The organism is Lacticaseibacillus jixiensis, from assembly GCF_042847315.1.
In the GTDB taxonomy this organism is placed as follows: domain Bacteria; phylum Bacillota; class Bacilli; order Lactobacillales; family Lactobacillaceae; genus Lacticaseibacillus; species Lacticaseibacillus jixiensis.
Genome location: NZ_BAAFPR010000011.1, coordinates 1 through 57,671, shown reverse-complemented (window position 1 = coordinate 57,671; position 57,671 = coordinate 1). Strand labels below are relative to the sequence as shown.

Annotated in this window: 56 protein-coding genes and 1 riboswitch (1 of these 57 running past the window's edge); of the genes, 7 read left to right on the top strand and 49 right to left on the bottom strand. The window is 52.5% G+C overall.

Annotated features, from left to right (window positions below):
* The 6 genes from ACGG90_RS08710 to ACGG90_RS08685 form a co-directional block, all read right to left on the bottom strand.
* Nucleotides 1-55: the 5' portion of a 2-keto-4-pentenoate hydratase gene (locus ACGG90_RS08710; protein ID WP_390408473.1), read on the bottom strand. It extends 734 nt beyond the left edge of the window; 55 of the gene's 789 nt are visible here — the first part of the coding sequence; it begins with the start codon at nt 53-55; its stop codon lies beyond the left edge, outside the window.
* A 435-nt stretch (nt 56-490) separates the two neighbouring features.
* Nucleotides 491-1,015 carry a hypothetical protein gene (locus tag ACGG90_RS08705; protein ID WP_390408386.1) on the bottom strand — a complete coding sequence of 175 codons (525 nt, stop codon included), beginning with the start codon at nt 1,013-1,015 and terminating at the stop codon, nt 491-493.
* A 111-nt stretch (nt 1,016-1,126) separates the two neighbouring features.
* Nucleotides 1,127-2,341, bottom strand: a complete 1,215-nt coding sequence (locus ACGG90_RS08700) for a GNAT family N-acetyltransferase (RefSeq protein WP_390408383.1) — start codon at nt 2,339-2,341, stop codon at nt 1,127-1,129.
* A 31-nt stretch (nt 2,342-2,372) separates the two neighbouring features.
* Nucleotides 2,373-4,754, bottom strand: coding sequence for an SF1B family DNA helicase RecD2 (gene recD2, locus ACGG90_RS08695; protein WP_390408380.1), 2,382 nt, complete (start codon nt 4,752-4,754; stop codon nt 2,373-2,375).
* Entirely contained in the window at nt 4,744-5,415 is a 672-nt protein-coding gene (locus ACGG90_RS08690; protein ID WP_390408377.1) for a tetratricopeptide repeat protein, read from the bottom strand. The genes recD2 and ACGG90_RS08690 overlap by 11 nt, the downstream gene beginning before the upstream one ends.
* A 14-nt stretch (nt 5,416-5,429) precedes the next feature.
* Nucleotides 5,430-6,092, bottom strand: coding sequence for a histidine phosphatase family protein (locus ACGG90_RS08685; protein WP_390408375.1), 663 nt, complete (start codon nt 6,090-6,092; stop codon nt 5,430-5,432).
* Nucleotides 6,093-6,412: 320 nt separating this feature from the next.
* Here ACGG90_RS08685 and ACGG90_RS08680 point away from each other — a divergent pair, with 320 nt between their 5' ends.
* Together ACGG90_RS08680 and ACGG90_RS08675 are read left to right on the top strand one after the other, a co-directional pair.
* Nucleotides 6,413-7,597: an RNA-guided endonuclease InsQ/TnpB family protein gene (locus tag ACGG90_RS08680; RefSeq protein WP_390408372.1), complete on the top strand. Its 1,185-nt coding sequence runs from the start codon at nt 6,413-6,415 to the stop codon at nt 7,595-7,597.
* A 162-nt stretch (nt 7,598-7,759) separates the two neighbouring features.
* Nucleotides 7,760-8,938 (top strand): iron-containing alcohol dehydrogenase, encoded by a 1,179-nt coding sequence (locus ACGG90_RS08675; protein WP_390408370.1) that lies wholly within the window; start codon nt 7,760-7,762, stop codon nt 8,936-8,938.
* Nucleotides 8,939-8,995: 57 nt separating this feature from the next.
* Here ACGG90_RS08675 and ACGG90_RS08670 read toward each other — a convergent pair whose 3' ends face one another.
* From ACGG90_RS08670 to mnmA, 6 genes are all read right to left on the bottom strand, one after another.
* On the bottom strand, nt 8,996-9,733 hold the full coding sequence (locus tag ACGG90_RS08670) for a CPBP family intramembrane glutamic endopeptidase (protein ID WP_390408367.1): 738 nt from the start codon (nt 9,731-9,733) through the stop codon (nt 8,996-8,998).
* Nucleotides 9,734-9,774: 41 nt separating this feature from the next.
* The gene (locus ACGG90_RS08665; RefSeq protein WP_390408364.1) at nt 9,775-10,530 is read right to left on the bottom strand and encodes a hypothetical protein; all 756 of its coding nucleotides are present in this window, start codon (nt 10,528-10,530) and stop codon (nt 9,775-9,777) included.
* A complete protein-coding gene (locus ACGG90_RS08660; protein WP_390408361.1) occupies nt 10,527-11,306 on the bottom strand; it encodes a hypothetical protein in 780 nt (259 codons plus the stop codon). Before ACGG90_RS08660 ends, ACGG90_RS08665 begins: the two co-directional genes overlap by 4 nt.
* 116 nt (nt 11,307-11,422) lie before the next feature.
* Nucleotides 11,423-12,154, bottom strand: coding sequence for a hypothetical protein (locus ACGG90_RS08655; RefSeq protein ID WP_390408358.1), 732 nt, complete (start codon nt 12,152-12,154; stop codon nt 11,423-11,425).
* Nucleotides 12,138-12,482 (bottom strand): PadR family transcriptional regulator, encoded by a 345-nt coding sequence (locus ACGG90_RS08650; protein WP_390408355.1) that lies wholly within the window; start codon nt 12,480-12,482, stop codon nt 12,138-12,140. Before ACGG90_RS08650 ends, ACGG90_RS08655 begins: the two co-directional genes overlap by 17 nt.
* 743 nt (nt 12,483-13,225) lie before the next feature.
* The gene (gene mnmA, locus ACGG90_RS08645) at nt 13,226-14,356 is read right to left on the bottom strand and encodes a tRNA 2-thiouridine(34) synthase MnmA (protein WP_390408352.1); all 1,131 of its coding nucleotides are present in this window, start codon (nt 14,354-14,356) and stop codon (nt 13,226-13,228) included.
* Nucleotides 14,357-14,545: 189 nt separating this feature from the next.
* Here mnmA and ACGG90_RS08640 point away from each other — a divergent pair, with 189 nt between their 5' ends.
* Complete coding sequence (locus ACGG90_RS08640; protein WP_390408349.1) at nt 14,546-16,354, top strand: sensor domain-containing diguanylate cyclase; 1,809 nt, start codon at nt 14,546-14,548, stop codon at nt 16,352-16,354.
* 44 nt (nt 16,355-16,398) lie between these two features.
* Here the strand turns inward: ACGG90_RS08640 and ACGG90_RS08635 are convergent, their stop codons facing one another.
* The 5 genes from ACGG90_RS08635 to ACGG90_RS08615 form a co-directional block, all read right to left on the bottom strand.
* Nucleotides 16,399-16,740 (bottom strand): DUF1831 domain-containing protein, encoded by a 342-nt coding sequence (locus ACGG90_RS08635; RefSeq protein WP_390408347.1) that lies wholly within the window; start codon nt 16,738-16,740, stop codon nt 16,399-16,401.
* A 52-nt stretch (nt 16,741-16,792) separates the two neighbouring features.
* Entirely contained in the window at nt 16,793-17,947 is a 1,155-nt protein-coding gene (locus ACGG90_RS08630; protein ID WP_390408344.1) for a cysteine desulfurase family protein, read from the bottom strand.
* Between the two features lie 14 nt (nt 17,948-17,961).
* Nucleotides 17,962-18,654: a 5'-methylthioadenosine/adenosylhomocysteine nucleosidase gene (locus ACGG90_RS08625; RefSeq protein ID WP_390408341.1), complete on the bottom strand. Its 693-nt coding sequence runs from the start codon at nt 18,652-18,654 to the stop codon at nt 17,962-17,964.
* Nucleotides 18,655-18,752: 98 nt separating this feature from the next.
* Nucleotides 18,753-19,025 carry a hypothetical protein gene (locus ACGG90_RS08620; protein ID WP_390408339.1) on the bottom strand — a complete coding sequence of 91 codons (273 nt, stop codon included), beginning with the start codon at nt 19,023-19,025 and terminating at the stop codon, nt 18,753-18,755.
* Nucleotides 19,012-19,563 (bottom strand): NUDIX hydrolase, encoded by a 552-nt coding sequence (locus ACGG90_RS08615; RefSeq protein ID WP_390408336.1) that lies wholly within the window; start codon nt 19,561-19,563, stop codon nt 19,012-19,014. The genes ACGG90_RS08620 and ACGG90_RS08615 overlap by 14 nt, the downstream gene beginning before the upstream one ends.
* Before the next feature lie 148 nt (nt 19,564-19,711).
* On the opposite strand from ACGG90_RS08615, the gene ACGG90_RS08610 reads away from it, so the two are divergent.
* Nucleotides 19,712-20,434: a 5-bromo-4-chloroindolyl phosphate hydrolysis family protein gene (locus ACGG90_RS08610; protein ID WP_390408334.1), complete on the top strand. Its 723-nt coding sequence runs from the start codon at nt 19,712-19,714 to the stop codon at nt 20,432-20,434.
* Complete coding sequence (locus tag ACGG90_RS08605) at nt 20,431-21,588, top strand: toxic anion resistance protein (RefSeq protein ID WP_390408331.1); 1,158 nt, start codon at nt 20,431-20,433, stop codon at nt 21,586-21,588. The genes ACGG90_RS08610 and ACGG90_RS08605 overlap by 4 nt, the downstream gene beginning before the upstream one ends.
* Nucleotides 21,589-22,085: 497 nt before the next feature.
* Here the strand turns inward: ACGG90_RS08605 and ACGG90_RS08600 are convergent, their stop codons facing one another.
* The gene (locus ACGG90_RS08600; protein ID WP_390408328.1) at nt 22,086-23,516 is read right to left on the bottom strand and encodes an MFS transporter; all 1,431 of its coding nucleotides are present in this window, start codon (nt 23,514-23,516) and stop codon (nt 22,086-22,088) included.
* A 150-nt stretch (nt 23,517-23,666) separates the two neighbouring features.
* Here ACGG90_RS08600 and ACGG90_RS08595 point away from each other — a divergent pair, with 150 nt between their 5' ends.
* On the top strand, nt 23,667-24,473 hold the full coding sequence (locus tag ACGG90_RS08595; protein WP_390408326.1) for a substrate-binding domain-containing protein: 807 nt from the start codon (nt 23,667-23,669) through the stop codon (nt 24,471-24,473).
* Nucleotides 24,474-24,542: 69 nt separating this feature from the next.
* Here ACGG90_RS08595 and ACGG90_RS08590 read toward each other — a convergent pair whose 3' ends face one another.
* From ACGG90_RS08590 to ACGG90_RS08505, 18 genes are all read right to left on the bottom strand, one after another.
* On the bottom strand, nt 24,543-26,165 hold the full coding sequence (locus ACGG90_RS08590; RefSeq protein ID WP_449273601.1) for a putative polysaccharide biosynthesis protein: 1,623 nt from the start codon (nt 26,163-26,165) through the stop codon (nt 24,543-24,545).
* A 514-nt stretch (nt 26,166-26,679) separates the two neighbouring features.
* A complete protein-coding gene (locus tag ACGG90_RS08585; RefSeq protein ID WP_390408321.1) occupies nt 26,680-26,889 on the bottom strand; it encodes a cold-shock protein in 210 nt (69 codons plus the stop codon).
* A 1-nt stretch (nt 26,890) separates the two neighbouring features.
* On the bottom strand, nt 26,891-29,680 hold the full coding sequence (gene ileS, locus ACGG90_RS08580; RefSeq protein ID WP_390408319.1) for an isoleucine--tRNA ligase: 2,790 nt from the start codon (nt 29,678-29,680) through the stop codon (nt 26,891-26,893).
* A gap of 245 nt (nt 29,681-29,925) precedes the next feature.
* Nucleotides 29,926-30,594: a DivIVA domain-containing protein gene (locus ACGG90_RS08575; protein ID WP_390408318.1), complete on the bottom strand. Its 669-nt coding sequence runs from the start codon at nt 30,592-30,594 to the stop codon at nt 29,926-29,928.
* Nucleotides 30,595-30,609: 15 nt separating this feature from the next.
* A complete protein-coding gene (locus ACGG90_RS08570) occupies nt 30,610-31,389 on the bottom strand; it encodes a YlmH family RNA-binding protein (protein WP_390408316.1) in 780 nt (259 codons plus the stop codon).
* 4 nt (nt 31,390-31,393) lie between these two features.
* Nucleotides 31,394-31,684, bottom strand: a complete 291-nt coding sequence (locus tag ACGG90_RS08565) for a YggT family protein (RefSeq protein WP_390408314.1) — start codon at nt 31,682-31,684, stop codon at nt 31,394-31,396.
* A 10-nt stretch (nt 31,685-31,694) separates the two neighbouring features.
* Nucleotides 31,695-32,159 (bottom strand): cell division protein SepF, encoded by a 465-nt coding sequence (locus tag ACGG90_RS08560; RefSeq protein ID WP_390408311.1) that lies wholly within the window; start codon nt 32,157-32,159, stop codon nt 31,695-31,697.
* Between the two features lie 663 nt (nt 32,160-32,822).
* Nucleotides 32,823-34,052 carry a cell division protein FtsZ gene (ftsZ, locus tag ACGG90_RS08555; RefSeq protein WP_390408309.1) on the bottom strand — a complete coding sequence of 410 codons (1,230 nt, stop codon included), beginning with the start codon at nt 34,050-34,052 and terminating at the stop codon, nt 32,823-32,825.
* Nucleotides 34,053-34,076: 24 nt separating this feature from the next.
* Nucleotides 34,077-35,366, bottom strand: a complete 1,290-nt coding sequence (gene ftsA / locus ACGG90_RS08550; protein ID WP_390408306.1) for a cell division protein FtsA — start codon at nt 35,364-35,366, stop codon at nt 34,077-34,079.
* A gap of 117 nt (nt 35,367-35,483) precedes the next feature.
* A complete protein-coding gene (locus tag ACGG90_RS08545; protein WP_390408303.1) occupies nt 35,484-36,299 on the bottom strand; it encodes a cell division protein FtsQ/DivIB in 816 nt (271 codons plus the stop codon).
* 9 nt (nt 36,300-36,308) lie between these two features.
* Nucleotides 36,309-37,403, bottom strand: coding sequence for an undecaprenyldiphospho-muramoylpentapeptide beta-N-acetylglucosaminyltransferase (gene murG / locus ACGG90_RS08540; protein WP_390408470.1), 1,095 nt, complete (start codon nt 37,401-37,403; stop codon nt 36,309-36,311).
* A 1-nt stretch (nt 37,404) separates the two neighbouring features.
* Nucleotides 37,405-38,769, bottom strand: a complete 1,365-nt coding sequence (gene murD / locus ACGG90_RS08535) for a UDP-N-acetylmuramoyl-L-alanine--D-glutamate ligase (RefSeq protein ID WP_390408300.1) — start codon at nt 38,767-38,769, stop codon at nt 37,405-37,407.
* A 15-nt stretch (nt 38,770-38,784) separates the two neighbouring features.
* Nucleotides 38,785-39,750: a phospho-N-acetylmuramoyl-pentapeptide-transferase gene (gene mraY, locus ACGG90_RS08530; protein WP_390408297.1), complete on the bottom strand. Its 966-nt coding sequence runs from the start codon at nt 39,748-39,750 to the stop codon at nt 38,785-38,787.
* A gap of 17 nt (nt 39,751-39,767) precedes the next feature.
* A complete protein-coding gene (locus tag ACGG90_RS08525) occupies nt 39,768-41,933 on the bottom strand; it encodes a penicillin-binding protein (protein ID WP_390408295.1) in 2,166 nt (721 codons plus the stop codon).
* The gene (gene ftsL / locus ACGG90_RS08520; RefSeq protein ID WP_390408292.1) at nt 41,934-42,317 is read right to left on the bottom strand and encodes a cell division protein FtsL; all 384 of its coding nucleotides are present in this window, start codon (nt 42,315-42,317) and stop codon (nt 41,934-41,936) included. It lies immediately after the preceding gene.
* On the bottom strand, nt 42,307-43,269 hold the full coding sequence (gene rsmH, locus ACGG90_RS08515) for a 16S rRNA (cytosine(1402)-N(4))-methyltransferase RsmH (protein WP_390408291.1): 963 nt from the start codon (nt 43,267-43,269) through the stop codon (nt 42,307-42,309). Before rsmH ends, ftsL begins: the two co-directional genes overlap by 11 nt.
* 3 nt (nt 43,270-43,272) lie before the next feature.
* On the bottom strand, nt 43,273-43,704 hold the full coding sequence (mraZ, locus tag ACGG90_RS08510) for a division/cell wall cluster transcriptional repressor MraZ (RefSeq protein ID WP_390408290.1): 432 nt from the start codon (nt 43,702-43,704) through the stop codon (nt 43,273-43,275).
* Between the two features lie 172 nt (nt 43,705-43,876).
* Nucleotides 43,877-44,203 (bottom strand): hypothetical protein, encoded by a 327-nt coding sequence (locus ACGG90_RS08505; protein ID WP_390408288.1) that lies wholly within the window; start codon nt 44,201-44,203, stop codon nt 43,877-43,879.
* A gap of 125 nt (nt 44,204-44,328) precedes the next feature.
* On the opposite strand from ACGG90_RS08505, the gene ACGG90_RS08500 reads away from it, so the two are divergent.
* Entirely contained in the window at nt 44,329-44,445 is a 117-nt protein-coding gene (locus tag ACGG90_RS08500) for a DUF4044 domain-containing protein (protein WP_390408286.1), read from the top strand.
* Between the two features lie 646 nt (nt 44,446-45,091).
* On the opposite strand, the gene thiT is transcribed toward ACGG90_RS08500, so the two are convergent.
* The 13 genes from thiT to ACGG90_RS08435 form a co-directional block, all read right to left on the bottom strand.
* Entirely contained in the window at nt 45,092-45,691 is a 600-nt protein-coding gene (thiT, locus tag ACGG90_RS08495) for an energy-coupled thiamine transporter ThiT (protein WP_390408283.1), read from the bottom strand.
* 43 nt (nt 45,692-45,734) lie between these two features.
* A riboswitch (TPP riboswitch) is annotated at nt 45,735-45,831 on the bottom strand.
* Between the two features lie 52 nt (nt 45,832-45,883).
* Nucleotides 45,884-47,317 carry a cardiolipin synthase gene (cls, locus tag ACGG90_RS08490; protein ID WP_390408280.1) on the bottom strand — a complete coding sequence of 478 codons (1,434 nt, stop codon included), beginning with the start codon at nt 47,315-47,317 and terminating at the stop codon, nt 45,884-45,886.
* A gap of 89 nt (nt 47,318-47,406) precedes the next feature.
* Nucleotides 47,407-48,222, bottom strand: a complete 816-nt coding sequence (locus ACGG90_RS08485; protein WP_390408278.1) for an amino acid ABC transporter substrate-binding protein — start codon at nt 48,220-48,222, stop codon at nt 47,407-47,409.
* Nucleotides 48,219-48,860, bottom strand: coding sequence for an amino acid ABC transporter ATP-binding protein (locus tag ACGG90_RS08480; RefSeq protein WP_390408275.1), 642 nt, complete (start codon nt 48,858-48,860; stop codon nt 48,219-48,221). Before ACGG90_RS08480 ends, ACGG90_RS08485 begins: the two co-directional genes overlap by 4 nt.
* A 12-nt stretch (nt 48,861-48,872) precedes the next feature.
* A complete protein-coding gene (locus ACGG90_RS08475; protein ID WP_390408273.1) occupies nt 48,873-49,529 on the bottom strand; it encodes an amino acid ABC transporter permease in 657 nt (218 codons plus the stop codon).
* Nucleotides 49,530-50,514: 985 nt separating this feature from the next.
* Nucleotides 50,515-51,309 carry a septum site-determining protein MinD gene (minD, locus tag ACGG90_RS08470; protein WP_390408270.1) on the bottom strand — a complete coding sequence of 265 codons (795 nt, stop codon included), beginning with the start codon at nt 51,307-51,309 and terminating at the stop codon, nt 50,515-50,517.
* 1 nt (nt 51,310) lies between these two features.
* Nucleotides 51,311-51,967 carry a septum site-determining protein MinC gene (locus tag ACGG90_RS08465; RefSeq protein ID WP_390408267.1) on the bottom strand — a complete coding sequence of 219 codons (657 nt, stop codon included), beginning with the start codon at nt 51,965-51,967 and terminating at the stop codon, nt 51,311-51,313.
* Between the two features lie 71 nt (nt 51,968-52,038).
* Complete coding sequence (gene mreD, locus ACGG90_RS08460) at nt 52,039-52,569, bottom strand: rod shape-determining protein MreD (RefSeq protein ID WP_390408264.1); 531 nt, start codon at nt 52,567-52,569, stop codon at nt 52,039-52,041.
* Between the two features lie 31 nt (nt 52,570-52,600).
* Nucleotides 52,601-53,464, bottom strand: a complete 864-nt coding sequence (mreC, locus tag ACGG90_RS08455) for a rod shape-determining protein MreC (protein ID WP_390408261.1) — start codon at nt 53,462-53,464, stop codon at nt 52,601-52,603.
* Between the two features lie 51 nt (nt 53,465-53,515).
* Entirely contained in the window at nt 53,516-54,517 is a 1,002-nt protein-coding gene (locus tag ACGG90_RS08450; protein ID WP_390408258.1) for a rod shape-determining protein, read from the bottom strand.
* Nucleotides 54,518-54,622: 105 nt separating this feature from the next.
* Nucleotides 54,623-55,288 (bottom strand): RadC family protein, encoded by a 666-nt coding sequence (gene radC, locus ACGG90_RS08445; RefSeq protein ID WP_390408255.1) that lies wholly within the window; start codon nt 55,286-55,288, stop codon nt 54,623-54,625.
* A gap of 30 nt (nt 55,289-55,318) precedes the next feature.
* Nucleotides 55,319-55,951 (bottom strand): HAD family hydrolase, encoded by a 633-nt coding sequence (locus ACGG90_RS08440; RefSeq protein ID WP_390408252.1) that lies wholly within the window; start codon nt 55,949-55,951, stop codon nt 55,319-55,321.
* Nucleotides 55,929-57,233, bottom strand: a complete 1,305-nt coding sequence (locus tag ACGG90_RS08435; protein ID WP_390408249.1) for a bifunctional folylpolyglutamate synthase/dihydrofolate synthase — start codon at nt 57,231-57,233, stop codon at nt 55,929-55,931. The genes ACGG90_RS08440 and ACGG90_RS08435 overlap by 23 nt, the downstream gene beginning before the upstream one ends.
* Between the last annotated feature and the right edge of the window lie 438 nt (nt 57,234-57,671).

Genomic DNA, 57,671 nt, shown 5'->3' with positions numbered 1-57,671 from the left:
CGTATAATTCTTTAGCAACTTGTGCTTCTTTATCAGTGGTCTTAGTCATTGTCATCATAATAATAGCCTCCATTGGCATTGCCAAAAGTATTTTTCACACAAAGTATTCAATAAGGTGAGTGGTCGCGGTCGCTGCAGTCGACATAAAAATGCGCCTCATCGAATCAATTGATTCGACGGGGCGCATTCTGCGCGGTACCACCCGTATTTCTGACGCATTAAGCGCCACTTAGCACGTACAGCAGAACGTCACACCGGCCAAGCGGACTCCTGCGATACGCCGGCGCGTTAGTGGGCGCCAACCAGTACCGCTACATATCACGATACAACTCAGAGGTGATCGGTCAAATGCGTGGGCAGGTCCCCTTCCATCATGCGGGACTCGCTGACTGTCGGTGCATCGACACATCCTCTTCAACGTTTGGTTCTTTGTGTTGTGATTAATATAGTCTCATTTAATGAGAACGTCAAGGGATAATGCCATTATTTTCTAATTTATTCCACAGACGAGATATAGGCACCACACCATGTCCGGTTCAAACACCTTGCGAATCATGGTTTGATCTTCAACCATATCTGCCGAAGCAATGGTATATCGGTACCCAACCGCTTTAAAATCGGCATATGCCGCGGCTTTGCTGCCGGCATAAAACACCTCATAGTCGCCGACTTGGCTGTGCCGCAACAAATTGGCTGTGGCTGGATGGATGATCGCCGCATCTTCAGTGTACAGCGGATTCTCCAGCAGACACATCGGCTTTAACGGTCGATGAAACAAGTTCACCAACTGTAAGCGGTCGCTATATTCATAACACAACTCCCGCCAGCCGAAATCCGCACGCTGGCTTTGATACGCCGCCGGCACCAAGAAGTGGTCCCCCACCAGATCCGGCAGTTGGGCGATGATCTCATCAAAATTATCATGCAACACGATTGTTGGCGCCACAACACCTGGAATATGCGTCGCCGCAGCGTAACTATCTGTGCTGGTCGGACCAAGGGTATGGATCTTCATTGACTCGTGCCTCCTAAGGCATCATGCCGAAAATCCCGCATGCGCCATTGAGCCAAGCACATGCGGGAAAATCAAATATCGTTTGTGCCCGAGCCGCCAAACACCGATCGATCAGAAATAATCACTGAAGTAAGGCTCTTCCATCGGGATGATGCTTTCAAGCGTCTTCAAGGCCGCTTTAGACGCATGCAGGCGCTCGATGCGGGCCAGATACGACGGCCGGCGGTAACTCATCAACATCGTCGTCAGGGTTTGAATATCTAACGTGACTTCCTCACCCACTGGCCGATCGGTGATTTCAGCTTCACCATGCTCATCAAACCACACGCCAAAAGTCTGATTATTCCATTCAGCCAACGGGTCGCTGACGACAAAATGCAGCGGTGCACCGGCTTCGGCAAACGGATACTCCTTCAAGAACTCCGCCACATCAACGATGCGCGCCATGTAATACGGGTGGATGGTTTGTTTGATATCCCCATCAGACAACAGAAAATGCAGCGGCTCATTCTTGTAAATGTTGCCGCGCACGTGCTCCACCATCGAGAAATGCGCCGACACGAAATTCCACAACCCCACCCGTGCTTCTTGGGTGTTGTACACCATTTCTTTGATGTGGAACACTTCATCAGCGATCCAATACAGCACATACCCTTGCGGCTGGTCTTGGGCATCATAATAAACCCCGGCGATGCGCTCTTCTTCATTCTCCCAGCGCCAATATTCATCCCAGTTCAATTGATCGCGCACCATAGCGCCATGGTTATGCAGCGCGTAAGTTTGATAAGTCGCGATCACATCAGGATCATCGATTTCCAAGCGTTCCACATGACCAGGCACTGGCACCGGCTTAGGCAATTGGGTATCTTTAACATCAAAGGTCAAGTGATCGGACATGATCTCCCAGCCTTTTTTGCGATAAAACGGAATCGAATATGGGTATAAATATGATAGCCACTGCTTATGTGCGCGCATGTGCTGCAAGGCGATGCGAACCAGATCATGCATCAAACCGTGGCCGGAATATTCCGGATACGTCCCGACGCCGGTTAACCCGCCCATTTGCACGAGTTTGCCATGCAAATTCACGGTACACGGGTAAATCGCCAGTTGCGAAATCAGTTGATCGTCATGAAACCACCCGATCACATCGGATTCTTCCAGTACCGGCCGCTTCGCGCGTTCCAGCTCGCCTTCTTCATAACCGGACTCTTCCACTTCTTTGGCGGTGACTTGAAAGACATATGCCAGCAGGTCATTGAACTGCTCCAAATAGTCTAGCGTCACCGGCTTGATGGTCAAGTCCTTGCGTATATTGTCGTCCATCGCCGACTTTCAACTCCTTATGTCGTTAACATTAATGCGCCGCACAATCTTCAGGCTTCACGCCGGCCATGCCGATCATCGGATCGATTTGTTGATGCAAGATCAGCTCAGCGGTCAGAATATGATCATGCGGTGCTTCATCAGTTTCTTTATTATCTAAGACCGCTGCACTGCTGTCAACTGGCATCGCCGCTTGCAAGCGCGCCACCAAAGTCGTCTTGCGGTTGTCCGCAACGGCTTGCACTGCGGTTTCAAACGCGCGCGGGTCCCCCATTAATACTAGGGATTGGCTGGCACGGGTGACGGCAGTATACAACAAGTTGCGCCGCAGCATGCGCCGGCTGGCCAAAGTCAGCGGCAAGATCACCAAATCAAATTCGCTGCCTTGGGCCTTGTGGATCGATGTGGCATAAGCCAAGGTGATCTTGGCAAAATCGCTGCGGGCATACTGCAACTCATTGCCGTCAAAATCGATCGTTAACTCATCGGTTTTCGAATCCGCTTCTTTAGCCGGGGTGATCCCGGTGACCATCCCAATTTCACCGTTAAACACATTGGCTTCGGGATTATTGACCAATTGCAAGACCTTGTCGCCGATGCGGTAGCGCTTGTCGCCAAATTGCACTTCTTTGGTACGCTCAGAGTGCTTGGGATTGACGATATCTTGCAACAAGGCATTTAGCTGATCGATGCCGGCTGCCCCGCGATACATTGGCGCCAAGACTTGCATATTACTTAACGCAAACTTAGCTTTGGCCTTGGCCACCACTTGCCCCACCACTTGCGCCAGTTGATTAGGCGGACACAAGATGAAACTGCGATCTGGTTTAGGCGCTTGCCAATCTGCCGGCAGCTGACCGGCATTGATGGCATGCGCCAAGGTGATGATCGAGCTGCCATCATCTTGGCGGTGAATGTGGGTCAATTCTTGCGCCGATAAGGTTTTAGACCGCAACAAATCGGCGAAGACTTGCCCAGGCCCGACACTTGGCAGTTGGTCTTTATCCCCGACTAAGATCAAGCGGATCCCGGGATGCAGCGCCATTAACAAGGTCTTGAACAAATAGGTATCAACCATCGACATTTCATCAACGATCAACAAGCCATCAGGCAATTCTTTTGGCTCATATTCTTCTGAATCAATGTTCAAGCCTAACAAGCGGTGGATCGTGCTGGCAGGCAAGCCGGTGGTTTCAGTCATGCGCTTGGCCGCACGTCCAGTTGGCGCCGCCAGCATAATGGGAAAAGGCTTGTCTTTATCATTGTATTTGTTGATATCCAACGACAAGTCGTTGAGCTCGGCATAAGTGCGCACAATGCCGTTGACCACCGTCGTTTTGCCAGTCCCTGGCCCGCCAGTTAAGGCAAAGATGCCGTTTTGCATGGCAGCGGCGATGGCGGCTTTTTGCGTGTCATCATAAGTGATGGCTTCGGCCTTTTGCACCGCCTTGATGGCTTTGTTCAAAGTCTTCGCTTCTGGGGCGTCGACAGCTTGTTGCAGCTGTTTGAGGCGATTGGCAATGGCGACTTCCGCGTCAAATAAGCGCTTGGGATACACGCGTTGTTCTTCGGCGATCAGCTTGTTGGCATGCGTCAGCGCCACGACGGCATCGGCGACTTTGTCAGGGGCGATTTCGGTGTTGCGCGCATCTTCGAGCATGCCGATGGTGGCATTCAATAAGTCAGGCAGTGCCACATAGGTGTCGCCTTCGCCTTCCGTCAAGGTATTGACAGTTTCCATCACCGCCCCTTGCAAGCGGATCGGCGCGTCGAAAGCCACATGCATCCGCGACGCGATCGCATCGGCGCGCTTGAAGCCGATGCCGTCAACATCGGCGATCAGCCGATAAGGGTTCTCTTCGATCACTTGCAGCGCATCGGTTTCGTATAATTGAAAGATCTTGGCGGCCATGTTGGCGGTGAAACCATAATCGTTCAAGCCGATAATCACCTGCTCCATGCCCATGTTGGCTTTGAGGTTATCGACCAAGACTTTCTGGCGCTCGGCTTTAAGATGCAGCGGCGTCAAGACGCTGGGGTCTTTTAAGATCTTCTCAATGGCAGTCAAACCTAGCTCGTCAACGATCCGCGTGGCGGTTTTCTCGCCAACGCCAGGAAACTTGTCCGAACTCAAATAGCCGATCAGCCCAGATTTGCTGCTGGGCTTTTCGACTTGATAATTATCGGCAGCAAACTGCTGCCCATATTTAGGATGGTTCACCACATGACCGACGAAGCGGTACACTTCATCTTCTTTGACGTCGCCAAAACTGCCGGTCACCACGATTTCCGCCTCAGGCCAAGTGATGTTGGTGGCAGTAATGGTGATCAGCAAGATCTTGAAGAAGTTATTCGGGTTCTGAAAGAAAATGCTTTTGACCCGACCAGTGACGGTTTGTGGCTCATTTGCCATCAGTCTGCTCCTGATGCAGCAAGTACCCGGCGATGTCGCGCACCTGGTTGGCTTTGTGATCGTAGCCGTCTGGGTCTAAGCGCTTGGCTTCATCCAGATACTTGCTGCCGTCAACACCTTGGCCTGCCAGTGCCATGCCGTAAGTGAAATAAACCTGGGCATTCTTGGTGCGCAACTGGTTTTCAAGGGCCGCTGCAGCATCTTTGAAGGCGCCGATGCCAAGCAGCAGCTCCGCACACAACAGCGCGGCGTCTAAGCGATGCGGGGCTTGTTCATGGGCCGTCAAGGCATAAGCCAACGCGCGGTTGGGATCTTCTGCTTGCTGATAGCTCAAAGCAATCATATAAGTGGCGTCTTGAGCGATGGCCCCGTCTTTATCCAGCAGCTGTTTAAAGTATTGCACCGCCAGTTTGAAATTGCCTTGGCGATATTGCAACAAGCCGAAGTTGTACACCAACTCGCCGTCGTCTGGAAACAGCCCAATGGCTTGCATCAACAACTGCGTGGCTTCGTCATAAGCTTGAATGGCGATCAACATTGTCGCTAACGTCGCATAGCGCTTCGGGTCTTTGGGATCGTCATCAATGGCTTGCACCGCTTCATGAATGGCACCGTCATGGTCACCATGGTTGAAGCGTGAGATCATATTTTGTTTAGGCATGTGCGGGACTCCTTTCAGATGGTGTCGGTTGGGTCAAGTTTCTTGGTCAAATATTCAGTGTCATTCCACTTCACGAGTTTGAATGGCAAATGCGGCCCATGGGCTTCTAAAATCGTCACTGAACTGTTGGTCAAACCGCCCATTTTGCGCATGTCTTTGATTGGCGTGCCCAGCAGGCTTTGGATCAGCGCCACTAACGCTGCACCATGACTGACAAATAACAGATTAGCTTGGCCAGTGTGGTCTTTGGCCACTGCGTCTAACACCACCGGCTGCATGCGCGCGATCAACTCTGGGAAAGATTCGCCGGCGATTGCCGTGGGATCGTAATCTGCTGGCGCGACGCGAAATGCATGCAGTTCTTTGGGATAGCGCTTGGCCACGTCTGCGAATTTCATCCCTTCCATCTTGCCGAGATTGAATTCGCGCATCCCCACGGTTGTCGTTGTTGGGATCTGCTGATCAAGGTCGGCCAACAAGGTCTTGGCCGTGGTTTGCGCACGCGGCAGCGGGCTGACATAACAATGGGCGAAGTGCGTCTTGGCCAGAAACCCTGCCAGCTGATGGATCTGGGTATAGCTTTCTGCAAGCAGCGGCGAATCGCCGTTAGCGCCTTGATAGCGCCCTTCCAAATTCCATTGCGTCTTGCCATGTCGAACAAAATATAATCGCGTCACAAGTAGTCCCCCTTGAATGTTACTTCTTATTATCGCGATTTCTTGCCGCAAATTCAACCTGGTGCGACGTATAATATAGGCAAAAGACAGGGGGGACACTAACAGTAATCGAAAATGTAGCATAATGTGTTAATTTGTAGCACTTAGTCGTTCCGCAGTAATCAAGTGGAAGGCAGAATGACCAAGTGCTGCGAAATGATAAACTCGTGAAAAATCACTGACTGGTGGATGGACAGATGATGATGGTTTTCATCATGTCTTGACAGAATGGTTTCATCTTCATTTGCTATGATATCCATAAGTAGTTTGGAGGTGAAAATATGTTAAGAACGCACAAGATCCGGTGCTACCCGAACGCGACGATGCTTCGCGTATTGGAGCAAGCATGTGCTTATCGCCGCTATTGCTACAACCAAGCGCTTGCCACATGGAACGAGATGTATGACGCGTCACTCGTGCTGGCAGATAAGACTGCGCAGCCTAACGAACGTAAAGTCCGCAATGAATTAGTTAACAACAAAGCAGACTGGCAATACAATCGTTCCGCGCGGATCTTGCAATTGGCGGTGCATGATTTAGCACAGGCTTGGGCAAATTTCTTTAACCCGGAAATGCCAGACCATCGTAAGCCACGGTTTAAGTCAAAGAAGCGCAGCCGATGCGGTTTTAAGACCGATCGGGCCACCATCGTAAATGGTAAGTTGCGGTTGGATAAGCCGCAGGGCTACCTTGACCGTTGGTATGATATCCGATTGGCTGAAACACCGCGATGGCAGGGGACTGTTAAACTCACTGCCATTGTCAAAGAAGCAGATGGCTATTACGCTTGCTTAAGCATCGACGTAAACCAGCCTGATCCGTTGCCGGAAAGCCAACATGTGTGTGGCGTTGATGCCAATATTGGCAAATTCATTTATAACGACGGTGAGGCAATGTCTGCCATCCACGTGTTGACCGAGCAACTGGTCAGTTTATATAACCGAGTGTCCTTGTACCAGCGGCGGCTCGCCCGCAAACGTCAGGCGAATCCCAAGCACTTTCGCTCTAACAACTACCGCACAACGAAAACCAAGTTGCAGCGGACCTATCAGAAAGTGACACGGATTCAAAATGATCTCTTGCAGAAGTTCACGACGATGTTGGTGAAGACTAACGGCACGCTTGCCATTGAAGACTTAGACGTCAAGCATATGAAGATGAACAGGCGACTGGCGAAGAACTTACACCGCTCGTTGTTTGGACGCTTCAAACTGCTGATGAAGGACAAGGTGCAATGGTATGGTCGTCAGCTGGTTATAGTCGATCATTTCTATCCAAGCACACAACGGTGCAGTCGTTGCGGTTTGGTGAAAACCGGCGATGATAAGCTGACCTTGGCAGGCAACGCCTTTCACGGCACGAAACATCACGAGTTTCATTGTTACGGCTGCGGCGCTCAACTCGAGCGCGACGAGAATGCCGCACAGAATTTGATTCAATACGCTCAGGGGCAGGCTATGTCCTAAAGGTTCAAGAGCCAGTCAATGTTGCTAGGTAGATACCGACGTAAGAATACTGGTGTTAACGGGACCGAATAAAATACTGAATGTACAACTAAGAAAGGAAAAATATAATCCTTTACTAGTGCCATTAGACATTCTTCCACATTTTATATAGCAGGTATTCGCATGGAAGACTTTACATTCTATAACCCCACCGATATTCGCTTCGGTGATTACATCGACGACCAGCTTGCCGACACCTTGGCCCAATTCGGTTCCAAGGTATTATTGGTCACTGGCGGCCAATCGATCCACCGCTCAGGTTTATACGAGCGCGTGATGAAGTTGCTGGCCGACTTTGACGTGACGGAATTGGCTGGCGTTGAACCCAACCCCAAAATCGCCTCAGTGCGCCAAGGTGTCAAGCTTGCGCAAGATCGCGATGTGATCTTGGCAGTAGGCGGCGGATCGGTGATCGATTGTGCCAAGGTGATCGCCACTGCCGCACACTATGCTGGAGACGCTTGGGACATTGTTGCCGATCGCGACTTGGCGCAACGTCAAACCATGCTGCCGCTGGTGGATATCGTGACTTTGGCGGCCACTGGTACTGAAATGAACATCAATGCCGTGATCTCTGATCCTGAGCGCAACTTGAAAGTCGGTGCACGCTGCCCGCATGGCCCCAATGTCTCCTTCTTGGATCCAAGCTTGACCACCACGGTGCCGGCTTACCAAACCGCTGCCGGATCAATGGACATTTTCTCCCACTTGTGTGAACAATACTTCGATCGCGGATTGCCTAATGATGTCAGCCAAGGCATGATCGAAGGCGTGATGCGCGCCGTCGTCAAATACACGCCAATCGCGATTTCGCAGCCGGATGATCTGGCAGCGCGGCGCAACTTGATGTGGGCAGCCACTACCGCCTTAAATGGGATGCTTGGGGCCGGCACCAAGAACCATTGGTCAAATCATCCGATGGAACATCAGCTTTCTGCGTTCTATGATGTCACCCACGGCGTCGGCTTAGGTATTCTTACCCCGCGCTGGATGCAATATTGCCTCGACCATGATGCCACCACAGCTGAGTGGTTTGCCCGCTTTGGTCAGCGCGTGTTTGACCTGCCAGCCATTGGCACGCTCACGCAGCAAGCCCAAGCGGCAATCGATCGCACCTATGCCTGGATCACCAGCCTCGGCTTTGGCATGACTTTGCCAGCCATTGGCATCAAAGACACCACGCATTATGCCGAAATGGCCAAAGGCGCCGCAGCCGGCGGGACCTTGAACGGCTTTGTGCCATTAGACGCGGCGGCGGTTGAAGAAATTTATCAAGCCAGCACCACCGACGGCTTGCACTAAAAAAATCAGGCCTGCCAGTTCCTTCAGTACGAAGGAGCTGGCAGGCCTTTTTGCTGGTCAATTCGTGATTTTATGCAACAAACGCAACGGGCGCTTGCTGCCGTAGATGATGATCACCGCGCAAGCCACATAGACCATCACCCAAAACATTGTGCCGGATAATAACAGCTGATTATCCCCAGTCGGCAGCCCCTTGGTACCATGGATCGCCACGGCGATAAAATCCAAGCTGAAGTGAAAACTCATCGGCGCCAACAACGTGCCGCTGCGCGCATACATCGCCGCCAACATCATCCCCATGGCGGCGGCTTGCATGATTTGAATCGCGGTCATGAAGGCGGATTGATGGGTCAGATTGATCAAATGCAAGCTGCCAAACAACACCGCTGACACCAGCATTGCCGCGCCTAAATTATGCCAACGCTTCAGCAACTGACCAAACACGACTCCGCGAAACAATAATTCTTCTGTGGCAGCGGCCACGATCCCTGTCGCCACCCCGGCAATGACCCGCTGGCTGCCTGCAACATGCCAAGTGGTCGCTGCAATCACCAGCCAAAATATCAACAAAGCCGCCATGGTACCCCAGCGCATCCGCGTGTAAAACACCTGCTGATGCACCAGCCACCAGCTTAACGCGATGATCACCAGCAACTCGATGACCTTATAAAGCACCAAGTGTGGCAAATATGCCAAATGCAAGCGCCCGACCAGCAAGCTGACGCCAAACTCACCAATGACCAGCTCCAACACTAAGAACAATGCGAGGCGCAAGCCCCAAGGCAGTTTATGCATGATCTCTCCAATCACAAGCTTTTTTTTCTTAGTGTAGCACACTAGGCTGAATATCGCCGCCAAAGCGGGGCAAGATACACCACCAGCACAAACGCCGCCAGCACCAATAAAAACAAACTCAGCATGGACCGGCTGGCCATGATCAAGGTACAGACCCCAGTTAACATCCAGAAGCTGACCCACCAAAGACTGTTCCAATAGTGAAATAAGCGAATCGCATTCAATGTGATCATGCCGCTGATCACCAGCATCGGCACTGAAATCGGCAGCGAAATTGGATCACCTGCAACTGCCCATGCATATCCGATCGTCGCAAACACCACATCAGCGATGATGAAGGTCACGACGATCCGCTTGGTTCTTTGCTTGGGGTGGTCAAAGTCATGATCGCGCAACAGCCAGTTGGTGACCAACACCACCAGCGGCGCTCCTAACGACAATAAATCACTGAGCACCCACGCCGCCGGCAAATGGCCAAGCAAGCCGTTGGCAACAAACATCGCGGCAAAAACTGTCACCCATGGCCACCACAAATCAAAATACTGCCACCCGCTGCGCTTCGGCAATTCTTGCAAGATCTGTTGAGCAGCCAGTTTTGGCGTATCACCAAAGTATTCAACAGCCGTTTTGCTCGAAGCTTTGGCTGCTTGGAAACCTTCCAACAAGTCATGGATCACATCTTCAATGGCACCCGGATCAACGCTTAATTTCGAGCGCAGATACTTCACCAAAGCGCGCATGTACGCGGCATCTTCGCCTTTCAGGCTGCGCAGCTGCTGATCATTGTCTGCTTTCATGAACGTCCCCCTTGACGAGCGTGCAAGTGTTTCACGTCTCGGCCATATGCCAAAACCGCACTCAGCAGCACCACCCCTGTCAGCGGCCAATGCACCCATGCCGGTGCCGCAATGGTACTGACCAGTACACATGCGGCGCACAGCCCCCAAGTCACCAGCCAATACCAGCCGCTGCCATTGCAGCCGGCAGCAATCGCCCATGCAGCTAACAAGATCACCGCTACCGCCAGCGCCCACTTCGGGATTTGCTGGTTCTCACCGAGTTTGGCACTGAGCCAAAACAATCCAACGTAACCGGCCACGATGCCCAAACAGCCTAAACCCATGTTGCGCTGGGTGCGGCGGCTTAAGCGGTTGAAGGCCATCCCCCGAAAACCCCAGATGGCCAATAAGACTACCGTTGGAATCACCAAGAATGATAAATCGTCAACCGTCCAACGAAACGGCCAGCGCAGCAAGCCGCTGATGAAGAAGAATGCCCCTAACAGCGCAACCCAAGGCTGCAACGCGGTGGCGTACTGCCGCAAATGCCGGTTAGGTAATTCATGCAGAATCGCATCGGCGGCTTGTTGCGGATCAGCGCTGAAATGCTGCTTTGCGCTTTGGCCGACGGTGATGGCGGTGATCACGTCATCCAACAAATCGGCAATCACATCTTCTACAGCATCAGGGTCTTTAGTTAAGGCAGTGCGTAAGTATTGGATCAACGTTTCCATATAGACGTGATCCAGTCCGTGAATCGTTGCCAACTTGCAATCATTTGCTTGATGCATCATGATGCCCCACTCCTTACTTCATCCTGTTAGGCAATCATCTACCCCTCAGATCACCTGATATTGCGAATCATTTGTGGCGTGCTGTTTACGCAGCAGCCTGTCTAGCGGCCACAATGTCACGGATCATCCTTTAGCAAGGCAATCAGCAAAAGTGTTGCTTGCGCGATTACCCATAGCCAAGCAAAATTGGGTGCTGCGTGTAAGACATTTAACGATAGACATAACCAACTGCCTGCCCAACAAATCCGCACCAGCCACGGCCCGACATTGATCAACGAGGTGATGATCATGACCGCGCATCCAATAATCAGCCAATTAGGCGACATGACGGTACGGCCAACATGGACGGCGAATAATTCACCAGCATAGCAAAACACCAGCCACGCTGCCAGCGCCAACAAACGGTTGCGCCACACTGACCAGCCGCCTTCACGGAAGCGGTTACCACGCAGCATATACCAAACCACACTGAAGCCGACATACCAAGTCAGCGCTTTGAGGTCCGCCCATCGCCACAGCATCGGCGAGCGCATGATCCCGGCAAAACTCACCAGCAACAGCCATAAATTGATGTTCACCTGCGCCAAATGCAGCCACTGTCGCAGTGTGCGATTAGGCAGTTCGGTTAAAATTGCATCAGCAGCTTGATGTGGGGTATTGCCAAAATGAGTTGCGGCACTGATGCCATGTAGATGCGCCTGCTCGACGCCATCGACCAAGTCCTCAATTACCGCCTGCACCGCTTGTGGATCTTTAACGAACGCCCCGCTTAAATAGTCGACCAAAGTCTCCATGTATTCACGATCATCATCATATGCGCGGATCCGCTGGTCATAGCGAAGTTTCATTATCGTCGCCCTCCGTCAGCTTGCCCATGGCTTGGACCAACTGTCGCCAACTCGGCAAGAATTCAGCAATGGCAGTAAGCCCTGCTTGAGTCAAATGATAGTATTTGCGATCAGCGCCATGCGGCATTTTGTGCCGCTCGGCTTTGATCACGCCGTTTTTTTGCATCTTGAGCAATAAGGGATACACTGTGCCTTCTGGAATATCACCAAAACCAAGGTCGGCCAAGGTACTTTGAATCGCATAGCCATAAGTCTCACCGCGCGCAATGATCAACAATAACGCGCCTTCCAGGGTGCCCTTCAACATTTGTGACGGGATCTTCGCCATTGACATTCACCTACCTTGCAAAGCAAAGTATACTCGCCATACCTTGTTTTGCAAAGTATTAATTCAAAAAAATCGTGATGCCGTTTCGCATCACGATAAAATAACAAATTATAGAAAAAACGAACATTTGAGATTAGCTGAATGGGTATACTGAGTATTGGAAATGCAAACTTTATGCCGTTGATTCCACTGTGAAGGCCAGGTGTTGCGTAGGCGCGTGGGGCAAGCAACGGTCAGGCCGTGAAACGATCAGCACAGCAAGACAAGCGGGCTTTGCTTGGCTTACTGTACTGATCGCGGCAAGAATTTAGACGTGCAAGTAAGCGAAGCGAACGCACGGCTAAATTCTTAGGCGTAAAACGCGCGTTCTTGGCGCGGTTGGAGCCGGCCGCACCGCCTGCGCCGTTGTTTGCCTCGCGCACCGAAGCAATACCTGGCCGGGCAGCCCAATGCACGCCTTATATCCACCGCTAAGTGCGCTTTGCTTTGCTCTGGTCTTCGTCGAGCGCCGCAAAGCAACGCGGGTGCAATTAGCTACGCCCCCGTTCTCGCGGCAAGATGCGCCGCAAGCACGAGGGCTAGGCTAATTGACCCGCTAAATACGCTTTGCTTGGCTCTGGGTTCTTCGTCGAGCGCCGCAAAGCAACGCGGCGTGATATAAGCCGTGACGCCGCTTGGGCATAAACCACCCAAACGTCATCCCGTCTTATATCCACCGCTAAATGCGCTTTGCTTTACTCTGGTTAGACGTACTCCAGCACTTTGGCGTCGTTATAGGCGATATCAATGGTACCGCCGCCGTAGCACTCGTCACCATTGTATAACACCACCGCTTGGCCTGGGGTGATGGCACGAACTGGCTCGTCGAATACGATATGCGCGTTGTCGCCATCTAAATGCACCGTCACACCAACATCAGCTTGGCGATAGCGGAACTTCGCCGTGCAATGGAAGTCTTGTGCAGGCGCGCTGCCGGTAAAGAAGCTCATGCCCGTAGCGTCCAAAGCAGTGGCCATCAAATGTGGATTGTTGAAGCCTTGGCCGACGTAAAGAATATTCTTGGCTAAGTTCTTGCCCACCACGAACCATGGCTCGGAATTCTCGGAGTTGCCGCCGATGCCTAAGCCGCCGCGTTGGCCGATGGTGTAATACATCAAGCCGTCGTGTTGGCCTTTGACCTCACCGTCAACGGTCATCATCTGCCCAGGCTGGGCTGGCAGATAAGTGGACAGGAACTGCTTGAAGTTGCGCTCGCCGATGAAGCAGATTCCAGTGGAATCTTTCTTCTTGGCTGTGGCCAAACCGTACTCTTCGGCAATGGCGCGGACCTCAGGCTTTTGCAGGTGGCCGATTGGGAACAAAGACTTCTTCAATTGATCTTGAGATAACTGGCTCAAGAAGTAAGTCTGATCCTTGTTGCCATCAGCGCCGCGCAACATGTGCACGATGCCATTCTCGTCGGTAGTCGTTTGGGCGTAGTGGCCCATGGCGATGTAATCCGCATCCAGCTCTTCAGCGTAGTCCAAGAAAGCCTTGAACTTCACTTCCTTGTTGCACATCACGTCAGGATTAGGCGTGCGGCCGGCTTTGTACTCGTCTAAGAAGTACTGGAACACGCGGTCCCAATATTCCTTCTCGAAGTTCACCGAGTAATAGGGAATGCCGATTTCAGCCGCAACTTTAGCGACGTCTTCGTAATCCTCAGTGGCGGTACATACGCCATATTCGTCAGTATCGTCCCAGTTTTTCATGAAGACGCCGACGACATCATAACCTTGCTGCTTCAGGAGCAAGGCGGTGACACTTGAGTCGACCCCGCCAGACATCCCCACCACAACGCGGGTGTTGCTGTTATCCATGTAATTCACCATCATTTCATCAGATTGCTGAAAGCTTTGATTTGAAGGTCAAGATTCCAGTAACTTTCATTATAACAATATTCGTAAGCAATGCAATGCTGGGCAAAAGTAAGTGTGCCAATATTCTCGTTGTTTTATAATAAATTTTTCGATATACTAATCTCTTATAGAAGAACTAATAATCTAGGTGCGGAGGCCAGACGCATGTCCGGTGGGATGATCGGCGTTTCATACGCCACAACGCTTTTGTTCAGTATATTCTTAGCTTGGGGAATGACGTCCCTTTTGTATTGGGTCAATGATCGGGCCTTATCACCTTTCATTGTCAAACACCGCGCATGGATCGTTCGCGTGGCTGGTTTGTTGTATCTGGCTGTGCTGTATCTCTTGCAAGATATGCAATATCGCATCGACCCGCAGATGCAAGTCTTTGGCTTGCACTGGCCGTTCTTAAACTTGATGTTAGTCAGCTTGTATGTCATTGCGGTGCGCACTGGCGATTGGGTCACGATCAGCTTAGAAGCACTATGTTGTTTGGTCTATTTGTGGTATTACGCGCAGCCTTTCACGCTGGCAGTCGGTGGCGCCTACTTGGTTTGGGTCTTGGTGTTGTGCGGCTTGATCGTCAAACGCCAAGTTATCCAAGCACGGCGAATCTGGGATTATCTGGGGATGGCGGTGCTTGGCATCACAGGCATCGGCGGCATTTATTGCTCACTGCCGCGGCAATTTGATCCTTGGTGGTGGCTGCGTGAAGTCAGTGCCTATGTGATCTTGAGTTTGGCAGTAGATTTCTATGTGCGCTTGACGGTTTCTGCTGATGCACACACCGCCGAATTGCAGCGCGTCGCCGCCTATGATCAAATGACTGCCACGGCGGTTTATGCCGGCGATCAAACCGACATGGCCAACTTATTTAACTTAGCAACGAAATCGCAACAGCCTTTAGTGATCGCCGCCATCGACGTTGACCGCTTCAGTGCCTTCAATCAGCGCTATGGCTACTTGGCCGGCAATATCGTCTTATTGTCGATTGTCGACACGATCCAAGCAATTTTGCATCAATCCAACGTGACGGCGCGCTTGTACCGCGCTGGCGGTGAAGAATTTACCCTTGGTTTCTTAGGTGTCACCACCAAAGAGGCTGCGGCGATCGTCTCGGATTGCTTGACGCAAGTCGCCAAGACCCATTTCCCAGTGCATGGCGGCTTTGCGACGTTGACCTTGTCTGCAGGGCTGACCACGCGACATCAAGAAGACATCAGCATCAATTCGGCTTTAGCCCGCGCTGATGACAACTTGCGCCTCAGCAAACAGCGCGGCCGCAACCAAATGGCCGGCAGCGGCGTCGTTGAGCATACCACCAGCGTCAAGTTGACGTATTTTGCCCAGCCGATCATTGAACAAATTGATGATACTTCGCAGACTTGGGGCGCTGAACTCCTGTTGCGCAAGCAAGATGGCGACCAATGGCACCTGCCGGAGCGCTTCGATATCCATGTCGAACAGCAAATTTCTTTGATTGCCTCGGTACTGCAAGTCAGCCACTTGATCCGGGTGACGATCAATCTCACCTTGGCGCAATTCTCCGATACCAACATTGCCGATGCCTTGGCCGGTTTCGCCACTGCCGATTACGGCCCCAAGCATCTGATCGTTGAAATCACCACGGTGCCGGATCTGGCCACGATCCGCCGCGTCACCGCAATTTATCGCAGTGCCAATGTAGCAGTCTTTATCGATGATGTCGGTTCAGATAACTCCTACGAATTGGTCCAACAGATTCTGCCGTATATCGATGGCGTGAAGTTTGCCATGCAGAACTTGCGGCGGCACGAATCGATCAATCGCATCAAAGAACGCGTCACCTTCTGGGCGCATACCGCGCAACAAGCCGGCATCGACTTCATTCTAGAAGGCGTCGAAGCCCAAGGCGATGTCACCTTTGCCAAGTCATTGGCGATCAAGCATTACCAAGGCTATTACTTCGGCAAACCTGCTTTGCCAAGATAAAAAATTCCTCCAAAGCTAGTCAGCTGAGGAGGAATTTTTTTCGATCAGGCTTCGACGATCACGTCGCGGTCGATCAATTCTGTGATGATGTAATTATATTGTTCAACGTTATCTGCCGTCTTGTCAGACTTGAAGATATCCACGGCTTTCAAGCCGTTGCCAGTCGTGACGCCCATTTGAAAGGCGGACAAATCGGCTTTGAACGTGATGCGCAGCTTGTTGGCTGCAGTGAATGGTGAGTTTGGATCAAGTGAGCGTTCCAATTGGAAGTTGCCGTTCTTGGTTTTGACAAACCCCAGATCCATCAAGGTGTAACGCTTAACGCCGGATGAAATCGCGTAAGTCTTCGGTGCGCCAAGCGGCTTGCTGGTACTTGCTAATGCCATATGCTTCCCCTCCGTTATCAGAATCTTATAGCTCTATTCTACCACGTCCAGGCTACTTGCGGTGCGCATGTAAGCGCTTGGCGATCTTGATCAGCGCCTTTGTGAAAGCGGCGACGTCTGCTTGGGTGGTGTAAGTGCCGAAACTGATCCGAATCGACTCGCCGATGCGCGGCGAATCCTCGCCGAACATGGCGATCAGCACATGCGAAGGCTCCAGTGACCCAGCGGTACAAGCCGAACCGCCTGACACAGCAAAGCCAGCCAGATCCAAATTCGTTTGCAAGGCATAAGTCGACAAACCTTTGAGCCATAAGTTCAGCACATGATTAACATTGTTATCCAAGCTGCCGTTTAGTGCATATGGCACGCCAGCTTCGTCTAAACCGGCCATGATTTGCTGTTTGTATTGCAAGAAGGTCGCTTGCTTGTGGGCTTTGACTGCAGGGGTCAATAATTCAACGGCTTTGGCAAAGCCGGCGATCCCGGCAACATTCTCCGTCCCGGCCCGGCGCTTCTTCTCTTGTTCGCCGCCGCGCATGAACGGATGGATCATTAACTTCGGCGCACGATACAAGAACCCGACGCCTTTAGGCCCGTTGATCTTGTGGGCTGATGTCGATAAAAGATCCACATGCAAGGCTTTGACATCGATGTCCAACAAACCATACGCTTGGGTGGCGTCAGTATGAAATACCGCTTGGTGATCAACTAAGCGCTCGCCAATTTCTGCAATCGGCATCCGCGAGCCGACTTCGTTGTTGCCCATCATGATCGACACCAAAATCGTGTCATCGTCTAATGCCGCATCAAAGTCTGCCAAATCGATTACGCCAGCTTCATTAACTGGCAGATACGTGACGGTGAAACCTTCTTCTTCCAGCTCTTTAAGCGGCTGCAAAACGCTAGGATGTTCAATAGCTGTGGTGATGATGTGCTTGCCTTTGTCAGCAAATTCATATGCCACTTGTTTGATGGCAGTGTTGTTGCTTTCCGTTGCCCCACTGGTAAAAATGATCTCGTCAGGCAAGGCGTTGATGGAATCAGCGATGACCTTGCGGCTGTTATCCAACACCGTGTGCGCCGCGCGGCCAAAATAATGCGTCGAACTGGCATTGCCAAAATCATTGCGCATTTGCTCAGTCATCGCATCGATCACTGCCGGCGCCATCGGGGTGGTAGCCGCATTATCTAAATAAACGTGTTGCATAAGGCACTTCCTTCTTAAGCCAGTTGGTGAATGTAAGCTAATAACATGGCAGCTGAGCGCTTGCCGGCATCCACGATGAATTCGTCGAACGATTGGCCGGCGTTTTCGTCGCCAACATCGCTCATCGCCCGGATCACCACAAACGGTACGCCAAATTGAGTGGCCACTTGGCCGATCGCCGCCCCTTCCATTTCCGCAGCCAACGCATCAGGATAGATGCTTAGAATGCGGGCAGTCGCATCGGCGCTGGCGATAAATTGATCACCGGAAACGATCAAGCCCTTTTGCGTATGCAAATCAACACTGTGGGCCGCTTGGGCGATAGCATCAACCAACTTGGTATCAGCGACAAATTTTTGCGGCTGTTGCGGTAATTGGCCCATCACATATCCAAAGGCCGTGGCGTCAGCATCGTGATAAGCCACCGCGGTAGATAACACGATATCGCCGACATGCAAGCCTTGGCCAATGCCGCCGGCTGATCCGGTATTGATCACGACATCAGGCGCAAACTTCTCCAACAAGATCGCACAAGTCATGCCCATTTGCACTTTACCAATGCCGGATTCGACCAGCGTCACTTCAACGCCTGAAATCGTGCCGTGGTAATAAGTCTGATTGGCCACCTTGGTTGTGGTTTGTTCTTGCAGTTGTGCTAACAATGCGCGCAGTTCTTCTTCCATCGCGCAGATAACGCCCAATTTCATGAGAATTCTCCTTTATTCACGATCCAAGCTAAAGCACCTGGACCACTTGCGGTTTCAACAACGTATTCTAGTTTACACTTACGAAGGGTTAGTCGCAATCACACCAAGAACAAAACCAGCGCCACAATGATCAACAAGCCGATCACAATGCCAATGGCCCAATTGAGCTTCTTCTTTAAGCTGTTGACCTTCTTGTAAGTCACTTCATCAAAGCGCCCGCTTGCCGGTTGGGTGCGCTTAGCGCGATGTTGTTCTGCGGCATATTCACGCTCAACTTGTTGCCGCTTGCGGTCGCGCGCTTCTGCAGTACTGGCGGCGTGTTTTTGCGCTTGGCGATAGGCTTTGCGCGTCTTAGGTTCAGTGTCTGGCATTTTGTTGTCCTTTCAGTTGCGCATTGGCCCACAACACCACGGCTAATTGCGACTTGGCATCCACGATCAGCCGCTTATCCACTTGGGCTTGGGCTTCTTCAAGCGTCAGCCACTGCGCGCGGACGAACTCACCAACGTCTTGAGGCCGCTTATGGGTAAGGGTGGTTAAATCAGTGGCCATAAATAAATGACAGCGCGCATCAGAAAAGCCTGCCGCTTGATAGAAATCAGCCGCTTCATGCCAATTGGCTGCGCTTAAACCGGCTTCTTCATTCAACTCGCGCTTGGCACACATCAATGGCGATTCTTGCGCTTCAATGCGCACAGCTGGCACTTCTAACGTTTCTTGGCCTAAGGGGGTGCGCCATTGCCGGACAAACAACGCCTTGGCGCCATCAATTGCCAACACGCCGGATGATCCGCTAGTATGTACCACTTCGCGCAAGGCGCTGGTATCGTCGGCAAGGGCGACGGTTTGCCGCTGCAACGTCAAGATCTTGCCTTCATATAAGTTTTCTGTTTTGATCAAGCGCTCCATCATGCCACCTCCATCGCTATCATACCAAGCTAAACCTGCTGTGCACAACAAATTAAGGTTTCTTTTACCAAACTCAATCCCAAGGCCGATATTGACTAGGCCGTTCTATGGTAAACTATGGTCATAAAGCGTTTAGGAAGTGAACCAGGTGAAAAAAACAACACACCGTATCCGCTGGTGGCGCGTCCTTGTATGGGCGCTTGGTGGCTTTGCCATCGGTGTGATCACTCAGCATATCGGCATTGCCGTGTTTATCGCCATCGTCTTTGCATTCGCGCGCTTCGTCGGCGAACTGTCTCGGCCCAAGCCGCCAGTCACCGAAACTACCCCGCCGCTTAGTGCCGCGATGGCTGAACACTACCAAGCTTCTGGACTGGACGACAGCGAAGTTGAATTGTTCCGCAAAACCATGGACGACGCAGCCGACGCGATCCAGACTTTTGAAGACATCATCAATCGGGTGCCGAAGCTTAAATCCGTTGCCGTAAACGCCGATTTGGTGGCAGTTTTGCACGCTTATTTCAAGGCGATCGTCAACAATCCCAAACAAATGGGTGCAGCGGGGCATTTTATCTATGAGCAGCTGCCTAACCTGGTGCGCATCGCGCAGAAGTATGAGGCGATCACCCATCATGAAGTGAAGACTGAAGACACTTATGATGTGTTGACCACCGCGGCGAACACAATGGCTGACTTGGCGCGAGCGATTCGCGATGACTACGCCAACTTCGTGGAAACCGATATCGATGCCTTAGAAGCTGACATCAACCTTGCCAAGAAACAGATCCCTCAAGCCACCCAAACCGTGCAGCATCCGGTAGACCCCGCTTTTGCCGAGGATAAATCACGCGTTAAGGAGAAAATTCAATGAGCGAAGAACAATCTACTGATAACAACTTGGTATCCGACTTACTTTCAAATCCCTTCGGCACCACCGACACACCTGCTGCAGCGCCTCAACCAGAAGCTGCTCAAACCCCTGCCGGTTTGACCCCTGAACAAGAAACGCAAGCGAAGCAATTGGCCTCTCAAATCGATGTCAAATCTCCAGAAGCGGTGATGAGTTACGGCGCCAACGCCCAAAAGCAGCTCGGCCAGTTCTCGCAAACCATGCTCAACAAGGTGCAATCACAAGACACCGGGGCTGTTGGCGATGCTTTGACCAGCTTGATGGCGCGCTTGAATGAAGCCAACCCTGACGAGCTGCGGGCCGAAGACAATAATGTCTTCAAGAAGATCTTCGGCAAGGTACGCCGTTCGATTTTTGAAATCACTGCCAAGTATCAGAAAATCGGCGCGCAAATCGACTCCATCGCCAGCCGCTTGGAGAAAGAAGAACAAGGCTTGTTGACAGACAACAAGATGCTTGAAGAATTATACGGGCAAAACAAAGCCTATTTCGATGCGTTAAACATCTACATTGCCGCAGCCAAGTTCAAGCTGCAAGAACTTGAAGCCACCACGATCCCAGAAGCCATGGCCAAAGCCCAAGCCTCAGGCGATCAAATGCAAGTGCAAGAAGTCAACGACCTCAAGCAGTTCCAAACACGGCTGGAAAAGCGCGCCTATGACTTGGAATTGGCGCGCCAAATCACCTTGCAACAAGCCCCGCAAATCCGCTTGATCCAAAACACCAACCAAGCGCTGGCTGAGAAGATCCAAGCTTCCGTGAACACCGCCATTCCGCTGTGGAAGAACCAAGTGGCCATTGCCTTGACCTTGCTGCGGCAAAAAGACGCCGTTACCGCTCAGCGCCAAGTGTCTGAAACCACCAATGACTTGTTGAAGAAAAACGCTGCGTTGTTGAAGACGTCGGCGATCGAAACCGCCCGCGAGAACGAACGCGGCGTGGTCGATATCGAAACCCTCACCCAGACGCAAAACGACTTGGTGGAAACCTTGCAACAGACTTTGCAGATCCAACAAGAAGGCCGCACCAAGCGCCAAGCCGCCGAGCAAGAACTTTCCAATATGGAAAACGAACTCAAGAACCACTTGCTGGATTACACCAAAGGCAAGATGTAACAAACAGCCCCGCTACCGATTTGGTAGCGGGGCTGTTTTCGGTTCACAAGGCCGGGTAGGTGTCGCTGCGCAGCGTGGGGCAAACGGCGGCGCAGGCAGTGCGGCCGGCTCCAACCGCGCAAAGAACGCGCGTTTTGCGCCTAAGTTCAAAGCCAAGCGCTCGCTTCGCTCACCTGCTTGTCTTTGAACTTGCCGCGATCAGCCCTGCGAGCCAAGCACAACCCGCTTGTCTCACAGGGCTGATCGTTTCACGGCCTGACCGCCGTTTGCCCCACACCGCTCCGCGGCACCTGCCCTACGCTATCCGCATTCGTTAAGAATACAACTCGACCAACATTTGCTTGCCATACCTTGGATACTAAAACGACTTCTGGGCGGACGAGATCCACTTGGTACCAGAAGCAAAGTGACAGGGCAAAGTTAACGCCTGCGGTCCATCACTCTACTCCGTTTCTCATTATCTGCTGTATTTGTTTCAGCTTCGAAGGCAAGCTTCCTTAGGCCACGCGGCGATTTTGCCACATGCGATATGCGGTTAAGCCAAAGGCGATCACACACAAGCCGATGGCCGCTTCAAAGGCCACATGCATCCCCGAGATAAATAACGGATCGTTGCCAGTCGGATAAGTGGTCATTTTGCGGCCGGCGGTGTGGCTCATGGACGCAAACAGCGTGGTCGTGGCTGCAGAGATCCCCACGACCATTCCCAAATTGCGCGCCAAAGCATTCAACCCGCCGGCGATGCCAAGGTCTTGCGGCGCAACGGCAGACATGATGATCGTGTTGTTGGGCGACTGGAACACCCCGTTGCCAAACCCGTTAATGGCAATGACCAACGCGATCATCACCAAGCTGGAATCTAAGTGCCACAGCGTATAGCCGATTTGCGCAGCTAAAATCGCCGCCAGCCCCACCAGCGTCAACAAATACGGTCCGATCTTATCTGACAAGCTGCCTGATAACGGCGCAATGATCACTTGCACGATGGGAAACACCATCATCAAATACCCGGCATGCGTCGCTGAATAGCCGCGCGCATTCTCCAAATAAAACGGCGTGATCACATTGGAGAAGAAGTTGGTCACAAAGATCATGAAGCCGCACAACAGTGAAATGGTGAATTCTTGATTGCTGAACAACTTGAAAGAAACCAGCGGTGCCAAGATCTTCCGCTCGACAGCGACAAACACCGCCAAGAACCCCACCGCCACCACAAACAAGGCAATGATGTAAGGTTTGGCGAAGCCAGCTTCTTGGCCCAACGATACCGCCAAGAAAAACGGCACGATTGCGGCAACATAACTGCCAAAACCAGCCCAATCGATGGGTGCTTTGCTGACGTGCAAGTCTTTAGGCAGCACATAATGGCCCACGATAATGGTGATGATCCCAATGGGAATATTGATCCAGAAAATATATCCCCAAGGCAGCGCCCCTAGGATCAAGCCGCCGATGCCAGGTCCGGCAATGGACCCAACCGCCACAAACGAGCCGATCAAACCCAGGGCTTTGCCGCGCTCTTGCTGCGGGAAAATCTCGGTGATGATGCCGTTGTTGTTGGCCATGGTCATGGACGCGCCAAGGGCTTGCGTCACTCGCGCAAATAATAGCAAATAGAAACTATGATTAAAACCCGCCAACAATGAGCCGAACACAAATAAGCCGGTGCCGATGCGAAAGACGCGAATCTTGCCGATGGCGTCGCCAAGCTTACCCATCAATAACAACAAGGCACAAATAACAATCAGATAAATCGACACCACCCATTCCGCTTGATTCATGGGGATGTGGAGATCTTTGGCCATTACCGGCAAGGCGATGTTGACGATGGAAGCATCCAAGGTCGACATGATGGTAAACATGCCTACCGCAGTGATGATCCACCAGCGATGTTTCTGGACCAGCGGATTGTTGACGTAATCTTGCACAGTTTGTGCCTCCTTTTTTCAGAAAACTCCCGGGTTATATTATACCCCGTATACCAAATGATTACATGCCTTACACGATCATTACATTCGCCAAGCAATGTCTTTACATTGGTTTGGTATCGTGAATGTACTATGGAAAGGATGATCGTCATGAAGAAACGTTATCTGATCGCCGCGCTTTGCGCTGTGGCGCTGGTTTGCGGATTCGGCTACCATTACGTCTTTGCCCAAACGCCTCACCTCACCGTTGCCGGGGCGACGTCAATCAGCCCGTTGATCAAATCTAATGCCACTGTCACAGTTAAAGGCGGCGGCAGCCAGGCGGGGCTGATCGCTGTGAATAAAGGCGAAGTCACCATTGGGGCAAGCGATGTGTTCACCAACTCGCGGGCCTTAGTCGACCACCCTTTGGCCGTCGACGGGATTGCTGTGATCGTGGGCAGCCACACCGGGGTAACCAATTTGACTTCAGCGCAGCTGGCAGGGATCTTTACCGGTCAGTATCACAATTGGCAAGCAGTTGGCGGCAACGACTTGCCAATCACCGTACTTGACCGCACAACCGGTTCTGGTACCCGTGAGAACTTCACTACCTTGGCGTTAAACGGCCAAACGCCGCAAGCTGCCAAACGCGTTGCCACCAGCAATTTGATGCGCCGGACCGTTGCGGCAACACCTGGCGCCATTGGTTATTTGGCCAGCTCGATGGTCCGTGAAAACACGCGCGTTGTCAAACTCAACGGCCAAGCGCCAACCGAAGCCAATATCACCACCAACGCTTATCCCTTATGGGCGTATCTGCACTTATACACCAAAGGCGCGCCTGATTATGCCACCGCCAAGCAAATCGCCGCTTGGCAAGCAAACACCGCTGCGATTCGCGCAGCCCACATGATCCCGCTTAAGGCCATGCAAGTGGCCCGCACCAAAGACGGGATGCTGGAAGACACGCATTAGCCGCAAAAGGCCTGCGCAACCGTTTTGGTTGGCAGGCCATTTTTGGTGATGATAAATTTCCAGTCGTCATTATTGCAAATGCAGCTTCCGGCGGATGGCGGCGATCCGGCTGCCGAACAAATCATCAGCCAAGCGCCATTTTAATACCAACCACGCATATACCGCAGCGCCTGCTCCAGCAGCCAAGAACAACACCGGAATCGCAGTGATCTTGCGCACCCCGCCGAGCAAAGCATCCAAACCGGCGGTAATGGCACTGGCCACAGCAAACATCACCAACGCACAGGCCAGCAGTTGCGTCACCGAACGGCCCAAAGTCGACCAATCCAAGTCATATTCCCGATCTAAGGCTCCAAGCATCAGCACCACGGTCACCATAAATCCGCATGCCGTTGCCAACAGCGGGCCGAAACTTCTGGTGAAATACACCGCAGGCAGCTGCAACAACAGCTTGACCGCTAAGCCGATCAGGAAATATTTGATTGCTTGTCGATTCTGGTACAAGCCTTGCATCGTCGCCGCCAGGATCGTAAACAGCCCTAAGATCACGGCAATATAGGCATTGACGATCAACATCGCCACGCCAAGCGAATCGTCTGAATAAAACAAGGCATATAACGGCCGGGCCACTGCCGCCATCCCTAATGCACTAGGCCACATCACCAAGAAGAACAACCGCAAGATGTTCTCGATTTGATGCGCCACCGCATGCTTATCACCGCGCGTGAATGCGCCGGCTAGCAGCGGAATGGCTGTGGCCGCCATCGCCGAGGCCAATGACACAATGATCATGATCAACTTGTTGGTATTAAAGGCAAACAAGCCGTATAAGTATTCGATTTGCGACTGCGACACCACAAAGAAGTGCGCCAGAAATTCCGGAAAGCTGTATTGATCAAAGAACTGGTACAACACCGTGCCGGCATCCAAAATGATAAACGGTACCGACTGATGTAACACTTCACTTAACAGCTGGCGAGTCGGCGCTGGTTGAATCGTTGCCGGACGGGCAAATTCAGCGTGTCGGCGGAAGTAAACCCCAATCAAATAAATCAGCGCCAACACTGCCCCGACAAAGGCCGCAAATGTCGATTGCGCCACGGCTTGGACATAATCACCTGAGCCGGCTTGCATGATCAAATATGTCACACCAAGCATGTATACCACGCGCGCCAGTTGTTCCAAAAGCTGCGAAATCGCACTTGGCGCCATTTCGGCAAAGCCTTGGAAATACCCGCGCAAGATGCTCATCGGCGGGATCAGCAGCAACGGCCACACCAGCGCATGCAAAATCGGCAACATCCGCGGATCCACACGGCCATTCTGCATGGCTAATACTGGCGCCAGGAAGTATAAAGCCGCGGCACTGATGATACCTAAGGCGATCATCATCAACATCGAACGATGGAACAGCTTCTTGGCCGAACCATAATCGTCTACCGCCAAATAATGCGCGACTTGTTTGGAAACGGCACTGGGGATGCCGGCGGTAGAAACGATCAGAAACAGCGAATAGATATTGTAGCCTCGGGCAAACAATGCGTTGGCGGCATTCCAATGCCCGCCCATCCACATCACCCAAGGGATCACATAAATCGCCCCGAGCACCCGCGAGATAATGCTCCCGGCGGTCATCCACGCAGAACCGGTGACTAAAGCTTTCTGCGCGTTGTCTTCATCTGCGATAAGCACTACCCCCAATCGTAACTTCCATTATACGACACCAAATGGCGGCTTGCGAATGAACAGTGAATCTTAGCGTTTTCTTTATGCGCATTGGCGTTGTCGTCGAGCTGCGCAAAGCAACGCGGGTGCAATTAGTTACGCCTCCGTACTCGCGGCAAAGTACGCCGCAAGCACGAGGGCTAAGCTAATTGACCCGCTAAATTCGCTTTGCTTCGCTCTGGGGTCTTCGTCGAGCTGCGCAAAGCAAGGCGATCGCGGATAAGTCATCCCGATCCAATGGCACAAACCGCCATCGGCTCAGGCTGCCTTATCCACATCGCTAAAACCCGCTTTGCTTCGCTCTGGTTTTTTTCGTCGAGCTCCGCAAAGCAACGCGGCGTTAGATAAGTCGTGACGCCAATTGGGCAAAGAACGCCCAAATGTCATCCCACCTTATATCCACCGCTAAATGCGGGCTGCTCCGCTCTGGTATACAAAAAGACGCCGCCAAACCTTTACGGTTCAGCGGCGCCAATTCAGATTAGGCTTCTGGTTTAACGACGCTGACGTTAGCGGCTTGTGGGCCGCGGGCGCCTTCGACGATCACGAACTTCACTGTTTCACCAGGCGTGAGGCTTTGATGGCCGCTGCCTTGGATCGCAGAGAAATGGACGAACACATCTGGCTGCTCTGGGATCTCGATAAACCCAAAGCCTTTTTCTTCGTTGTAGTTCTTTACGCGTCCTAACATATTAGCCCTCGAATTGAAAATCTGCTTTAGCAGTTTCTGGGAAGTTCTCAGCAACAATACCGGCACAACGTTCACAGAAATGCGGATAACGGCTGTCGGCACCAACAGTCGTGGTGGTCATGCGGCAACGTTCACAAACTTCGCCTTCGGCATGGGCCACGCTGATGCGCACACCTTCGATGTCTTGCGCGTCAGCTGGTGCTTCAGCAGCGTCTTTGACCGTAAAGTCGCTGACGATCAACAACTGAGCCACATCGGCATCTAAGCCTTGCAACAAGTCAGCTAAGGCCTGGTCGGCATAAACCGTGACATGCGCTTCCAGCGATTTGCCGATGACTTTAGCATCACGGGCGACTTCTAAGGCCTTTTGGACCTTCTCACGGAAAGCCATGAAGGCAGGCCACTGCGCTTTGAGTTCATCTTGGTTGGAGTAAGCGCCAGCTTCTGGGAAGTCAGCCAAAGCCGCGAACTTGCGCTCTTGGTTCAACAATGGCCAGATCTCTTCGGCAGTGAAGGACAAGACTGGTGTCAATAATTCAACGATGCTGACCAATGCCTTGTACATCACGGTTTGCATGCGGCGACGGGCTTGTGAGCGTTCGCCTTCGATGTACACGACATCTTTGGCGAAGTCCAGGTAGAAGGCACTCATGTCGGTGGTCAAGAAACCAGTGATGGTCTTAATGACCGTGGCAAAATCATAGGCTTCATAAGCCGCGCGGACGGTTTTGACCACTTGGCTCAAACGCACCAGCATATATTGATCAACGGCACCTAATTGCGCGTAACCCACGGCATCAGCGGCTTCGTTGTAATCACTGGTGTTGGCCAGCATAAAGCGCAGGGTGTTGCGGATCTTGCGGTAAGTTTCAGAAGTATGGGCAAAGTTGTCCATGGAGACTTTCATATCAGAGCTGGAATCCACAGAAGCGACCCACAGCCGAATGATTTCTGCGCCAAATTGCTTCTCAACTGTGTCAGGCACGATGGTGTTGCCCAAAGACTTGGACATCTTGCGGCCTTCGCCATCCAAAGTAAAGCCTTGCGACAAGACTTGCTTGTAAGGCGCGGTACCAAAGTTAGCGACACTGGTGATCAAACTGGAGTTGAACCAGCCGCGGTATTGATCGGAACCTTCCATGTACATGTCAGTGGGATAATTCAATTCCGGCCGCAACTTCGCGACTCCAGCCCAGCTGGAACCAGAATCGAACCACACATCCATGATGTCGGTTTCTTTGGTGAACTCGCCATTTGGTGAATGTTCGTTGGTGTAACCTTCTGGCAATAAGTCTTTGGCTTCACGATCAAACCACACACTGGAGCCATACTTGCCGAACAATTCAGCAACATGCTCGATAGTGGCTTGTTCGATGATCGGCGTACCGTCTTCAGCGTAGAAAATCGGCAAAGGCACACCCCAAGCCCGCTGACGCGAAATGACCCAGTCGCCGCGATCGCGGATCATGTTGTGCAGGCGCGTTTTGCCCCAATCTGGGAAGAACTTCACTTGATCGATTGCATCCAAGATGTCTTGGCGGAAGGAATCAACAGAAGCAAACCATTGCGTGGTGGCCCGGTAGATCACCGGCTTCTTGGTCCGCCAGTCATGCGGATAACTATGGATGAAGAAGTCCAGCTTCAACAGCGCGTTGGCTTCAGTCAAGGCCTTGGTGACCATGCGGTTGGCATCGTCATAGAAGACCCCTTCAAAACCTGGCGCATCTTTGGTCATGAAGCCTTTCTCATCGACCACAGAATAAACCGGCAAGCCGTATTTGACACCGACTTTGTAGTCATCTTCACCATGACCAGGTGCGGTGTGGACCAAACCGGTACCAGCATCTAACGTGACATGATCGGCTTCCATCACCAAGCTGGTGCGATCATACAACGGGTGCTTGGCAGTCATGCGATCCAATTCAGTCCCAGGGAAGGTCTTGAGCACATCGTAATCGCTCCAGCCTAACGTCTCAGCGACTTGCGGCAGCATTTCGCTGGCCACAACGTACTTCTTGTCGCCAACTTGCACTTGGGCGTATTCAAAGCGCGGGTTAACCGCGATGCCTAAGTTGGCCGGAATGGTCCAAGGCGTCGTGGTCCAAATAATGAAGTAAGTATCATCATCCAGTAAGTCTTTGCCATCAACGACTTTAAAGGCCACATAAATGGACGGTGACTTCACGTCATGGTATTCAACTTCGGCTTCAGCCAAAGTCGATTCAGAACTCCATGACCAATAAACCGGCTTTAAGCCGTGGTAAATGTAGCCTTTTTCTGCCATACGGCCAAAGACGCGAATTTCTTCGGCTTCAAATTCCGGCAACAAGGTGATATAAGGATGTTCCCAATCGCCTAAGACGCCTAAGCGCTTGAAGTCGGTGCGCTGCTTGTCGATTTCTTTCATGGCAAACTGGCGGCACATTTCGCGATAGTCGACCATCGACATTTCCTTGCGCTTGACGCCTTTTTTGGCCAATTGTTGTTCGATTGGCAAGCCATGCGTATCCCAGCCAGGGACATATGGGGCGCGGAAGCCAGCCATGGACTTGGAACGCACGATGATATCTTTAGTGACCTTGTTTAAGGCGTGGCCCATGTGGATATTACCATTGGCAAACGGAGGGCCATCATGCAACACAAACGTTGGCTTGCCTTCATTTAACTTCTGGCGTTCTTCATAAACATGGTTTTCATACCAAGCATCTAAGAGCTTGGGTTCTTTATTAGGCAAACCGGCGCGCATCTTGAATGGCGTCTTGCCTAAATTCAGGGTCTCTTTGACCTTCATTAGGATTCCTTCTTTCTTGGGACCAAACAAAAAATCCCGCCCTATCAATAGGACGAGATCATCGTGGTACCACCTAAGTTCAAAAGCAAAAACATGCTTTCCTCTAAACCGGTTAACGGCGGCGCCGGCCTAAGCTGTGATCGCCTAGGCAACTGACGGACTGATACCTTGCATGCGGCTACCCTCGAGCTTGCACCATCCTCGAGTCGCTTTGATCGCCTACACACAAGACGCGTGTCCATACGTTATTGGGCAGTGTCTGAAGCATCATCATCGGCTTCTTGTGGGAAAATGATCTCCGTATAGCCGGTGTCGTCTTCAGGTTCTGTTGCTTCTGAGTTTACTGGTGCAGATGGGGCGTTGTCAAGAGGTGTTTGCTGATTATTTGCTGGATCTAACACTTCAGGTGCCTGATCAGAGCTAGACAACAACTCTTTCCACTCTGGACTCTTGACGACTTCCAGTTGGGATTCCAGCATCACTTGCAAACGCTGTCTGAAGACGCGCGTTTGCCGCTTAAGGTCTTCGGTTTCCACGGTGATCTTCTTGGCCTTCTCGCTGGCGTCGCCGACGATGCGGTTGGCCTTATCAGTGGAGCTGGTCAACAAGTCTTGCGCGTTCTTTTCGGCTTGTTGTTGAATCAAGTCGGCTTCTTGCTCGGCGTTGGCCTTGACTTTGTCGGCTGCTTCTTGGGCAACGATGATGCTTTGGTTCAAGGCGTCTTTGAGGTCAGTGAAGTACTTGACCTTCTCATCGGCGTCAGCCAATTTCTTGTTTAAGTCTTCATTGTCTTTCAACAAAGCTGTGTAGTCTTTGATGATTTGACTTAAGAAGTCGTTGACCTGATCTTGATCATACCCGCGCATGCGGACATTGAATTCTTTATTATGAATATCCAGTGGGCTCAATGCCATTATACTGCCTCCTGTTTACTTATGTATCACCGAAAAGCGGACCCGCAACTTATCTTTCTTGGTACTGCCTAACACTTCATCGACTCGCAAGCGGCCATAGCCGCGGACTGACACAATGTCGTGTACCGCAAGTTCGCCATCTGGGCGATCTTGGGTGGCAAAGTTCAACCGCACATGGCTGTGTTCGACCAATTCCTTCGCCCGTGTGCGCGAAATGCTGAACACATGTGCCACCACAGCGTCCAATCGCAGCGACGCCACAGTGGTTTGCATGCTTTCCCAATCGTCTTGCGGGGTAACGGCGGCACTTAAGTCAACTGGCTCAAAGCGCACGCTGATGCGGCCGATCTTGGTGACATTCTGTTGCACCCAATCGCTCATTGAAGCAGTCACCACCACTTGCCAAACCTCAGCTTGGTTCAAGATATCGCCAAACATCGCCCGTTCGACCCCGGCATTTGCCAGCGTCCCTAAGATATGCGAATGATCAAGTTCGGCAAATTTCTGCGGATAATTGATCTGCAACAACGCCAGCTCATAGTCGGAATCTTCTGGCACAAAATAATCCGGGGCCAATAAAATCCGCTTGCGTTCAGCGCCAGCGACACCGCCAAATTGATGCACAGCGACGCCATCGAAGCTTGCGGCCAAAACTTCGGTGATATATTGCTGCCGCGGATCAAGAAACGGCGAAAGCCACGGCCGATACTCAGTGGTGGCAATACTCAAGGCTTCTTGAATCGAATCGATGAACGGCTGTTCATCTTTGCGAAAATGCTGATAAACGTTATCCATAAGCTCATGCCAACCAGCTTACCAGGTTGAAATACACGATATCGATGAATTTCTCAAACAAATACAACACCGCCCAAGCGGCGATCGGCGACAGATCGACGCCTACGATCGGCGGGATGAAGCGCTGAAACCATCCCAAAAACGGTTGCACGATGCGGCCGAGAAAGCGGCCCAACGCGCTGTCATACGCTCCTGGGAACCAAGACATCAACACGTATACGGTCATTGCGATTCCATACAAGTAAATCGCGTAGTAAATGATTCGCCATACCCAGTAAACTACAGTAAGTAACACTGGCAGCCCCCTATTCCGTCATTTGCAAGTCGAAGTCATTACCTAAACTATCCGCCAACAACCCATCAATGGCAAAGTTGGCCGGCGTCACTAAGAAGATCTGTTCGCCAACGCGCCGAATCTCGCCATTGATGGCATACACCACCCCGGTGAGAAAATCCACGATTCGCGTTGCCGAATCCGCCTCGATACGGTCAAAGTTCACCACCACCGCCTTGTTATTCAACAAGTGGGTACCGATTTCCTTGGCATCAGAGTAGATCCGCGGTTCATAAACGACGATCTTCGCTTGTTGTGCTACTGGATTGTTCATCGCTACCACCTTATTGCCAGCAAAACTCGGCTTGCTTTGTGCCGTGGACTTTGCTTGAGGCTGACTGGTTGCTGATTGGGTTGGCGTTGGTTGCGGCTCGTCATCTTCCGCGTCCATTGCGAAGAACGAGCCTAGCTTACTGCTAAATTTCTCAAATGCCATCACGCATTCCTCCTTTGTCACGCGGGATCATTGCTTAAAAAACTTTTGCGTCTGCAGCTTAGCAATGAGATTGCGTGTAAGCCGTGACGCCGCTTGGGCAAAATACGCCCAAATGTCATCCCGTCTTACACACATCGCTAAGTTCGGGCTGCTCCGCTCTGGGTTTCTTCGTCGAGCTGCGTGGCGCATCGCGGGTGCGGCTAGCTACGCTGTCGTACTCGAGGCAAAACCCGCCTCAAGTACAACAGCTAGGCTACCCGACCCACTCAAGCGCGCCACTCCGCCCTGGGGTTCTTCGTCGAGCTGCGCAAAGCAACGCGGCGTGAGATAAGTCGTGACGCCGCCAAGGCACAAACCGCCTTTGCGTCATCCCGCCTTATCTCCACCGCTAAACCCGCTTTGCTCCGCTCTGGGGTTCGTCGAGCTGCGCAGTCCAACGCGATCGCGTGTAAGCCGTGCCGCCGCTTGGGCAAAATACGCCCAAACGTCATCCCGTCTTACACACATCGCTAAGTTCGGACTGCTCCGCTCTGGGGTTCTTCGTCGAGCTGCGCAGTCCAACGCGATTGCGTGTAAGCCGTGCCGCCGCTTGGGCAAAATACGCCCAAACGTCATCCCGTCTTATACACATCGCTAAGTTCGGACTGCTCCGCTCTGGGTTTCTTAACTGCGGCGGCGCTTGAAGAATGGTGGCTGATCGTCTTTGTCAGGATCGTCTTGACCGGTTGGTTGGCTTTCGAAGATGTCAAAATCGGTTTTCTTGACGTTATCAAAGTTCGTCCGAGGCGCAGCTTGTTCTTCATGCTTGGTTGGTTCGCGACGCAGATCCCATTTAGAGAATGGGTCGTCGTCGTTGGCAGCAGCAGGTTCTGCCGGCTTCGTTGTTGCACTAGACTTAGCAGCAGCGGCACGAGCCGAACGTTGTTGACCCGCATCAGTGGCATCGATGCCAGTGGCCACAACCGTCACCACAACAGAATCGCCGAGGTCTTCGTTGATGGAAGTCCCGAAGATGATGTTGACGTCGTTGCTTGCGGCTTGGGCCACGATTTCAGAAGCGTCTTGGGCTTCAAACAAGCTCAAGTCCGGGCCGCCGGTGATGTTTAACAAGACCTGCTTGGCGCCGGCAATCGAAACTTCCAGCAATGGCGAAGAAATCGCCTTTTTGGTGGCTTCGATCGTGCGGTTTTCGCCATTGGCAGTACCGATGCCCATTAAAGCGGAACCTTGGTTGGCCATGACTGTCTTCACATCAGCAAAGTCCAAGTTGACAAAACCTGGGCTGGTGATCAAATCAGAGATACCTTGCACACCTTGGCGCAACACGTTGTCAGCAGCATGGAAGGCTTCCATCATCGGCGTCTTCTTGTCGACAATTTCAAGCAGGCGGTTGTTGGCAATAATGACCAGCGTGTCAACATGCTCCTTCAAGTTTGCAATGCCTTCTGCGGCGTTCTTGGCGCGGCGCGGGCCTTCAAAAGTGAACGGCCGCGTCACGACGCCAACCGTCAAAGCACCCATGTCCTTGGCAATCTTAGCCACCACTGGCGCAGCGCCGGTACCAGTACCGCCGCCCATGCCGCAGGTGACAAAGATCATATCGGCGCCTTTAAGCGCTTCTTGGATCTGTTCTTCGCTTTCCTCGGCGGCTTTTTGGCCGATTTCAGGCGTTGCGCCGGCACCAAGGCCGCGGGTCAGCTTGTTGCCCAACTGGATCTTGGTTTCTGCGTTTGAGTTTGATAAAGCTTGCACATCGGTGTTTGCGGCGATAAATTCCACGCCTTTGACATCTTCTTGGATCATGCGGTTGACTGCGTTACCGCCAGCACCGCCGACGCCGATCACCTTGATCGCTGCGCCAGTATCGTTTTGTGCGTCTAATGAAAATTCCATGGGTATGCCTCCTAATGTGACGTTTTATTCAAAGAAGTTGCCGAAGAAGCGGCGCAGTGCTGACGGCTTCTTCTCTTCAGGTTCAGTCGGTTCTGGCTCAGGCGTTGAGGCCTTAGCTTGCGGTTTAGGCGCACTCGGCGCAGCTTGTGCGCCGAGCGGCAAGACACTGGCCACCAATAAATCGATATCGGTTAAATGCGCAGCGTATTGGATCAACCCCAAAGCTTGCGTGAAGGCCGGATGGCGCAGGCCCATTTCGCGAGGAATGAAGACGCGCACCGGCCGTTCGAAAATGTCTTGCGCCAAATCAACGATTCCAGGAATCGCTGTGGTGCCGCCGGTGATCACGATGCCGCCTGGCAGATCTAAGGCGTTGGCACCTTGTAAAGCGCCGTTTAACCGCTTAAAGATCTGACCCAAACGCGCTTCAATGATTTCAGACAAATACTTCTCGGAAATCATCACCGGTTCGGTTTTACCCACCACTGTGACTGGGAAAGTCTGGTCTTCATGGGTAGCCAGGGAATCGGCATTGCCATAATCGCGCTTAAGCTTCTCAGCGTCTTTAAAGCCGGTGTTTAATACCACCGAAATATCTTTGGTGACGAATTCGCCGCCTTCTTGATCGACTGACGTGAACTTCAGCTTGTGATCGTGGATCACCGCAGCAGTACTTTGCCCGCCGCCGATATCGATCAACACAGTACCGAAGTCTTGTTCCCCATCGGTCAGCGCCACTTGGGCACTGGCCAAAGGATCCACGACCACGTTGCGTACTGTCAAGCCCGCCTTGCCTAACGCCTTTAAGGTATTATGCAACACCGTCTTTGGCACGGTGAACAAGATGCCGTGCATCTCCAGACGCACGCCGATCATGCCGCGCGGGTCTTTGATGTCATCGAAACCATCAACGATAAATTCGGTTGGGGTCAATTGCAAACTTTGGCGCTCTGGCGGCAAGCTGCGCACCAAAGCGGCTTGGGCAACGGACAACACATCTTGATCGGTGATTTCTTTGGAGGCATCCCCCACGGCGATCATGCCGGTGACCGGCTCGATTTGCAACAGGTTGGCAGGGATGCCGACCACCACATTATCGATTTTAATACTTGCTTTTTCTTCTGCTTGGTTAACGGCTTGACGAATGGCGTCTACCGCCTTATCGATATCGACGATCACGCCACGGCTGAGGCCAGCGGAACGTTGACTACCTACTCCGATGATGTTCATCTGGCCTTGGATGTACTCGGCGACGATGACTTTGATCGAGGTGGTTCCGATATCAAGTCCCACATAGATGTCTTGATTTCCCATGACGTAGAACCTCCCGGACTGAAATTTTGCTCAATGAAAACGTAATACTGTTTTGATTTTACCACACTAACCCGCGGCATCTCACCTATTCCAAGCAAAGATTACCATTTTTGTAGGCTATTTTGCATATGGGGTGAAGAAAGCACCGACTTCCAGATCAACTGTGCCTTTCTTGGTGACTGAAGCCAATAATTGCGGGTAATACTTGATCTTCTTGGCCACCGTGCGCGAGTCGGCGATCACCTTGTTGCCATCGTTCATACTGATCGTGATCTGATACGGATTCGCTGCCCCGCGCGTGGCATGCACTTCAGAAACACCGCGCGCCACGGCTGGCGGGAATTCGTGCACGACTTTAGCCAGCTTGAAGGCCTCTTTAGTTGAAAACCCAGCGTAAATCGGGTAATTGTGCGTAGGCGTCTGCGTGGCGGATCGAAGCAGCGTACCGCTGGCCAATAACACATGATACCCATCTTGATGGGCCAAATACCCCAGCGGCGCATATTCTTTGACATGCAGCGTCACTTGATTGAAGGCATTAACATCCACATGCAGCTGTTGCACTTGGGGCAATTTGGCCTTTACGCGCTTGGCAACAGTGTCTTTATGCAACAGCAAGTCCAAGATCACCTGAGAACTGCCGAGCTTGCTGGCATCGATCACTGATTGCGCCGGCACCGTCGATTCACCAAGCACTTTAAGCTGGCCGACTTTGGCCAGCGGCGAGATCATATACGCCCCAGCCGCCAGCAGCACACAAAGCGGGGTCAAAAGCAGTGCCAGATTCCGCCTTCTGCGGGCATTGCGCGTGTGCGAAAGCTGCGGCAGCGGCAAGGCATGACGCTTGGCGCGGGCTTGTTTGGCCTGTTTGGCTTGATACGCCTCCCAAGGCGTTAGTGGCGAATCAGAGTGGGTCTTATGCCACCGCGCCATGGTCTCACCTCATTTCTTGTGTAATGCGATCGCCGCTTGCATCAAAGCGATCAAGCGATCAGCGGCATCTGGCACACCGAGTGCTTTGGCAGCGCGGGTCATTTCCACCAACCGCGCGTCATCTTGCATCAAGTCGATCACAGTGTCGGCAAAATGCGCATCCAGCTGTGTTTCAGGAATGACGATCGCCGCACCGTGTTTGCCTAAACTTTGGGCATTGATCATTTGATGATTGCCGGTGACGTTAGGACTGGGGATCAAAATCGCCGGCAGCCCTAACGCCGTGAGTTCCGCAATGGACGTGGCGCCGGATCTGCCGATCACCAACGACAGATCCGGCAAAATCGCCGGCATGTCGTCGATATACGGCACGACTTTGACATGATCAGGCAAGTCCGGCAATTCTGCTTTGATGTGGTCATAATGCACCCGCCCAGTGACAAACAAAGTTTGAAACCCGGCTTGGCCAAACGCCGGCAATGCTTGCACAGCAGCGTTGTTGATCATCGGTGCTCCGCGTGAGCCGCCGAAGATCAATAAGGTGCGTTTATGCGCATCCAAGCCGAAATCCACCAAGCGCTCATTAGGGCGCAGCTTGGCCACTTGCTGGGCTCGCGGGTTGCCTACCATCGCGACTTTAGCCGCTGGGAAGGCACTTTGGACTTCAGCAAAGGCAATGCCGATTTTATCGACGAAGCGCGCCAAGAATTTGTTGGTCACACCCGCCACGGAGTTCTGTTCATGGATCACCGTAGGAATGTGCAAGCGCGCCGCTTCAAACAAAATCGCACCAGACACATAACCGCCGGTGCCGACAACAACATCAGGCTTGAAGTCCTTCAAGATCTGCTTGGCTTTGCGCAGCCCTTCGACAAATTCCGTGACGGTTTTGACATTCTCTAAACTTAACGACCGCTTGAACCCTTGCAGCTCGATTGTGTCAAAAGGGATCCCGGCTTTAGGCACGATGCGGCTTTCTAAGCCGCGCTTGGTGCCGATGTATAACACCGCGTCTAATAAATCGCGTTGCTTAAGCTGTTCCAACAAGGCTAATGCTGGGTAAATATGGCCGCCGGTGCCGCCACCGCTGACGATCACACGCATCTTATTCATTCCTTTCGGCTAGCGCTTTGACCGCATCGATGAAGACATCGCCGCGGATCTCAAAGTTAGGAAACTGATCCCATGACGCCGCAGCTGGCGATAACAACACCACATCCCCTGGCTGGCTGGCCGCAAATGCCAATGGCACCGCTGACTTCACATCTTCGGTTTGTTGATAAGGGATGCCGGCGGCTTTGGCCACCGCATTCATCAATGGTGCGGTTTCACCAAAGGTCACCATTGCGCGGACATGCTTTTTGACTAACGGGATCAAGTCATCCATTGATAAATGGCGATCCAAACCGCCGGCTAACAACACCAGCGGCTGGGTGAAGGCGTTGATGGCCACGCTGGCCGCTTCAACGTTAGTGGCTTTGGAATCGTTATAGAACTTGCGCCCGGCAACGGTTTGCACATATTGAATGCGGTGCTTGACGCCGGTGAAGCGCGTCAATACCGCGACAATGGCCTCATTGCCCACGCCTTCAAGCTTAGCCGCGGCAATCGCTGCCAAAGCGTTTTCGATGTTGTGGGTGCCTGGGATCTGCATTTGATCAGCAGGCATGATCTGTTCGCCATCAAAGCACAACCAGCCGTCTTGCAAGCTGGCCCGCGCACCGGCTGCGCCTTTGCGCGAGAACGGTACAATGGTGGCTTTGGATTGTTTGGCCAGTTCATGCATTTCCGGCAGATCCCAATTCATGATGAAATAATCATCTGCGGTTTGGTTCATGGTGATGCGCATCTTAGCGGCCACGTAATGTTCTCGATCGCCATGCCAATCCAAATGTGCTTCGTAGATATTGGTCAACACGGCGACATGCGGATGCAGCGTTTGAATGCCGCACAGCTGGAAGCTGGATAATTCAGCGACAATGGTGTCATCTTTGCCGGCTTTTTGCGCCACGGCAGAAGCTGGGATCCCAATGTTGCCGGCGTCATAAGCGGTTTGGCCTTGTTCATTGAGCATCAAGCCAATTAACGTGGTGGTCGTGGTTTTACCATTGGAGCCGGTCACGGCGATCCATTGGCTGGTGGAAACTTGATAAGCCAATTCTGGTTCCGTGATGATCGGGATCTTCAACTCAAGGGCGCGCTGCACCATCGGGTTGGAATACGGGATGCCGGGGTTTTTGACCATCAATTCGAAGTGCTCATCCAACAACTCCACCGGATGATACCCGGTGATCACCTTGATGCCATCGGCTAACAGTGCTTGCGCATCTTTGTTGTCGTCAAATTTCTTCTTGTCGTTGACTGTGACTAATGCCCCTAACTTATACAACAAGCGCGCCGCGTTGACGCCGCTCATCCCTAAGCCTAAAACCAACACTTTCTTATTCTGATACTGCTTGATATCCAGCATGCCCAATTCTTCTTTCTACAGGAATAGTAATAGATAAATGCCACTTGCGATCAATCCCACCACCCAGAAGGTGATGTCCACGCGCCATTCCGACCAGCCTAACATTTCGAAATGATGGTGGATCGGACTCATCTTAAACACCCGATGACCAGTGGTTTTAAACGACACCACTTGAATAATCACACTGGCGGTTTCACAAACAAACACCAATCCGACCAAAAGCAGCGACCATTCGCGGTTCAACAGGATCGATACCGCCGCCAGCATGCCGCCTAAAGCCAAGGACCCGGTGTCGCCCATAAAGATCTGCGCCGGCTTGTGGTTAAACAACAAGAACCCGATCATTGCGCCAATGGTAACCAAGCAGATCACCAAGACATCGATGCGGCCGTCATGCGCTGCGATCACCGCATAAGTGCCAAACGCCACCATCGACAAGCCGGCCACTAAGCCGTCTAACCCGTCTGACAAGTTCACAGCGTTCGAAAAGCCTACCAGCCACACGATCGCAAAAAGTACAAAGAACCATAACGCATTGACTTCACCGACAAACGGCACACTGATGCCATGCGAGAAGCCTTCATGCAAATACGCCACCACCAAGACGATCGCCCCGATGATTTGACCCAGCAGTTTCTGCCAGGCTTTGAGGCCTTCATTCTGGTGATGAAACAGCTTCACGAAATCATCAACAAAACCTAAGATCCCGTACAACAACAAGATGAACAACGCCACCCACACCGAGGTGTCGAGTTGATGGACCCAAATTGCGGAACCGATCGCAGCGACGATGATCGCCACAATGAACACCACCCCACCCATGGTTGGGGTGCCGCTTTTCTTGGCGTGCCATTTCGGGCCTTCTTCGCGGATCATTTGGCCTTCCTTCTTGAATCGCATGTAGCCGATAAATAACGGCAACACGATCACCGTGATGGCAAATGCCGCCACCATCGGGATCAACATTTGTGCTAATTCCATGATACGCCCCTTAATGATTATTTTTGTTTGAACTGAATCGTCACCGCTTGATCGCCTAGCACTGACCCAGCCTTAAGACTTTGGGCAGTGGCATAGCCTGAGCCGGTCAAGGTGAATTGCTTGCCAGTCAACTGGGCCAATTTTAACACATCACTCTTGGCCCAGCCAGAGACGTTCGGCATGGTCATCGCCCCATTAGTCAACAAGACAACATGGGCGCTTTTAAGTGCGCTGCCGCCAGCAGTCGGCAATTGTTGCACCACCGTGGTGCCGGTACCGACTGTTGCGGCGCTAAAGCCTGCGTTGGTGAGCTTCTGCTGGGCTGTGGCCAACGCGTTATTGGTCACGTTAGGTACAGTAGCTGTTTCACTAGCCGCAGTAGCACTGCTGCCGCCATCTAAGGCTAAGGCCCGTGCCATCATCGGCTTGAAAATTTGGGCCATGATCGATTCGGCAGGTTCAGTAAGCTTTTGCGGCTGCTTCATGGCGATGTACAACACATATTTCGGATTGGACGCCGGTGCCATGCCCATCACCGAGAACACATAGTTGCTATTGCCAGTCAAGTAGCCTTTAGCGCTGGCAATTTGCGCCGTGCCAGTTTTCACCGCCAGATCCACGCCAGGCATCTTATATGCACCACCGGTACCGTATTTGGCGGTGATGACTTGGCGCATGGCAGCGATAACTGCTTTGCTGGTGGCTTTGGAAATTGGTTTGCCCACCACTTTGCGGCCGTAATTGGTGACTTTGCCGCTGCGACTGGTGATCTTCGACACCAAGCGCGGCTTGACCATGGTGCCGCCATTGGCGATCGCCGTGGCGCCTTGCAGCAGTTGCGCGGCATTGACGTCGATACTTTGACCGAAGCTGGCCATGGCTGAATCCAGATAACTGCCAAAGTCAAAGGAGCCGCTGGTTTCACCAGGCAAGGAAATGCCGGTTTGTTGGCCGAACCCAAATTTGCGCAAGTATTCAGAAAACACCGTTGCGCCCATGGTTTGTTCGATCTTGACCATCCCGACGTTACTGGAGCGCGGGAAAGCTTGGCTCAAAGGAATCGTCCCCCAATTGGTGCCGTTCATGCTGGTTGACCAATCGCGGATGGTGGTGCCGGCGATTTTCACCGAACCTGACTTGTAATAGTTGTTGGGATGATAATTGCCGCTTTGAATCGCACTGGCCAAGGTGAACATCTTCATTACCGACCCTGGTTCGTAATTATCTTCGACTAAGATATCGCGCCACATGCTGGACAACCCTTCGCCAGTCGACGGATCAAAAGTCGGTCGTTGCGACGCGGCTAAGATCTCGCCGGTTTTGGGATCTTCTAACACAGCCAACAACGACTTAGGCTGATATTTGCCGGCAACGGTAGTCATCAACGTTTCCAAATAGCTTTGCAAGCTGGTATCGATGGTCGTCGCCACTGAACCGCCGTCTTGTGCGGCTTTGGCTTTGACTTTGGATTCAGGCAATTGATAGCCATAAGCATCCACTTGCGCGCTTTTATAGCCATTCTTGCCGGTTAAGATCCTGTTAAATTGCTGCTCTAAGCCCATCACGCCAACCAGTTGATCGGTGCTTTTGGCATGCGTTGGCGCTTGCGCCAAGCCGATCACATGACTGGCAAACACGCCATTGGGATACAAACGCGCCGGACTGTCAGTGAAGTCGATGCCTGGCAGGTGTTCTTTCTGAATGGCTTGCTTCGTGGCCAGGCTTAAGCCAGTGCCGGCTTGGCCGAATTCCACCTGAAACTGATTGGTTTTAGGCGACATGATGCTTAAGATCTTGCTTTCGGCCATTGGCAGGTATTTGGCCAGGACCCGAGCGGTTTTGGCTTTGTCTTGCACATATAATTTCTTCTTGCCGTTGACATAATTGTGATCGATGATTGCAAACACTGTGTATGTATTAGAATCTTCGGCGATCACCCCACCGTCGCGGTCGTATATCGTCCCGCGCTTGGCTTTAAGCACTTGATTGGTGGCGACGACTTTCTGGCGATATTGACTGAGGTTTTGCGAGTCGACTTTACCGCCGGCGCCAACATAAAAAAAACGACAAGTAAACGCGACCAACCCGGCCAACGTCGCCAGCATCATGAAGATGCCAAACCACCGTCGATTACGGGTCGGATGTGTCGCTTTTGCCTGTCGTTTGAGAGTTTGTTTAGCCATTTACTTATTCACACGCTTAATGTTCTTTTCGATCACCGTCAGGCCATGGGCCTTCGCGAAGCTGCTGAGACGATTTGAGTTGGATAATTCACCGATGGTTTGCTTGAGGTCAGTCACGCTTTGGTCTTGAGTGGCGATCTTCGCTTGCACATCTTGATATGTACGGTTGGCGTTCGCCAGCTGATTTTGCGTATTGAGGTATAACAGACATAAAACACACGCTGCCATGCCGCACAAGGCGGCTAAGACGCGTTCAAAAGGCGCAAACCGCGGTTTCGGCTTAGGGACAGCCACGACTTCAGGGGCCTGATGCGGCACGGCTTGCGGTGTTGGCGCTTGATTAGGCGCCGGTGCAACAAGTTGACGAGCAGTATTATCCTGCATGCGGTGCACCTCCCTTCACAAGTTTCTCTAGCACACGCAATTTCGCGCTATGGGCGCGATGGTTATGTTCTAACTCATCTGCAGACGGCAAGATCGGTTTGCGGGATACCAGCTTGTAATCAGGCTGCAAACCCGCTGGGATCACCGGCAAGTCGCGCGGCAGATCAGGGATACTGGTCAATTCCTTAAACATCGTCTTGACCAAGCGATCTTCCAGCGACTGGAAGGTGATGACGCTGATGCGCCCACCTGGATTAAGCAATTTCACCGCTTGTTCCAAGGAAGCTTCCAAAGCGCCTAATTCATCATTGACGGCGATGCGCACCGCTTGAAACACACGCTTGGCCGGATGGCCGCCGGTGCGCCGCGCTTTAGCCGGAATGCCTTGTTTGATCAGTTCGACTAATTCAAAAGTTGTCTCGATCGGCTTCACAGCGCGGGCCGCTTCGATTTGCCTGGCAATGGACTTGGCAAACTTCTCTTCACCATAACGCGAGAAGATCCGCACCAAATCGTTGAACGACCAGTCGTTGATCACGATCTTAGCGGTCAAGGTCTGGCTTTGATCCATTCGCATGTCCAGCGGGGCATCAAAGCGATAGGAGAAACCGCGCTTAGAATCGTCAAACTGAGGCGAACTCACCCCAAGATCGTATAAGACGCCGTCGATACCAGTGACGCCTGCTTCTGCTAAAGCATCGGTCAAGTTGCGGAAGTTGGTGTGGATCAGATGCAAATTCTCAGGCCATGGCACTAAGGCTTGCTGCACTGCAGAAATGGCTTCTTGATCCTGATCAAAAGCGTACAACTGCCCGCTAGTCAACTGCTTAAGCAGCTCTTTGGTATGGCCGGCGCGCCCTAAAGTGGCGTCGACATAGATCCCGTCTGGTTTAACGTTGAGATAAGCCGTGGCTTCTTTGAGCAGCACGGTTTCATGAGTGAATTCTGTCATCAGTCACAGTCCAAAGTCGATTAGATTTTCGGCAATATTGTCGAAGTCGTCTTCAGCATCAGTTGCATAAGCAGCCCAGCGTTCAGCGCTCCAGATCTCAATGCGGCTGGACACGCCGATCAACACACAATCTTTGGTCAATGCCGCATGGGCGATCAAGTTGTTGGGCAAGTTGATGCGGCCTTGTTTGTCGAGTTCGCATTCACTCGCTCCTGCCAGCAGCATCCGCGAGAAGGTCCGCGCACTTTTCTTGGTAAGCGGTAACGTCGCTAATTTATCTTGCAATTTCTGCCATTGGTCGGCGGGGTAGCCGAATAAGCAACCATCCATGCCGCGAGTCAACACAAATGCCGGGCCAAGGACCTCTCGGAACTTGGCCGGGATGATCAAGCGCCCTTTGGCATCGATCGTGTGATGAAACTCGCCCATCAGCATGGCTTCGCCTCCCAACGTTGATTTTAGTCTACCACAATCCCCCACGTTCCACCACAATCTCACCATTATTCCATCATGCTCATTCGAATTCTTAATATTTGTAACAAAATAACCCCGCCAACGCCGTGGTTGACAGGGTTTATTGCAGGTGGGCGGCTGTGGGGCGTCCGCCCTATTTTGTCAAATAAATCGCACCCAGCCACCAGCAAGTGGTGGCCAGGACCATGATGCGGGCCAGTTGGTGGAAATAGCGGTGAAATAACAAGTCGCCTAGCTGAGCCAGCTGTAAGAACGCCGTCAACATCGCAACAATAACGGCGGAAAATAACACCACCCACAAATAATTGGTCAAACTGCGCTGTGTCAGCTGCCAAATTGCCACTAATGACACGATGCTCATGAATGTATAGAATAAATTTCGCTGGTAATGCACTTTGGCGACCAGCACCAGCAAAATCAGCCACAAGCTTACTGGCAGTATGATCCAAAGCAGCCGCATCTGCCCCACCTCCTGTTTGATAAGTTCAGTGTACCTGCTAAATGCTCGCTTGAAAAGCCTGCAATAGACAACCGCTCTTAAGGCGTGTACACTACAAGAGAGAATATCGGCAAGGAGGCGGCTTCATGAAGCGAGAACCACATACCAAGTTCTGGTGGATCACCCACATTGCAGCTTGGGCAATGCTCATCGTGACCATCCTGGGCTCCCTGTTGGCAGCAGTGAGTGTATTTACAGGCTGACCAGAACGCACAACAACGTTAATATCACACGAGTCCTTGGACTGCAGCTGTTGCTGTGGTGCAGGGGCTTTTCTTATGGGGCCGGAAATGGCAACCGGGGGCAGCTGGGACTACGGCCAAATGGCGTGGCGACCGAAGTAGAGGGATGGGCGCAGTCTGTGCTAACTTTGCGTCTCCGCCGCGCTCCGTACGCAAAGTGGATCTCTGACACACGCCTTGTTCTAAGCGCCTCCGCGCGTTGCGCTGCGGTGCTAAGAACAACGACACCCCTGACGCCATTTGGCCTCCGCCCCAGCTGCCCCCGGTTGCCATTTCCTCCACAGTAGGATTCAGGTTGGTAATTGATCCAGTATTCAGTTGAGAACACAGCAAATCACCACAATTGACATTACTTCACAGCCTATTCCAACCACAGTCAAGCCAGCCAGTATCTAACTTGTTGCACATAACGCAGGACTAGTGAAGCGAAGCGATGCGGGGCTCGAAACTTAGGCGTAAAACGCGCGAATTTCTGCGCGGTTGAAGCCGGCCGCACTGCCTGTGCCCACCGCTGACGCCCCCGCCGCGCAGCTTCACTAGTCCGGTCCCACCAAAAACGCCGCTACCTTCAATCTGCATAGATTGAAAGTAGCGGCGAATGTTTCAGTTAACTTTGCGCTAAGCCTGCTTGCAGCTTAGGCAAGAACAGGTGCTTGGCAATCGTGACCAAAGCGCCAACGACTACGGCTGTCAACAAGCTGGTGAAGACACCAGACAAACCATTGATGTACAGCGAGTACAGCCAAGCCGGCATCCCTTTTGGCGCCCAGGAACCCCAGAACACCCAACCAGCGTAGAAGTGGCACAAATACTTGGCGAAAGTGCCTACTAATACTGCTGCAATCGCGTAACCCAGCGCTTTGTGCTGGGCATCAGCGTGCAACGCCCGTTGAAACGGCGCATAGAACAAACCGCCCAAGCCAGCCACAGTGAAAGCCACTGGGAATTCGATGAACCCTTGCCACAAGTTCAACACCGAGCCTTCGCCGATGCCGCGCAACAACAGATCCAAAATTCCCCAAGTCAAACCTGCGGCCATCGCTGGGCGCATGCCGCGGCGCAAGGCCAAGACTGTGACAGGGATCATACCATAAACCATTTCCACAGAGCTGATGCCGGTTTTGTGCGGCAAATATTCCAGCGCCATGGCAAAAGCAGCCATGATGGCCACCTCAAGAACAACTTGCAAATGCTTCGATTGGTGCATACAAAAAACCTCCTTTGGCAAGCCTGCACAAAGAAGGTCGTATGAAAACGACGTTCACAATCCCTACGCTCGTATTAACGAACAGGTTCGAAGGGTCTGGGTTTCCCCACTCTCAGCCAATGGCTCCCCTTTGTGACGGGCTCTTAAATTAATAACAGATGCATCATAACATAGACCACTTGTGCTGACAAGCTACAAGATCGGCGCCAATAACCGAGCCAGCTCTGCCGTCAAGCGCTGCATGCGGCTTTGATTGGCCACGTCAGAAGCTTGCCACAGCGTTGCAGCGCGCATGTCTTGTTTAAACAACGCTCGAGCTTGGTTGGCCTTGTCGGCGTCATACAAGAACGCAGCGATTTCGAAATTCAACTTGAAACTGCGAATATCGAAATTTGCCGTGCCTGTTGCCAAGATGCGCGCGTCGACGATGACCGTTTTGGCATGCAAGAAACTCGGCTCGTATTCATACACGCGCCCGCCGCCTAACACGATGCGATCCAAATAAAACCGCGAGGCCTTGGCCATCATCGGCTGATTGGTGTGGTGCGGCACCATGATGCGCACATCGATACCGGCGTTGATGGCGATCAACAAGGCATCCATTAAGCTGTCGTCTGGCACGAAATACGGCGTTTGGATCCAGACGCTGCTTTTGGCCATGGCGATCAGGCGCAAATAGCCTAACTTCAAGGTTTCATAGGCCAATTCAGGACCGCTGGAAACGATTTGCATCGTCGTGGTGCCGTGATCGGCAGGATCTGGGAAATAACTATGTTGAAAATGCACCTTCTGCACCTTGGCAGTGGTGTTCCAATCCATGAAAAACCGCGCCTGCAACACCGCCACCGCCTGGCCGATCACCCGCAGCTGCATGTCGCGCGTGATGGCCAACCGCTTAGGCGAGCTGCCGATATCAAAGCCGCCCATGTACCCGATGCGCCCGTCGATCACCGCCAGTTTACGATGATTGCGGAAGTTGATCCGCGGGTTAAAGCGCGCCATTCTGGTCGCAAAAAACGGCACCACTTGTCCGCCAGCTTGCCGCAACGGCTTCCAGAAGCGGGCATTCAAGCGATGCGAGCCAAATGCATCATACATCAAGCGCACCTTCACGCCAGCTTGCACCTTCTGGATCAGTAAATCGCGCAACGCCTTGCCGGTTTGATCCGGCTCAATGGTGTAGGCTTCGATGTGGATATGATCAACGGCTTGTTGGATATCGTCAAACAAGCAGCGTGTAAAAGTCTGCCGCGACGACAACAGTTGCACATCATTCATGGTGGTGATCAGCGCCGCATCGGTGCGCAACAAGCTGCGCACAAGTTCTGGCACCCCGGCAGCTTGACCATGGCCGATCAAGCCGTGGCCTAAGCTGATGGCTTCTTGTTGCGCTTCGACCATCCGATCGATGCCCAAGCGCTGCGAAGTGGCCAACGCATTCAAGCGTTTATGAGACAGCTTGCGGCCAAAGATCCAATACAAGGCCAAGCCGATGCCTGGCAGCAACATCAACACCAACAACCACGCCCAAGTTGCCGCGATATCCCGCGGTTGATAGAACACGGTGATCGCCGCTAACAGCGCATTGATCACCACCACCAGCGCGATCACAATCGCCACCCACATCAGCTTCACCTCCTCAAGACTCACAAAAATAGTGCAGCCGCAGCTGCACTATCAGTTTATCAGAAAATTAACTAACTTGCTTGTTTGGCCTAATCCGCGTCATTGCCAAACCACTTGTGCTTGAGTTTGGCCATAGTGCCATTGGCTTCTAAAGTCTTAAAGCCGTCGTTGATCTTCTGTTGCAAGACGTGATCCGACTTGCGCATCCCCACGGCAAACGCCTCAGAGGCAAAGCCTTTGCTCGTCAAGATCTTGTAGCTTTGCGGATCTTTCTGATGCGCGACGTAATAGCGCGCATACACTTCATCCATAAAAATGCCTTGGATCCGTCCGGCATTCAAGTCCAAGAACGCATTGGTGAAAGTATCATACAACACAGGATCTTGGCCTTTGATGTATTGCTTCAACAGTTTCGGCGAACTGTCCAAGGCTGCAGCACCGCTGGAACCAGTCTGCACCCCTAAGGATTTGCCTTTCATGTCGGCAAATGAATTGATTGAGTCTTTGGTTTTGGTCACTAAGAGTTGGTGATTGACCAAGTAATCATCGGAGAACGCCACTTTCTTCTCACGTTCCGGGGTAACCGAGTAGCCGTTCCAGATCAAGTCAATGGTTTGGTTCTTCAACTCGGTTTCTTTCATCGACCATTCGATCGGCTGAAAGTCCGCTTTGACGCCATATAACTTGAAGACTGCCTTGGCCAAATCAATATCAAAGCCTTTCAGATTGCCGTCTTTCTCCCGAAAGCCCATTGGCACAAACGAATCATCCAAGCCGATGACGACTTTCTTATCTTGTTTGATCCGCGGCCAAGAATTTGCAGCAGCACGGCGGGCACAACCGGCAGTCGCGACCGCCAAGCATGCCACTAACGCAACTAACGCAACTTTGATGAAACGCTTCATGACCGCTCACCGCCTAGCTTCGAAACCGTGAAGGTCGTATCGGCAACTTCTTTGGCAAAATCCATATCATGCGTGACCACCACCTGCGTCATTCCTTGGGCTTTGAAGGCGTTGATCAACTTGGCCACAGAATGGCGCAGATTCGGATCCAAGGCGCTGGTGGGTTCATCATACAATAAGATCTGCGGGTTCAACGCCAAGGCTCTGGCAATGGCGATGCGCTGCTTTTGGCCCCCAGACAAGGAGAACGGATAAGCCTCTGCTTGTTCTGCCAGTTCCAATTGTTCCAACAAGTCTTTGGCCCGAGCATCGGCTTCTTGTTGACTAGTGCCTTGCAGCACCGGCGCCAAAGTGATGTTCTTAAGCACCGTCATGTTTGGAAACAGTTCAAAGGACTGAAACACCACGCCAATGACCCCATCTTTGCGCAATTGTTGCGGGGTGGTGGTTTTACCTTGCCAAACAAACTCGCCACCGTCGGCTGCCGTCAAGCCTGCGATGATCCGCAGCAGCGTCGTTTTGCCGGCACCAGAAGGCCCAACGATCGCCAAAGTCTTGTGGTCTTCGATCGTTACGGTAATGTCTTGTAAGACTGGTTGATTGTCAAATTGCTTGGAAATATTCTTGAGTTCTAACATAGCCATTGCCTCCTAGCGGTAATACGAGAATGATTTCTCGACTTTCTTCTGCGCCCAAGTCAGTGCGGCGGTCATCAGCAGGTAAATCGCCCCGACTAACACCAACGGCACCAAAGTCACATCGCGCGCCGTGGCCACGTTGCCGGCCCGCAACAGATCGCCTAAGCCGATGACGTAAACCAAACTGGAATCCTTGACCAAGTTGATCACTTCATTCCCCATTGACGGCAGCACGATCTTCAAGACTTGCGGAATCACCACATAACGCAGCGTTTGCCAGCGCGTCAGGTTCAACACCGTCGCCGCTTCAAACTGCCCGACTTCCACAGCCCCAAAGCCGCCGCGGAAGATTTCAGCAAAATACGCCGCGTAGTTCAAGATGAAAGCAAAAATTGCAGCGTTGAAGCGGTCAAACACGATCCCCACCAGCGGCAAGCCGTAGAATACGAAGATCAGCTGCAACAGCAATGGCGTGCCCCGAAACAGCCACACATAAGCCGTCAACAGCCAATTGCCCAGCTTGCCCAAGATCGATTTGGCTTGATGCATCAAGCCCACCGACAGCAACATGCCCAACGGAATGGACCCGATCAACGTCAGGAAGAACACACTCAAGGTCAATTTGACCCCGGATAATAATGCCGGTAAGATCTGAAGAATATATGTCATGATAATTGCCTCCTTGTTTGTTTCGTCAAAAGCTGTAATGGACGGTGAATATGTATCGGCGAGCCTGACATGCGCCTCGCTTTGGTTGCTTCGGCGAGCTGCGCAAGGCAACGGGCTTACGCGCCGCTGCGCTTTGGTACTAAAAAAGCGCCCACTCGTATGCATACGAGAGGACGCTTTGTGCGTGGTGCCACCTCACTTCGCCTGCGCATCACCACGCAAGCCTCAGGTGGTTAGAAAACATAAAAAAAGCCCCAAACAGCCTAAGCTGTTTGAGGACGGCACGTGCCGTGATTCCACCTCATGTTCGCAACGCCATTACTGACGTCACCTCATTGGGTTGTTTTCCAACCACGGCGATAACGAGCCAACCGGCAGGACCTACTGAATTCAGCCTTGCACTCGTGGATGTGAGGTATGCAGACGATCACTGGGCTTACACCTGCTCCCAGCTCGCTGACATCGTCGCAACATGCCGCTTCCACTCAACGCATTGATTTATTATGAGACTAAGACTAATCATTTATTAATACTTTGTCAAGCCCTTGCGGCATTTTATTCGGCTGGGTGAAAAAGTTGACAAACCGTGCAACCTTATCCATAGCGTGCAACGATTCCTGCTTTTAACGCAAACCGATATATCACGAAGCGCCAAAAGCCTGCAGAAGACGCGGCGGGCAACAGTGCAGCGTAGCGGGCCGGCGTTCATTGTGTAGGAAATTCGGCACGGGGGCGGGCAATGCGAAGGCTAGCTGGCCAGCAGGGGTGAAATTGTCCTTGGCCGAGCGGTTCATTCGGCCTAGGACAACGGCGGCTTTTGAGATCCACTCGCCTGCACTTCGGCGAGTTAGCTCAAAAGCCGCCGCACCCCGTTCCCTGGCCGGCTAGCCGCAGCATTGCCTGCCCCCGCGCCGAATTTCTGGCCTGCGCCGACTCGCCGGCCCCCTGCCGCTGCGCGGAACCGCCCCGGCCTCCCACCACAAACTTAGCTGCGGTGGAACAACCGCGCCCAGAAGCCGACTTTCTTCTCTTCCAGCTTCATCAGCGGCACCGATTCGCCTAACAAACGACGGGCAATATTGCGATAGCCGCGGCTGGCCAAGTTATCCGGATCCATCACCACGGTTTCGCCTTTGTTGGACGTGGCGATCACATCATCAGAATCGATAATGATCCCTAACAAATCGATTCCCAAATGCTGAGTGATCTCGGTGACATCCATCGAACGGCCGTCATCCATCATATGCTGGCGGATCCGATTGATCACCAAACGCGGCGGATAAATCATGTCGCGCTGCTCCAACAAACCAACCACCCGATCGGCATCAGACACCGCCGAAATCTCCGGTGTGGTGACCACGATCGCCCCATCAGCGCCTTCCACGGCGTTGCGGAAGCCTTGTTCGATCCCGGCTGGCGAATCCAGAATGATAAAGTCGAATTCATCGCGCAACTGCGCCACAATGGCTTTGACCTGTTCTGGTTCCAACGCGTCTTTTTCGGCATTCTGAGCGGCAGGCAGAACATAAAGCAAATCATCAAAGCGCTTGTCTTTGATCAAGGCTTGGTGCAGCTTGGCGCGGCCGGTGGTCACGTCGACAATGTCGTAAATGATGCGGTTGGACAATCCCAACACCACATCCAAGTTGCGCAACCCGATATCCAGGTCTAATAACACCACGCGCTTGCCTTGTAAGGCCAAGGCGGTGCCGATGTTGGCGGAAGTCGTGGTTTTGCCCACGCCGCCTTTACCTGATGTAACGACTAATGCTATTCCCAAATTACAGATCCTCCAGTTTCCGGAAAAGTTTCGGCCGCATCGCAGACAGGCTGCTGATCTGCCCGTGTTCCAAAATATGCAGATCGTTGATATAAGTCAACGTCTGGGCTGAATATGTATTGTCTTCAATGATCTCAACGGTGTCGGCAATGCGGATCTGGCCGGCATGGCTGATGTCGCCGGCGATCACCGCACTGGTGTCACCGCTGGCCCCGGCGATCAAAAGCCCTTCGACTTGGCCTAACACGAAGATGCTGCCGGTTGCCCGCAGCGTCCCGGAGCTGTGCAAGACCCCGACAAACAACACATCGCCAGTGTAATCCAACAACTGCCCAGAGCGCACGATCCCGCCGACGATATGTGTCGCTTTGGCCAAGCATTGGGCCTTGACTGCCGCCACATCCGCCACATTAGCCACAAGCGACTTAATCTCAAACCGTCCGAAGCGGTCGAAAACACGCCGCACCTGAGTTTGTTGATCACCGGTCAACAAGCGGTTGCCGGTGGTGATGCTGAATTGCACCCCAGAATCTGGCGTGTCTTGGGCGAGCTTTTGCAGCAGTTGTTCAAGTCCTGCCAGAATCGCGTCAAAATCCGCGGTATCAGCCAACTGCAGCTCAAAGCCGTCTTTTCTCCCCTTTAAGATCACTGCGTCCACATTCTCACCTCACGATGGCGGTCCTTCCGCCAAGATACGTAAAACACCACCGAACAAGTCGGTGGTATCAACTAACTTCTCTTTAAGTTTATCAATAATCGGCTCAAAGGCAAATACACAATCGCAAACCCGACTAAATTTACCAATAAAGTCGGGCCTAAATGCACCGCGATCAAGTTGGCAACATTACTGTTGGCGTACCCGATCAGCTGATTCATGGCGTAATTGGCAATCCCGTACAAGGTGACGGCGATCACCACCAAAGCCGCCACAAACAATGGCGAACGCGGAATATATTCACGCAAGACTTTGGCGATGTAGATGATCAACGGCCAAATCAGCGCATTGACGCCGAGCACGCCGGTATACATCACATCAAACAACAAGCCGAACCCAACGGCAAACCACACGATGTAATGCTCATCCGGCACAAAAACCACCATCATCAGCATCGTCATCAAGGTCAACTCAGGCACCCCGACGAATTGCGCCGTCATCAGCCACTGGCCTAATACCAGGCTCAACACGCCATCTAACAACAACGCTGCAAAAAGGATCAAGCCAACGAGCCAATGCTTTGTAAATGGATGTTCAGTTTGCAAGCATATCCTCCTTTTGCCCAGTCACGGCCAACTATTGTTGACTGGCGATCGTACGGGCAACCACGGTGACTACAGACAAGTCATCGAGGTTGGCTGCAGGCTTTAAGTAAACCGTATCAGCCAAGCCGTAATCGTCTTTCTTGATCGTTTCCACTGTGCCTAACAACAAGCCCTTAGGCGTGGCACCGCCTAAGCCAGACGTCACGACTTTCTGGCCTTTCTTGATGGCTTTATCCGTGTTGAGCTGGCCGAAGATCAAGTAGCCGGTTTTGGCTTGATAACCGGTGATCACCCCGTTAATGGTGGCCCCGGAACTCAAGGTGATCTGCGCGGCGAAGTGATCTGCGGCTTTGTTGTCGGTGGACAGCATTTCCACTTTGGCGTTGGTGTTATTGACTTCTACCACCCGGCCAACCACCCCAGAGCCGGAAAGCACTGGCATGTTCTTCTTGACGCCGGCGCCGGCCCCTTTGTTGATCACCACAATATTGCGCCAATCAGTGGGACTGCGCAGCATCACCGACGCGTTGATCTGGGTATAATCAGTCAGCGTGCCGTCAAGTTTGAGCTGCTTTTTCAAAGCGGCATTCTCGACTTTCAACGTTTGGGCTTCGACTTTGGTTTGGGCCAAGTCTTCGATTTGGGCCTTCAGCCGTTTGTTTTCACTGTAGGTATTGATCAAGTCGTCGATATCATCCAGGCCGCCTTTGACCCACTGAGCAGGGCTGGAGACGATGCGGGCGCCAATACCCACCACGTCATTGCCCAGTTCCTGGAACACCGGCGGCGTGGTACGTTTATCCCGCACCACGACTGAATATGAGATCAGTCCCAAACTACACAATATCGCGATCATGATCACGATCAGTTTTTTGTTGGAAAAGAACTTGTTCATAATCACTCTCTCATTTGAAAAAGGGCCAAGCAAAACCCGGCCCTTTTGGCTTTAGTGTTTCTTCAAAACGTCGATATTCTTCAAGGATTCGCCAGTCCCGATCGCGACACAATCCAGCGGATCTTGGGCGATAAAGACAGGGACTTGTGCGGCGTCAGAAATCACTTCAGACAAATGCTTCAACAACGCACCGCCGCCTGTGAGCACAATGCCGTGGTCGATCACGTCAGCGGCGATTTCTGGGCTGGTTTCTTCAAGGGTTTCCTTGACGGCATCGATGATCGCCAAGACGGTTTCGTTAATGGCAGTGGCAATATCTTTAGCCGTCACATCAACTGTCTTTGGCAAGCCGGTCAACAAGTCGCGGCCGCGAATGGTCATGCCGTCGATTTCAGCAGAGCGTTCGATAGATGCGCTGCCGCATTGCATCTTGATGTCTTCGGCGGTACGTTCGCCGATCAACAAGTTGTAGTTCTGGCGAATGTATGTGATCACTGATTCGTCCATTTTGTCGCCAGCCATACGAATGGAGCGGCTGGATACGATGCCGCCTAAGGAAATGGTGGCCACGTCGGTGGTACCGCCGCCGATATCAACAACCATGCTGCCAGTTGGATCCATTACCGGCAAACCGGCACCGATGGCTGCGGCATATGGCTCTTCGATGACGAAGGCTTCTTTGGCGCCGGCAACTTTGGCCGCGTCAATGACCGCCCGCTTCTCCACTTCAGTCACGCCGCTGGGAACGCAGATCATCACTTGCGGATGGGTATTGCCCCCTAAAGCCTTCTGCATGAAGTACTTCAGCATAGCGGCAGTCGTGTCATAATCTGCGATCACGCCGTCTTTCATGGGCCGGATCGCAGTGACATTGGCCGGGGTGCGGCCGATCATGGCGCGTGCTTCTTCCCCAACAGCGATGATCTCGCCGCTTTGTGTGTTCTTGGCGACAACGGACGGTTCGTGCAACACGATGCCTTTGCCGTCAACGTACACCAGGGTGTTGGCGGTGCCGAGGTCGATCCCGATATTTTTAGCTCCTAATCCAAACAAGATGTTCTCTCCTTCAACGCGTTTCTGTAATGTGGTCTATCAGATTATAGCACAAACCAAGTTTCAACCGCACCTCACAGCGCCAGTTTCGCGGTGTATCAGCGATTATTTAGAATAATTTAATCGATGATGTTGTGCAAACGAATAGTAATGCTTGTGCCCGATGATCAAGTGGTCTAACAACGAAATCCCCAAAAGCGCCCCGCCTTGCGCAAACCGCTCAGTCGTCAAGGCGTCAGCGGCACTTGGTGTCACCAGCCCGCTGGGGTGATTATGCGCCAATAATAGCGCTGCAGCATTATGCCGCAGCGCTTGGGCAAACACCACGCGCGGATCGATGGTGGCGGCATCTTGGCCGCCTACCGCTACGATCGCTTCTGCAATCACCTGCAATTGGCTATCCACATAAATGGCCAACACCTGCTCTTGACTGACGCCTTGCCACTGGCGGATCAAGCGCGCACCAATGGCTTCACTAGACGCCACCGTCCCAAACCGCGCCGCTTGCTGGGCCACCACCCGCTGGCCCAATTCCAGTGCCGCGATCAAGCCCACTGCTTTGCTCAACCCGATCCCAGGCAGCGCCGTTAAATCCGCCACAGTGGCTGTATTCAAATTGGCCAAGCGCGGATATGCCGCCAACACCGCCGCCACGGTTTTCGTCAGCGGCGTGGTGCCGCTGCCGCTGCGCAACAACACGCGCAACAGCTCGCCGTCTTCTAAAGGACCCGCACCGTGAGCCGCCACGCGTTCATATAAGTTGAAATGCATATCGATCACCTCTAGTAGTGATATACGCATTTATCTTGGGAGAATCCATTGCCCCACCATCGCCAAATTCCGCAACACCACCGTGGCTTGATTGCTGGCTTGCGTGAGATCTGGCACCTGCACACAGCTCAGACCAGCCGCCACAGCCGCAGCTACCCCTAGTGGTGTATCTTCAACGGCCACGGTTGCATCAGGCGCCAAGTGCCCCACCGCCAAGGCGTGTTGATAAAGATCCGGCGCGGGTTTTGGCGCACCATGTGCCAGTGTGACTTGCAAATCAAAGCGATCCTGCCAGCCGGTATTGTGCAGCACTTGGGTTAAATGCGCTGGACTGGAGCTGGTCACCACCCCGACTTGGCGGCCATGGGCCTGCAGCGTCTGCAACAGCTCGTCGGCTCCAGGCAAAGCAATACTTGGCCCATGATCCAATTGGTCATCGACATAAGCCACCGTTTTGCTGACAAAAGCCGCCCGGTTGGCTGCGCCGACAAGTGAATCGATCAATTCGGCCTCATGATCGCCAGCCGCGCCAACTAACGGCAAAAAATCCGCTTCGCTGCGCTTAAGGCCCAAAGCGTGGGCCGCTTGGACATTGCCGCGCAAGAACACCCGCTCGGAATCCACTAAAGTGCCATCTAAATCAAACAGTACGGTTTGGATCATGTTGATGTCCTCCTAACAAGGTCTGCCGCACCGCCGCTACCAAATACAGCGAGCCGGTGATGATCAGCGGTTCATCAGCGAATTCATGCATGTATCGGCTCAAGGCCGTTTGCCAATCGGGATAATGGACCACGCCTTGCGGATAATCATCAGCTTGCGTGGCGCGCGGGGTATCCGGCACCGGCACCAGCCACAAGCGGTGTTCGCTGTGGCCTAAAGCATCGACCATCGTGGTGACATCTTTGTCTTTCAAAACGCCTGCGATCACCGTAAGCGGCGTTTGACCAAACAATTCATGCACGGTGTCGATCAAGCCGGCCACGCCTTGCGGATTGTGCGCGCCATCCAAGATGATCAAAGGCGCATTGGAGATCTTCTCCATTCGCCCAGGCCAAGTGCTGGCTTGCACACCTTGGCGGATCTCTTGTTCAGCCAGCGGCCAATGCGCTTGGGCACAGAAGGCTTGCGCCGCTTGGATGGCCACGGCGAAATTCCCAGGTTGATACGTGCCCATCAAAGGAATCGTCACGGCTTTGATCACGCCAGCGGCGCCTTGATAATCAAAGCGCTGTCCCCAGTCAAAAACGCTTGCCGCACCGGCAGTGAAGTCTTCACCAATACGCTGCCAAGGACTGTGCGTTTGGGCCACGCGCTTGGCCACCACTTCAAGCGCAGCTGCTGGCAGCTCGCCAGTCACCGCCACCACGCCAGGTTTGATGATGCCGGCTTTGTGCGTGGCGATGCTTTCAATGGTGTTGCCTAATAATGCTTGATGATCCATGGCCACGCCGGTGATCACCGCCACTTGCGGCAAAATCACATTGGTCGAATCTTCCTTGCCGCCGATGCCGACTTCGATCACTGCCACGTCTACATGCGCCATGTGAAAATAGCGCAGCGCCAAGGCTGTGATGAATTCGAATTCCGTCACCACAAAAGCCGGATCAGCGGCTTGTAAGCTGGCTAACGCTTGGGCCACCGCGGTGGTTTGCACCGCCAGCACGGCATCTGGGATCTGTTGATGATCGATCATGAAACGCTCGTTGAAGCGCATGATAAACGGTGAGGTGAACAAGCCGACAGTCTTGCCGCTGGCTTCTAAGATATGGGCGATGGCATTGGCCACAGAGCCTTTGCCATTGGTGCCGGTGACATGAATGTACGCTTGGCCGAACTCAGGATGGCCGAGTTCGCCAAGCAACGTGTTGATGCGGTCCAAGCTGCCGTCTTTGGCAAGCCGCGGCAGATGGTGAATATATTGAACACTGGTTTGATAATCCATAAGCGCCTCCGATTGGTAATTTAATTGTAGCGCACCACCCTGCCAATTTCGACCCGCAAGCCAAAATGTTCGCGCTAAAATCTGCCATAATCCCAAGCCGCCCCTTCGCCAACACATCAGTCGCATAGTCGCGGGACATTTTGCCACGCCAAGTAACGCAAACTGCTCTGCACCGCGATTCATCGTGCGAATCGTGATGCAGAGCAGCTTGCGTTACTTAGCTAAAACCGCTTTATGTCTCAGCCTCATGATGTTCCTACGATTAGTCAAGGGTTTTGAACTAGGTTTTAGGTCTTGAACTTGTGATCCTGGTTTTATGTTTTATGTTTTAGGTTTTGTGGACTCTGTATCAAAGAGGGAGGGGCCGAAAACGGTCGTCACTTTTTTGGTAAGCTAAATACGCTTCGCCTGATCACTTTAAAAATGTGGTGGTTTGAA

What these genes read in the sequence shown, in the direction of transcription:
- ACGG90_RS08480 (WP_390408275.1), bottom strand. Translation starts at nt 48,860, where the DNA reads ATGTTAGAACTCAAGAATATTTCCAAGCAATTTGACAATCAACCAGTC.
- ACGG90_RS08585 (WP_390408321.1), bottom strand. Translation starts at nt 26,889, where the DNA reads ATGTTAGGACGCGTAAAGAACTACAACGAAGAAAAAGGCTTTGGGTTT.
- ACGG90_RS08680 (WP_390408372.1), top strand. Translation starts at nt 6,413, where the DNA reads ATGTTAAGAACGCACAAGATCCGGTGCTACCCGAACGCGACGATGCTT.
- ACGG90_RS08435 (WP_390408249.1), bottom strand. Translation starts at nt 57,233, where the DNA reads ATGGATTATCAAACCAGTGTTCAATATATTCACCATCTGCCGCGGCTT.
- ACGG90_RS08675 (WP_390408370.1), top strand. Translation starts at nt 7,760, where the DNA reads ATGGAAGACTTTACATTCTATAACCCCACCGATATTCGCTTCGGTGAT.
- ACGG90_RS08620 (WP_390408339.1), bottom strand. Translation starts at nt 19,025, where the DNA reads ATGCCAGACACTGAACCTAAGACGCGCAAAGCCTATCGCCAAGCGCAA.
- mraZ (WP_390408290.1), bottom strand. Translation starts at nt 43,704, where the DNA reads ATGCTGATGGGCGAGTTTCATCACACGATCGATGCCAAAGGGCGCTTG.
- ftsZ (WP_390408309.1), bottom strand. Translation starts at nt 34,052, where the DNA reads ATGGAATTTTCATTAGACGCACAAAACGATACTGGCGCAGCGATCAAG.
- ACGG90_RS08640 (WP_390408349.1), top strand. Translation starts at nt 14,546, where the DNA reads ATGTCCGGTGGGATGATCGGCGTTTCATACGCCACAACGCTTTTGTTC.
- ACGG90_RS08560 (WP_390408311.1), bottom strand. Translation starts at nt 32,159, where the DNA reads ATGGCATTTGAGAAATTTAGCAGTAAGCTAGGCTCGTTCTTCGCAATG.
- ACGG90_RS08670 (WP_390408367.1), bottom strand. Translation starts at nt 9,733, where the DNA reads ATGCATAAACTGCCTTGGGGCTTGCGCCTCGCATTGTTCTTAGTGTTG.
- ftsA (WP_390408306.1), bottom strand. Translation starts at nt 35,366, where the DNA reads ATGGGAAATCAAGACATCTATGTGGGACTTGATATCGGAACCACCTCG.
- ACGG90_RS08615 (WP_390408336.1), bottom strand. Translation starts at nt 19,563, where the DNA reads ATGGAGCGCTTGATCAAAACAGAAAACTTATATGAAGGCAAGATCTTG.
- ACGG90_RS08660 (WP_390408361.1), bottom strand. Translation starts at nt 11,306, where the DNA reads ATGATGCATCAAGCAAATGATTGCAAGTTGGCAACGATTCACGGACTG.
- ACGG90_RS08705 (WP_390408386.1), bottom strand. Translation starts at nt 1,015, where the DNA reads ATGAAGATCCATACCCTTGGTCCGACCAGCACAGATAGTTACGCTGCG.
- ACGG90_RS08500 (WP_390408286.1), top strand. Translation starts at nt 44,329, where the DNA reads ATGAAGCGAGAACCACATACCAAGTTCTGGTGGATCACCCACATTGCA.
- ACGG90_RS08485 (WP_390408278.1), bottom strand. Translation starts at nt 48,222, where the DNA reads ATGAAGCGTTTCATCAAAGTTGCGTTAGTTGCGTTAGTGGCATGCTTG.
- ACGG90_RS08570 (WP_390408316.1), bottom strand. Translation starts at nt 31,389, where the DNA reads ATGGATAACGTTTATCAGCATTTTCGCAAAGATGAACAGCCGTTCATC.
- murG (WP_390408470.1), bottom strand. Translation starts at nt 37,403, where the DNA reads ATGCGTGTGATCGTCAGCGGTGGCGGCACCGGCGGCCATATTTACCCA.
- recD2 (WP_390408380.1), bottom strand. Translation starts at nt 4,754, where the DNA reads ATGGCAAATGAGCCACAAACCGTCACTGGTCGGGTCAAAAGCATTTTC.
- ACGG90_RS08665 (WP_390408364.1), bottom strand. Translation starts at nt 10,530, where the DNA reads ATGAAAGCAGACAATGATCAGCAGCTGCGCAGCCTGAAAGGCGAAGAT.
- ACGG90_RS08650 (WP_390408355.1), bottom strand. Translation starts at nt 12,482, where the DNA reads ATGGCGAAGATCCCGTCACAAATGTTGAAGGGCACCCTGGAAGGCGCG.
- ACGG90_RS08690 (WP_390408377.1), bottom strand. Translation starts at nt 5,415, where the DNA reads ATGCCTAAACAAAATATGATCTCACGCTTCAACCATGGTGACCATGAC.
- ACGG90_RS08545 (WP_390408303.1), bottom strand. Translation starts at nt 36,299, where the DNA reads ATGGCGCGGTGGCATAAGACCCACTCTGATTCGCCACTAACGCCTTGG.
- mraY (WP_390408297.1), bottom strand. Translation starts at nt 39,750, where the DNA reads ATGGAATTAGCACAAATGTTGATCCCGATGGTGGCGGCATTTGCCATC.
- ACGG90_RS08655 (WP_390408358.1), bottom strand. Translation starts at nt 12,154, where the DNA reads ATGAAACTTCGCTATGACCAGCGGATCCGCGCATATGATGATGATCGT.
- ileS (WP_390408319.1), bottom strand. Translation starts at nt 29,680, where the DNA reads ATGAAGGTCAAAGAGACCCTGAATTTAGGCAAGACGCCATTCAAGATG.
- radC (WP_390408255.1), bottom strand. Translation starts at nt 55,288, where the DNA reads ATGCATTTCAACTTATATGAACGCGTGGCGGCTCACGGTGCGGGTCCT.
- ACGG90_RS08700 (WP_390408383.1), bottom strand. Translation starts at nt 2,341, where the DNA reads ATGGACGACAATATACGCAAGGACTTGACCATCAAGCCGGTGACGCTA.
- ACGG90_RS08630 (WP_390408344.1), bottom strand. Translation starts at nt 17,947, where the DNA reads ATGCAACACGTTTATTTAGATAATGCGGCTACCACCCCGATGGCGCCG.
- ACGG90_RS08475 (WP_390408273.1), bottom strand. Translation starts at nt 49,529, where the DNA reads ATGACATATATTCTTCAGATCTTACCGGCATTATTATCCGGGGTCAAA.
- mnmA (WP_390408352.1), bottom strand. Translation starts at nt 14,356, where the DNA reads ATGATGGTGAATTACATGGATAACAGCAACACCCGCGTTGTGGTGGGG.
- thiT (WP_390408283.1), bottom strand. Translation starts at nt 45,691, where the DNA reads ATGCACCAATCGAAGCATTTGCAAGTTGTTCTTGAGGTGGCCATCATG.
- ACGG90_RS08525 (WP_390408295.1), bottom strand. Translation starts at nt 41,933, where the DNA reads ATGGCTAAACAAACTCTCAAACGACAGGCAAAAGCGACACATCCGACC.
- ftsL (WP_390408292.1), bottom strand. Translation starts at nt 42,317, where the DNA reads ATGCAGGATAATACTGCTCGTCAACTTGTTGCACCGGCGCCTAATCAA.
- mreC (WP_390408261.1), bottom strand. Translation starts at nt 53,464, where the DNA reads ATGAACAAGTTCTTTTCCAACAAAAAACTGATCGTGATCATGATCGCG.
- ACGG90_RS08575 (WP_390408318.1), bottom strand. Translation starts at nt 30,594, where the DNA reads ATGGCATTGAGCCCACTGGATATTCATAATAAAGAATTCAATGTCCGC.
- ACGG90_RS08440 (WP_390408252.1), bottom strand. Translation starts at nt 55,951, where the DNA reads ATGATCCAAACCGTACTGTTTGATTTAGATGGCACTTTAGTGGATTCC.
- murD (WP_390408300.1), bottom strand. Translation starts at nt 38,769, where the DNA reads ATGCTGGATATCAAGCAGTATCAGAATAAGAAAGTGTTGGTTTTAGGC.
- ACGG90_RS08505 (WP_390408288.1), bottom strand. Translation starts at nt 44,203, where the DNA reads ATGCGGCTGCTTTGGATCATACTGCCAGTAAGCTTGTGGCTGATTTTG.
- ACGG90_RS08625 (WP_390408341.1), bottom strand. Translation starts at nt 18,654, where the DNA reads ATGAAATTGGGCGTTATCTGCGCGATGGAAGAAGAACTGCGCGCATTG.
- ACGG90_RS08635 (WP_390408347.1), bottom strand. Translation starts at nt 16,740, where the DNA reads ATGGCATTAGCAAGTACCAGCAAGCCGCTTGGCGCACCGAAGACTTAC.
- cls (WP_390408280.1), bottom strand. Translation starts at nt 47,317, where the DNA reads ATGTGGGTGGCGATTGTGATCGCGCTGGTGGTGGTGATCAATGCGCTG.
- ACGG90_RS08605 (WP_390408331.1), top strand. Translation starts at nt 20,431, where the DNA reads ATGAGCGAAGAACAATCTACTGATAACAACTTGGTATCCGACTTACTT.
- ACGG90_RS08595 (WP_390408326.1), top strand. Translation starts at nt 23,667, where the DNA reads ATGAAGAAACGTTATCTGATCGCCGCGCTTTGCGCTGTGGCGCTGGTT.
- rsmH (WP_390408291.1), bottom strand. Translation starts at nt 43,269, where the DNA reads ATGACAGAATTCACTCATGAAACCGTGCTGCTCAAAGAAGCCACGGCT.